At 48.5% G+C, this 57,671-nt stretch carries 45 protein-coding genes and 1 riboswitch (1 of these 46 running past the window's edge); of the genes, 31 read left to right on the top strand and 14 right to left on the bottom strand.

Annotated features, from left to right (window positions below; translation table 11 throughout):
* On the bottom strand, window positions 1-671 hold the 5' portion of the coding sequence (locus FE783_RS34095) for a helix-turn-helix domain-containing protein (protein WP_138883871.1). It extends 745 nt beyond the left edge of the window; the window shows 671 of its 1,416 coding nt (coding positions 1-671); the start codon lies at window positions 669-671; its stop codon lies beyond the left edge, outside the window.
* A gap of 486 nt (window positions 672-1,157) precedes the next feature.
* Between FE783_RS34095 and FE783_RS34090 the strand changes: the two genes are divergently transcribed.
* Complete coding sequence (locus tag FE783_RS34090; protein WP_138883870.1) at window positions 1,158-2,258, top strand: serine hydrolase domain-containing protein; 1,101 nt, start codon at window positions 1,158-1,160, stop codon at window positions 2,256-2,258.
* A gap of 93 nt (window positions 2,259-2,351) precedes the next feature.
* Here the strand turns inward: FE783_RS34090 and FE783_RS34085 are convergent, their stop codons facing one another.
* From FE783_RS34085 to FE783_RS34050, 8 genes are all read right to left on the bottom strand, one after another.
* Complete coding sequence (locus tag FE783_RS34085) at window positions 2,352-3,170, bottom strand: carbohydrate ABC transporter permease (protein WP_138883869.1); 819 nt, start codon at window positions 3,168-3,170, stop codon at window positions 2,352-2,354.
* Between the two features lie 19 nt (window positions 3,171-3,189).
* Window positions 3,190-4,161, bottom strand: a complete 972-nt coding sequence (locus FE783_RS34080; protein WP_138883868.1) for a carbohydrate ABC transporter permease — start codon at window positions 4,159-4,161, stop codon at window positions 3,190-3,192.
* 13 nt (window positions 4,162-4,174) lie between these two features.
* Window positions 4,175-5,497, bottom strand: coding sequence for an ABC transporter substrate-binding protein (locus FE783_RS34075; protein ID WP_238403353.1), 1,323 nt, complete (start codon window positions 5,495-5,497; stop codon window positions 4,175-4,177).
* A 56-nt stretch (window positions 5,498-5,553) separates the two neighbouring features.
* A complete protein-coding gene (locus FE783_RS34070) occupies window positions 5,554-6,336 on the bottom strand; it encodes a tyrosine-protein phosphatase (RefSeq protein WP_138883866.1) in 783 nt (260 codons plus the stop codon).
* A gap of 22 nt (window positions 6,337-6,358) precedes the next feature.
* The gene (locus FE783_RS34065) at window positions 6,359-7,180 is read right to left on the bottom strand and encodes a metallophosphoesterase family protein (protein WP_158302181.1); all 822 of its coding nucleotides are present in this window, start codon (window positions 7,178-7,180) and stop codon (window positions 6,359-6,361) included.
* A 174-nt stretch (window positions 7,181-7,354) separates the two neighbouring features.
* Entirely contained in the window at window positions 7,355-8,002 is a 648-nt protein-coding gene (locus FE783_RS34060) for a GntR family transcriptional regulator (protein ID WP_138883864.1), read from the bottom strand.
* Window positions 8,003-8,439: 437 nt separating this feature from the next.
* The gene (locus tag FE783_RS34055; RefSeq protein WP_138883863.1) at window positions 8,440-9,141 is read right to left on the bottom strand and encodes a response regulator; all 702 of its coding nucleotides are present in this window, start codon (window positions 9,139-9,141) and stop codon (window positions 8,440-8,442) included.
* A complete protein-coding gene (locus tag FE783_RS34050) occupies window positions 9,128-10,693 on the bottom strand; it encodes an ATP-binding protein (protein WP_138883862.1) in 1,566 nt (521 codons plus the stop codon). The genes FE783_RS34055 and FE783_RS34050 overlap by 14 nt, the downstream gene beginning before the upstream one ends.
* A 307-nt stretch (window positions 10,694-11,000) precedes the next feature.
* A riboswitch (cyclic di-AMP (ydaO/yuaA leader) is annotated at window positions 11,001-11,186 on the top strand.
* Between the two features lie 126 nt (window positions 11,187-11,312).
* On the opposite strand from FE783_RS34050, the gene FE783_RS34045 reads away from it, so the two are divergent.
* The 6 genes from FE783_RS34045 (at window position 11,313) to FE783_RS34020 (ending at window position 18,785) form a co-directional block, all read left to right on the top strand.
* A complete protein-coding gene (locus FE783_RS34045; RefSeq protein ID WP_138883861.1) occupies window positions 11,313-11,723 on the top strand; it encodes a hypothetical protein in 411 nt (136 codons plus the stop codon).
* A 141-nt stretch (window positions 11,724-11,864) separates the two neighbouring features.
* Complete coding sequence (gene kdpF / locus FE783_RS39070; protein WP_420799793.1) at window positions 11,865-11,942, top strand: K(+)-transporting ATPase subunit F; 78 nt, start codon at window positions 11,865-11,867, stop codon at window positions 11,940-11,942.
* Window positions 11,943-11,973: 31 nt separating this feature from the next.
* Entirely contained in the window at window positions 11,974-13,653 is a 1,680-nt protein-coding gene (kdpA, locus tag FE783_RS34035; RefSeq protein WP_138883859.1) for a potassium-transporting ATPase subunit KdpA, read from the top strand.
* Window positions 13,654-13,674: 21 nt separating this feature from the next.
* Window positions 13,675-15,705 carry a potassium-transporting ATPase subunit KdpB gene (gene kdpB, locus FE783_RS34030; protein WP_138883858.1) on the top strand — a complete coding sequence of 677 codons (2,031 nt, stop codon included), beginning with the start codon at window positions 13,675-13,677 and terminating at the stop codon, window positions 15,703-15,705.
* A 27-nt stretch (window positions 15,706-15,732) separates the two neighbouring features.
* Window positions 15,733-16,341 (top strand): potassium-transporting ATPase subunit KdpC, encoded by a 609-nt coding sequence (gene kdpC / locus FE783_RS34025; RefSeq protein ID WP_138883857.1) that lies wholly within the window; start codon window positions 15,733-15,735, stop codon window positions 16,339-16,341.
* A gap of 101 nt (window positions 16,342-16,442) precedes the next feature.
* Window positions 16,443-18,785, top strand: a complete 2,343-nt coding sequence (locus FE783_RS34020; RefSeq protein WP_138883856.1) for a histidine kinase — start codon at window positions 16,443-16,445, stop codon at window positions 18,783-18,785.
* Window positions 18,786-18,943: 158 nt separating this feature from the next.
* On the opposite strand, the gene FE783_RS34015 is transcribed toward FE783_RS34020, so the two are convergent.
* Both FE783_RS34015 and FE783_RS34010 read right to left on the bottom strand, forming a co-directional pair.
* Window positions 18,944-20,557, bottom strand: coding sequence for an ABC transporter permease (locus FE783_RS34015; protein WP_138883855.1), 1,614 nt, complete (start codon window positions 20,555-20,557; stop codon window positions 18,944-18,946).
* Between the two features lie 23 nt (window positions 20,558-20,580).
* Window positions 20,581-21,462, bottom strand: coding sequence for an ABC transporter ATP-binding protein (locus tag FE783_RS34010; RefSeq protein ID WP_138883854.1), 882 nt, complete (start codon window positions 21,460-21,462; stop codon window positions 20,581-20,583).
* A gap of 327 nt (window positions 21,463-21,789) precedes the next feature.
* Here FE783_RS34010 and FE783_RS34005 point away from each other — a divergent pair, with 327 nt between their 5' ends.
* Entirely contained in the window at window positions 21,790-22,386 is a 597-nt protein-coding gene (locus FE783_RS34005; protein WP_138883853.1) for a TetR/AcrR family transcriptional regulator, read from the top strand.
* Window positions 22,387-22,773: 387 nt separating this feature from the next.
* Here the strand turns inward: FE783_RS34005 and FE783_RS34000 are convergent, their stop codons facing one another.
* On the bottom strand, window positions 22,774-23,160 hold the full coding sequence (locus FE783_RS34000) for a hypothetical protein (RefSeq protein WP_138883852.1): 387 nt from the start codon (window positions 23,158-23,160) through the stop codon (window positions 22,774-22,776).
* Window positions 23,161-23,415: 255 nt separating this feature from the next.
* Here FE783_RS34000 and FE783_RS33995 point away from each other — a divergent pair, with 255 nt between their 5' ends.
* From FE783_RS33995 to FE783_RS33920, 16 genes are all read left to right on the top strand, one after another.
* A complete protein-coding gene (locus FE783_RS33995; protein ID WP_138883851.1) occupies window positions 23,416-24,771 on the top strand; it encodes an ABC transporter substrate-binding protein in 1,356 nt (451 codons plus the stop codon).
* Between the two features lie 78 nt (window positions 24,772-24,849).
* Window positions 24,850-25,731: a carbohydrate ABC transporter permease gene (locus FE783_RS33990; RefSeq protein ID WP_138883850.1), complete on the top strand. Its 882-nt coding sequence runs from the start codon at window positions 24,850-24,852 to the stop codon at window positions 25,729-25,731.
* Entirely contained in the window at window positions 25,731-26,555 is an 825-nt protein-coding gene (locus FE783_RS33985; protein ID WP_138883849.1) for a carbohydrate ABC transporter permease, read from the top strand. The genes FE783_RS33990 and FE783_RS33985 overlap by 1 nt, the downstream gene beginning before the upstream one ends.
* A 70-nt stretch (window positions 26,556-26,625) precedes the next feature.
* Window positions 26,626-27,615, top strand: coding sequence for a LacI family DNA-binding transcriptional regulator (locus FE783_RS33980; protein WP_138883848.1), 990 nt, complete (start codon window positions 26,626-26,628; stop codon window positions 27,613-27,615).
* A 103-nt stretch (window positions 27,616-27,718) separates the two neighbouring features.
* Window positions 27,719-28,693 carry a LacI family DNA-binding transcriptional regulator gene (locus FE783_RS33975; protein ID WP_138883847.1) on the top strand — a complete coding sequence of 325 codons (975 nt, stop codon included), beginning with the start codon at window positions 27,719-27,721 and terminating at the stop codon, window positions 28,691-28,693.
* 46 nt (window positions 28,694-28,739) lie between these two features.
* Window positions 28,740-29,672, top strand: a complete 933-nt coding sequence (locus FE783_RS33970) for an alpha/beta hydrolase (protein WP_138883846.1) — start codon at window positions 28,740-28,742, stop codon at window positions 29,670-29,672.
* Window positions 29,673-29,719: 47 nt separating this feature from the next.
* Window positions 29,720-30,676 (top strand): carbohydrate kinase family protein, encoded by a 957-nt coding sequence (locus tag FE783_RS33965; protein ID WP_138883845.1) that lies wholly within the window; start codon window positions 29,720-29,722, stop codon window positions 30,674-30,676.
* A 19-nt stretch (window positions 30,677-30,695) separates the two neighbouring features.
* A complete protein-coding gene (gtfA, locus tag FE783_RS33960) occupies window positions 30,696-32,165 on the top strand; it encodes a sucrose phosphorylase (protein WP_138883844.1) in 1,470 nt (489 codons plus the stop codon).
* 154 nt (window positions 32,166-32,319) lie between these two features.
* Complete coding sequence (locus FE783_RS33955; RefSeq protein ID WP_238403352.1) at window positions 32,320-34,059, top strand: sensor histidine kinase; 1,740 nt, start codon at window positions 32,320-32,322, stop codon at window positions 34,057-34,059.
* Window positions 34,040-35,680 (top strand): helix-turn-helix domain-containing protein, encoded by a 1,641-nt coding sequence (locus FE783_RS33950; protein ID WP_138883842.1) that lies wholly within the window; start codon window positions 34,040-34,042, stop codon window positions 35,678-35,680. The genes FE783_RS33955 and FE783_RS33950 overlap by 20 nt, the downstream gene beginning before the upstream one ends.
* A gap of 134 nt (window positions 35,681-35,814) precedes the next feature.
* The gene (locus FE783_RS33945; RefSeq protein WP_138883841.1) at window positions 35,815-37,365 is read left to right on the top strand and encodes an ABC transporter substrate-binding protein; all 1,551 of its coding nucleotides are present in this window, start codon (window positions 35,815-35,817) and stop codon (window positions 37,363-37,365) included.
* A 72-nt stretch (window positions 37,366-37,437) separates the two neighbouring features.
* Entirely contained in the window at window positions 37,438-38,364 is a 927-nt protein-coding gene (locus tag FE783_RS33940; RefSeq protein WP_138883840.1) for an ABC transporter permease, read from the top strand.
* Window positions 38,365-38,375: 11 nt separating this feature from the next.
* A complete protein-coding gene (locus FE783_RS33935) occupies window positions 38,376-39,269 on the top strand; it encodes a carbohydrate ABC transporter permease (RefSeq protein WP_138883839.1) in 894 nt (297 codons plus the stop codon).
* Between the two features lie 25 nt (window positions 39,270-39,294).
* Window positions 39,295-40,101 (top strand): Nif3-like dinuclear metal center hexameric protein, encoded by an 807-nt coding sequence (locus tag FE783_RS33930; protein WP_138883838.1) that lies wholly within the window; start codon window positions 39,295-39,297, stop codon window positions 40,099-40,101.
* A 702-nt stretch (window positions 40,102-40,803) separates the two neighbouring features.
* Window positions 40,804-42,507: an RNA polymerase sigma factor gene (locus FE783_RS33925; protein ID WP_138883837.1), complete on the top strand. Its 1,704-nt coding sequence runs from the start codon at window positions 40,804-40,806 to the stop codon at window positions 42,505-42,507.
* A 79-nt stretch (window positions 42,508-42,586) separates the two neighbouring features.
* Window positions 42,587-44,971, top strand: a complete 2,385-nt coding sequence (locus tag FE783_RS33920; protein ID WP_138883836.1) for an ATP-binding cassette domain-containing protein — start codon at window positions 42,587-42,589, stop codon at window positions 44,969-44,971.
* Between the two features lie 188 nt (window positions 44,972-45,159).
* Here the strand turns inward: FE783_RS33920 and uvrA are convergent, their stop codons facing one another.
* Window positions 45,160-47,586 (bottom strand): excinuclease ABC subunit UvrA, encoded by a 2,427-nt coding sequence (uvrA, locus tag FE783_RS33915; protein ID WP_138883835.1) that lies wholly within the window; start codon window positions 47,584-47,586, stop codon window positions 45,160-45,162.
* 268 nt (window positions 47,587-47,854) lie between these two features.
* Here uvrA and FE783_RS33910 point away from each other — a divergent pair, with 268 nt between their 5' ends.
* From FE783_RS33910 to FE783_RS33885, 6 genes are all read left to right on the top strand, one after another.
* Window positions 47,855-49,723 (top strand): sigma-70 family RNA polymerase sigma factor, encoded by a 1,869-nt coding sequence (locus FE783_RS33910; protein ID WP_138883834.1) that lies wholly within the window; start codon window positions 47,855-47,857, stop codon window positions 49,721-49,723.
* Between the two features lie 21 nt (window positions 49,724-49,744).
* A complete protein-coding gene (locus FE783_RS33905) occupies window positions 49,745-50,578 on the top strand; it encodes a VOC family protein (RefSeq protein WP_138883833.1) in 834 nt (277 codons plus the stop codon).
* 578 nt (window positions 50,579-51,156) lie between these two features.
* Window positions 51,157-52,245: a ComEC/Rec2 family competence protein gene (locus tag FE783_RS33900; protein ID WP_138883832.1), complete on the top strand. Its 1,089-nt coding sequence runs from the start codon at window positions 51,157-51,159 to the stop codon at window positions 52,243-52,245.
* 25 nt (window positions 52,246-52,270) lie between these two features.
* Complete coding sequence (locus tag FE783_RS33895) at window positions 52,271-53,617, top strand: ABC transporter substrate-binding protein (protein ID WP_158302180.1); 1,347 nt, start codon at window positions 52,271-52,273, stop codon at window positions 53,615-53,617.
* Window positions 53,618-53,700: 83 nt separating this feature from the next.
* Window positions 53,701-54,339 carry a YdcF family protein gene (locus FE783_RS33890; protein WP_138883830.1) on the top strand — a complete coding sequence of 213 codons (639 nt, stop codon included), beginning with the start codon at window positions 53,701-53,703 and terminating at the stop codon, window positions 54,337-54,339.
* Entirely contained in the window at window positions 54,336-55,079 is a 744-nt protein-coding gene (locus tag FE783_RS33885; protein ID WP_138883829.1) for a Cof-type HAD-IIB family hydrolase, read from the top strand. The genes FE783_RS33890 and FE783_RS33885 overlap by 4 nt, the downstream gene beginning before the upstream one ends.
* A 69-nt stretch (window positions 55,080-55,148) precedes the next feature.
* Here FE783_RS33885 and FE783_RS33880 read toward each other — a convergent pair whose 3' ends face one another.
* Window positions 55,149-56,321: an ROK family transcriptional regulator gene (locus FE783_RS33880; protein WP_138883828.1), complete on the bottom strand. Its 1,173-nt coding sequence runs from the start codon at window positions 56,319-56,321 to the stop codon at window positions 55,149-55,151.
* A 487-nt stretch (window positions 56,322-56,808) separates the two neighbouring features.
* On the opposite strand from FE783_RS33880, the gene FE783_RS33875 reads away from it, so the two are divergent.
* Window positions 56,809-57,243: a P-loop nucleotide/nucleoside kinase family protein gene (locus FE783_RS33875; RefSeq protein WP_158302179.1), complete on the top strand. Its 435-nt coding sequence runs from the start codon at window positions 56,809-56,811 to the stop codon at window positions 57,241-57,243.
* Window positions 57,244-57,671 lie beyond the last annotated feature (428 nt).

Genomic DNA, 57,671 nt, shown 5'->3' with positions numbered 1-57,671 from the left:
GTGAACGGCTCCTCGGTTAACGTACTATTAACCATGCATTCCTCTGCAGCCTCAATCAGCACTCGGTAACCATACCGGGGCTTGCCGTCTTCTTCCTGAAGATCCACATTGTAGCCAAAAACACGTACTTTGTTGTTCCTAGCAGTTTCACTTACACCGAGTTTTTCGAAAACAGTCCGGAATGCCTCATTTTCCATTCCTTCTTCATGGTTAGAGATGTGCAAATAGGTATACATCTTGTCAGGCAGGAACCGGATCACTTTGACGTCGGGGAAGAGCTCAGCTTGTTCCTTATCTTCCTTGTAGGTAATTTGCTCGTATAGACGGATCGGCTCGAAGCTGAAGAACAGTTCGGCGTTGCGATAGGTGGCCGGAGTTAAACCGACGATCTTCTTGAACACCTTGGCAAAAGAATGGTAAGACTCAAATCCGCTGTCCCAAGCGAGCTCCTCCACTTTACGTTTAGAGTATCTCAGGTGATTGGCTGCAACGCTTATTCTTCTTTTGCGAATGTAATCTTTTACAGGATGTCCGGTAAGCGCGTAGAACACCCGATACAATTGGGCGACCGATGTATAAGCCTCTTCCGCAATGCTGGAGAGATCAAGCTCCTCGTCCAAATGCTCTTCAATATAGTCGATCGCCCTTTGCACGGACTCCACGTAGCTCATACTTTTCACCTGCTGTCCATTTCGTCTTGGTTATTATTATAGCAAAGGAGATCGTATCCAATATGTTCAAAATTATCAGAAAGTCTCATCTAGATTTTATGTTTTCAAAAAAGTAAAGACTGCCCTTTTCATGGCAGCCTTCAATTGATGTTTATTGAACTACGGGTTCCCGTTACTTTAATGAGACGGTACAAGCAAAGCAATCAATCCAGTGGCAACTCCATAAATATCTCCGCGATGTTATTGTCACTATATTTGGGTATCTCATAAAAACCGCTCTCCCGTTTCTATAATGAAATAGGGACAGTTGCCGACGACGAACTGCTCCCCTGTGTGAATGAACTATCGTGCCCTTTAGGACGGCACAATTCATTCAGGATTATGCACCTATGTTTGTGTCGCCGGACAATTGGTCACTTCATAATTAGGAGGGAACCTGAAATAAACACAGAATAAAATAAAGAAAAATGCTAAAAGGGTGAAAAAATGTCTAATTTCTACTTTCCCTCTTCTGAAACAAAAGATGGATGGAGAACTCTTGTACATAACGATGACATATCAAGTCTAGGCATAGATTTGGAAGCAACTCGGGAGTTCGTCGATTGGAACATGGAGATCCAATCAGTACCGCCTGCAAGACAATCGCCCCTATCGGTATTAGTAATCAAAGATGGTTGGATAGTTAGCGAAAGATATGATCGTCCCGAAACAAAATATACACCAACCTGGACAGCTTCTATGGGTAAGACTATGACGGCATGTATGGTCAGTAAATGGATTGAGGACTCAAGTGGTGGACGTATACCTATAAAGATAAATCTTGAGAGTCCTGTTTACGATATTAGGTATTTACCCGAGGGCTTTCCTTTGTCTGATCCCCGGAAAAACCTTATTACTTTTACTCACATTCTAAATCACACTTCGGGGTTAAGGCCTTCACCTGAGGTATTTCAGGGCGAAAATTTTTTATTCGTTCCATATACGGTAGGACATTGTGAGCACTATCCCGATTCAATGCAGCTTTATTCTGAACCAGGAATAAAATTTGGATATAGCAATGTAGGATATAACCATCTCGCAGTTATTTCGCCACATCTTACAGGTGTCCAATTACATACAAGTATTGAGAATCATTTATTTTCTCCTATTGGAATAGAGAAAACATCTTGGTACTCAGGTGGACCTAGTTATTTATGGGGAGAGAAAATTTATCAACCTTCATGTGCAGGTCCTGACATGACATCTCGGGATCTTGCAAGGTTTGCCTATTTACTGCTTAGGAACGGCAAATGGGAAGATCAACAGATTGTCGCTTCGTGGTACTTAGATGAAATGAAAAAAGTCAGTTGGGTTCAGCTCGATTATGGTCTTGGTTTACGTTCAAACACGAATGGAAGTCTCTCGACATCATTGCCTAAAGATGCCTTTGTTCTTTCAGGTGCTGGATTAAATGTAGCAATGGTAGTTCCAAGCTGGGATTTAATAGTGATAAGAATGAGTCAGGTGCACAGTTTCAATAGCAAGAAGTTTCTAGGGGAGTTTCTTGAAAAGAGTAAATCAATAATAAGAGGGCTCAACGACGGATAACGATAGTTGAATCACACTAAGCCACACGCTCCCGCCGAAATAACAAAACCTCCGAGTTTTGCCGCTAGTGCGGCAAGCCGGAGGTTTTGTTTATTATTTGATCCCGAATCGAACGAAGGAATCCACGATTTGCCGCTGAAGCAAGAGGTAGAGGAGGAGAATCGGCAAGCAGGAGATCGTTGTTCCCGCCATCAGCGAGCCCCACATGTTGGTGTCGGAGTTGACGAACAGCTTTAATCCGATCTGCAGGGGGGCATGCTCCATCTTCTTCGTGATCAGCATCGGCCATAAGTATTCGTTCCAGCCGTGGATGAACTGAAGGATGCCCAGGGACACTACCATGGATTTGATGTTGGGCAAGATGAGCCGGGTTAAGATGCCGAAGTCGCTTTGGCCGTCGATGCATGCCGCTTCGATCAGCACCTTAGGGAACTGCTTGAAGCTCTGGTACAGCGACAGGATGGCGAAGGTGGAGACCGCGAACGGCAGCACAATACCCAGCGTCGTTTCATTCATGCCCAATTGATTGACGAGCACATAGTTCGGGATCATCACCGACTGGAAAGGAATGAGCCATGTCAGGCTGAGCATGGAGAAGATGAAAAGCTGGCCCCGGAATCTCCAACGCACCAGGGCATAGGCGGCCAACAGTCCGGTCGCGAGTTGGAACGACGACATCAGAATCGCGACGCTGAACGAGTTGAACATCATGCGGACGATCGGCATTTCCTTGAAGACGTACGTGTAGTTGCTCCAAGTCGGCTGCATCGGCACGAAGGAGGCCGTGAAGATCTCCGACTCGTTCTTGAACGAGGAGATAATCATCCAGTAGAGCGGGAAGATCGCGATCACGCACATGATGGCCAGCAAGCCATGCTGGAGCAGCGTGAACGCCCGGGAGGGTCGCTTCATGGGGGTTCCTCCTTTCGGATTAGTTGTCGTAAAACGCGAATTTGCGGGTCAATCCGTTCAGCCCAAGGGCGATGATCCCGAAGACGATGAAGAAGACCACGGCGGACGCCGAGCTGAGGCCGACGTTCATATTCGAGAAGCCGAACTTGTACATTTCATAATAAATGTTGGTCGAAGAGCCGTAGGGGCCGCCGGTGGTCAATATGTCGATATAGGCGAACGTCCATTGACTGGAGAACAGCAGGCTCATGGTGAACATGAACAGAATCATCGGAGACAAGAGCGGGACCGTGATGCGCGCGAACAGCTGGAACCGCCCGGCGCCGTCCAGGGAGGCCGCTTCGTAATACTCCTGATTCAGACTCGTTAGAGCGGACGAGAAAATGATCGTGCTGAACCCGACCATTTTCCACCCTGTAATGAACAAGATGATCCACTTGGCGAAATGAGGGTCGGAGAAATACGCGATCGGGTTCTGGATCACCCCCAGCTTGAGCAGACCCAAATTCACCAGTCCGTTCGTGGGGTGGAAGAGCCAGCGCCAAATGGCGCTCACCGAGACCGGGGCCAGAATCATCGGAATGAAGAATAACGCCCGATACAAATTTTTGACCCGCTCGTTCATCCGATGCGTCGCGTTGGAGAGCAAGATCGGGATGACGATGGAGAAGGGCAGCAGCCCGAGCGTGTAGAACACCGTGTTCCCGATGGACCCGGCGAAGCTTTTGTTCTGGAACAATCGGATGAAGTTGTCCACGCCCACGTAGACCGGCACCGTCCCCGGCACCATGCTCCATCGGTGGAAAGCGAGGTAGAACGTCTGCAGAAGCGGCTTGTACATCCAGAGGCCGAGCAGCAGCAAGGCAGGCAGCAGGTACAGGTACGGCTTAAGCCTGGCGAAGCGTTGGGCCGACCACCGCGGTTTCACCTTCACTCTCTCCGCTTTCCCCATGAAGGGGGGCGCGACCTTATTGTCAATAACTTGGCTCATGGTGTTTCCTCTCTTATTTCAGCATCGCGTTGATTTCGTCTTGGGCTTTCGTCAGCGTCTTGCCGACATCCTCGTTCGAGATAACCGACTTCACGATCGCGTCGGAGAAGGCGGTGGTGATCTCGGTCGCGTAATCGCCTGGCCAGATGGCGACAGGCTGGATGCGCTTCAGCTGCTCCAGGTTGATCTTGTACAGCGGATTCTGATCCACGAACGGCTTCAGGTAGTTCGGGTCGTCGGCCAGTCCGGTGCGCAGCGGCAAGTACCCGACCTTAGTCGTAATGATCGTATAGCCGCGGTCTCCGGTGACGAACTTGACGAATTCCCAGACGGCCGCGTTTTTCGTCGGGCTGTCCGGACGGACGGCGAGCATGCTGCCGGAATTGACCGGGACGGATGGCTTGTCGCCGAACTGCGGGAATGCCGCGCCATACAGCTCCCAGCCTCCTGTTTCCGACGCTTTCTTGAATCCGCTGTGAAGCGCCGTCGAAGTAATGAACATCCCCAGGTTGCCAGCCATGAATTGCTCCGTCAGCTCGCTGTCATTGCCTACGGCATGCGCTCCGTTCTGGTACAGGTCTTTCCACATCTCGATCGCTTTCACCGACTGCGGCCCGGCGAACGCGACCTTCTTCCGATCCTTGGTCAGCACCTCTCCGCCGTTGCTCAGGATCAAGCCTTCCGTAACCCAGCCGTTGTTCGGACCGAGAGCGAAGCCGGCTTTCCCGGTCGCCGCTTTGATTTTGAGCGAAGCGGCTTTGATTTGCTCCCATGTTTGCGGAGGCTTCGTTGGGTCAAGGCCGGCGTCCTTGAACAGCTTGCCGTTCATGAACACGATCGGGGTGCTGAAGGTAAAGGCCAGGCCGTACATTTTGCCGTCAATTTTGCCCAGCTCCAGGGCGTTCGGAGAGATCCCCTTGAAATGGGCGTCCAGCTCTTCCTTGGGGAACACGTCCTCATAGGCTTTGAACCCTAGCGTTTTCCGGGACGTATCAAGTGTGCTGAAGCCGTGTTGAACGATGTCCACCGGTTTGCCGGCGGAGATGTCCGCTTTGAATTGCTGGAGCGTTGCATCGGGCACTCCTTCCACGACCACTCCTTTTTGCTTGCCGACCGTATCGTTGAACTCCTGGATCAATTGCTCCATGCCGGCTTTCATAGTAGGATAGGCCAGGCTGTAGGAATAAAAGGTGATTTTGGTCGGTTTGCTCGGGTCCAGGAGCGCGAGCTTCTCCGGGGCCTTCGACTCAGGCGAAGCGGCGACGCCACATCCGCTCAGTCCGATGGCCGCAACCAGGGTCAGCAGCAGGCCGGCTTTTCTGTTCTTGCCCTCCATACAAAAGTTCCTCCTCGTTTTTCGGGTCATCCTCAGGTTGGCGATCCTGGTAGCGGCTACTCCAGGCAATACGCTTGAATCTTTTGTCTAGTGGCGGTGTCAATGCTGAATTCGGCATCCAAGTAACGGTCAAAGGCGCCGTAGGCTTGGGTAATGCTGTTCATCGCCGCATCGAGGTACCGCTCTTGCAGGCGCATCGCTTCCTGGAAATGGAGCAAATCGTCGGCCGCCATATAACGGGCCGCCATTTCGAACATCAGATCATGATAGACCACGAGGGTCGTATTCGACAGCAAATAGTCTTCCATGACGGTTTCATACGGAACGCCGAGCGTGAGCAGAATGAGCATGCTGCCTACCCCGGTGCGATCCCGGCCGCCGGCGCAGTGCTGGACGAGCGGCAAGTGGCGCTCCGGCTCGCGGAGCATCTGCATCAGCTGCTTATAGGACGCGTTGCTGAGCGGCATATCCGAGTACATCTTCAGCAGCATGTCTGCGGTGAACACCCGGTGCAGGCCGTTCTTGAACAAGTCCTCCATGGACAGGTGCGGGTGGGCATCGGCGGCCGGATTGACCGGGATGCGGGTGTTGACGGCTTGCCCGATGGCCGGGTCCGGCTTGAGTTCGGCCTCGGCCTTGTTGCGGTAGTCCAGGACGTTCTTGAAGCTGATAGCGTTCAACTGCCGGTGATCTTCGGCGGTGAGGCCGGTCAGCTCGGCGGCGCGGAACAACAGGCCGTGCTTGACGGTTCTTCCGTCGGCTGTGCGGAGTCCGCCCAGATCGCGGAAGTTGACTGCGCCCTCCAGGGGCAGCAGGCAAGGAGGCATTAAAGTAGTCATGAAGCTGTAGTCCTTTCTAGGATTAGTGTTGGGCGGCCATGAGCGACATCTGGAAGCGGGCGATTTCGGCGTTGCTGTCCGGCAGGATGACGGTTTGGACGGAGACGCCGTCGGGATGTACGGATACGATGTTGTAGCTGCAGAAATGATACATCCGGAAATGATCTTTATCGACGATCTCGCCGGCGAATGCCGTTCCCGATGCGGCGACGCTCAGGACGCCTTGGTAGCGCCCTACGTTGTGGGAGTGAACGTGGCCGGCCATGATGCCGACGACATCCGACTGCCGCAGCCGCTGACCGATCGCTTCCATGTTGGCGAGCAAATGATCGGGGCTCATCCCGCCCACATGCAGCAGCGGGTGATGAATGCCGACAATCGTGCCGAGCGGAGCCGTCGTGCTCAGCTGCTCGTCCAGCCAGGCGAGCTGCGCTTCGTCGAGTTCGCCGCTGTGCTTGCCGGGAGTTTGGGAATTCAGGCCGATGAGGCGCAGACCGTCAATCGTGACGGAGTAATAGTACGCTTCTTCCGAAGGCGTCTCGCCGAGGTAGCCTTGACGGAAGGCCGAGCGATGATCGTGATTGCCCAGAACGACATATACGGGCGCTCCCACTAGCGCGGAGCATTCGTCCAGCACGGTGCGGATGTAGGCATAATCCTCGGCGTTGCCCTCGTGCGACAAGTCTCCGGTGATCAGGACAAAGGAAGGAGCAAGGCCGGATTGCTGAACATGGGCGAACACTTGCTTCACTTTGTCGGCAAACCGATGCTTGACGAAGGGGCCTTCCGTGTGCGGTGCATTCATATGGGTGTCGGTGAGATGAATAAACTTAACTTGTTTCATAAGGGTGCGCCTCCATAGGTTCGATTTTAAGTTCAAGTTTACAAGCCGAATAAACTTGTATACAAGAATTGTGCATCTTGTATGTAAAAGCTGTATAAACCCGACGTGAAGGTTTTGTAAAAAAATAAAAAGACTTCCCATGCACAACACATGGGAAGTCTTCTTTTCACGCTTTTATAGGGTCACGCTTCGCAGCAGCATTTCTCTGGCATTCCACTTGGACTCCAGGATCGCTTGCTTCGCAGCCTTGAAATTGCCATCCCTCAGGAGACGCAAAATGTCCGCATACAGCTTCTTCCCCGTATAAGGGCGATTCGAGCCTTTGAGGGAGCGGTGGGCCACTACGAAGAACAGCAGTTTGTCCTTGTACGCTTGGAACGTCTGCAGGATCGCTCGGTTGTCGATCGCCTCGAGGATCGTTTGCATGAACAACAGGCCGTTCTCATAGTAGTCCCGGTATTTTTTATGCTCGCTGGCCTCGATGAGCTGATTCAGGAAGAGCTGCATCCGGTCCAGATCGATTTCGTACTGCTGTTGTTCGGCGACATCCAGGGAGAAGAAGTACAAGGCGGTCATCAAGTCGAATATGTCATACAGCTCCTTGATGTCGATTGCCTTGACGAGAATGCCGCGCTTCTTCAGCGTTTCGACATACCCTTCCTTCTCCAACTGGGCGATGGCGGATCGGACAGGCGTCCGGCTCATGTTCAGGCCGTTCGCCAACTCGCTCTCGGAGAGCAGATGGCCCGGCAAATACTCGGCATTCAGCAATTTCTGGCGTATATCCTGGTAAGCAATCTCGACAAGCGGCATTTCGGACATGTGGGCAGAACTCCTTTATAACGTCCAACGGAAGGGTCCTAATGAATTGTTATCAGTATAGCGTGTTTGTCCCATGTGGGCAATACGAACCCTTCTCGAAGCGGAATTTAACCGTCTTCGTGATGAGGTCTCTAAGTTTCGCGAAGAAGTCAACAGATTGCGTAATGAAGGACAAGCGCAAAATAAAGGACAAAACGTTCAAAATAATGGGGGGCAAGCCGATCTAAAGATAAACAAGTAGTAGGAGCGTGAATAAACCACCCTTTGGACATAGGAGTAGTTATTTACGCTCCTCACTCTGATTCAAGGGATTTATCCATGTCGCGAAACACGTAACCAGACGGAATCTTCATTAAGTTGAATTCTTTCCAAATCGGTACGTCCGAAACCATCGCCCCAAATCGGCCATTCCGTCTCAGAGAATACGAATTTGTCCGTTATTCCCGGGACAAAAAGCGATAACCGATACCCGGCTCTGTAACGATAAATTTGGGCTGGGTGGAGTCTTCTTCCAGCTTTTTACGCAGGTGTCCGATATACACCCGCAAGTAGTGGCTGTCGGTCTCATTATGTTGACTTCCCCACACTTGCTGGAGCAGCTGCCGCTGAGTTACGACCTTCCCGGCATTGGAAGCCAGGATTTTCAGAAGGTCATATTCCGTCGGCGTCAGCTTGACCCGTTCACCGTTCAATTCTACGATTCGCTGGGCCAGATCGATCGTCAGTTCTCCGAACTGGAGGATGGGCTCGTTTATCGATTTGGCCACATGCCGAAGCGCCACACGAATTCTGGCGACCAGTTCTCCCATACCGAATGGTTTCGTCACGTAATCGTCGGCACCGCTGTCGAGCGCCACAATTTTATCTTCCTCCCGATCCTTTGCCGTCAGTATGATGATCGGCACGCTAGACCAATCCCGAATGCGACTGAGCACATCCAGGCCGGAAATGTCCGGCAACCCGAGATCAAGCACAATTAAATCCGGAACGATCAAGGAAGCTTGGCGCACGCCTTCCTCGCCTGTGGACGCTTCGTGAATCTCAAACTTATGCGCCTGTAAGGTGACTTTCAAAAGTTTGCGAATCTGAGGCTCGTCATCGACAATCAGAATGCGTGGACCGTGCTCATTCATGTTCATAACCCTCCGATCCTTTTTCGTCTGGCGTGAGAAGCTGTCTGCTCTGTTCGTTCATGGGAAGCGTAATCGTAATTACGGTCCCTTGAGGTTGATTCGGCTTGGCTGAAATCGTCCCGCCATGAAGCTCCAGGATCCCTTTGCATATCGCAAGTCCCAATCCCGTTCCGGTGACATGTGCAGTTGAGGTTGAACGATAAAACTTTTCAAATATCCGATTGTACTCGTCGGCTTCGAGTCCAATCCCTTGATCGGCGACGGAGAGGATTAATTTGTCATCTTCAGTCGATACGGAGATAACGATTTCACTATGATCCGAACTATACTTAATTGCGTTGCTCACCACATTCACCAACACTTGCTCCAGCAATACTTCATCCCCCTGTACCATAGGGACATATCCCGGAAGTTGTACCCACAGCTTACGATGCTGCTGAAAGTCCTTGACTTGAGCTAACGCGACACCGATCAAATCCTCCACGTCGCACCAATTTTTCCTCAGACGCAGCATACCGCTTTCCAACTGCACCATGCCGAGCAGGTTTTTCACCAATCGATTCATTCGCAAGGCACCGTCCCGGATCGTGGAGAGCAACTCCATACGATCCTCCGAAGAGAAAATGTGTTCGCCTTCGATCAGGCCGGTGACCGATCCGATAATGGTCGCCAAAGGAGTACGCAGCTCATGGGAGACGGAATCCAATATTGCGGTACGAAGCCGTTCAGATTCTGCGGTTAAATGAGCGATTTTGGCTTTCTCCGCCAATTCGATGCGAACGATTGCGCTTGCCGCCAAACCCGCGAGGGCTTCCAGTAGCCGTTGTTGTTCGGTAGAGAATTCTCCGTTCCATTCTTTCAGATTGACCGCTAGAACCCCATATATTTGATCCTCGGATCTGAGCGGAACATAATAACCCGGAGATTCTCTCAATGTATGGGATCCTTTTCCGGCGGGTTCGCCGTGTTCGTATACCCAATTGGCTATGACCTTTTCGCTATCACCTTCACCCCAATCGGTGTGGACAGCGGACCGGTGGGTGAGTATTAGCCGGTTGTCGTCATTCGGCATATAAACAGCGATCTCCGTGCCGATTGAATGCGATATTTGCCGGGAGACGTTATCCAGCAAGGAATGAATGTCTGTGATGGCACTTATTTGCCGGCTTAGCGCGTAGAGTGCAGCCGTATGCGCTTCTCTTTGTTTGGAGTAGTGAAGCTGCTGCTTTAGTCTCGCCGCCAAGCTGGCCGTCAACGCGGCTACCGCCAAATACACACCGAATGAAATCAAATAGCGCAAGTCCGCAACCGTAAAGCTTAATACCGGAGGAACGAAGTAGAAATCGAACGCCAACACACCTAAGACCGCGGCGTAGAAGGCGGGGAGGATTCCCCAATAGACCGCACTCAACAGCACCGGAAATAAATAAATAAGCGCGATATTGACCAAATCGAAAGCAAGTCCAAACGGATGCAAGGCTGCAGTCAGCAATGCGACCAGCACCGTAATGCTTGCATAAGGTATCCACGGCAAACTTAAGACCTTCGGCTTGCTCACAACGTATCACTTCCTGCTTCTCCGTATTGCGGTCCATATTATTATAGGCTACCGTCCTTGAAACAGAAATTCCGTATCTAATGTACTGTAAAAAAGCGATAAAATAAACCGCCAAAGGTGTAAAAATTCCATAAAAATGATTGAAAATGCGTAAAACCGCGAGCATTCGCGAGGAAAACGGAGATCATTCGACAAGGTGACGCTGTTCCCTTCGTTTATTTCCCGATTTCAATGGATATGCAAAGCGTCTCGCTTTACACCATCGAAAGCGGGGAGTAAGATACATTCGATGAATGGAATCATTTTTCATTCTATAACGCTGAATTTCCGACAAGGAAAACGGGGGAACCAAACGCGGACCGGGGCTTGTGTGAGAGCAAGCTGACCGGAACCGAATGGGGTGAATCCTTTCGCCGCGCATGGGCGGAAGGTAGGGCGACTCTCACCGCCCGAATCCGACAGCTAACCTCGTAAGCGTATCGGGAGAGGCAACGATCGATCGTCATTCGGAAGACACGGTTTATTTTGCTGTGCCTGAAGAAGCCGCGAGAGGAGTTCTTCTCCAATCGTAGGCTTCTTTTTTGTTGCCTTCTCTTCTAATGATCGGGAGGAGAATGTCATGGATAAGCAGCAAGAAGTTATTCTCGTATCGGCTCTCAATAAAGCCGGCGAAGCGTTTATTCGTCAATTGATGATCCACGGGCTGCATTTCGCGGCAATGGCCAACAACAAAAGAGAGAAAGGAAGACTGGAGGAACTTGGAGTAAGGAAAATAATCATGGTGGATAGTACGGAAGAAAATAGATGGATCTTGCCGGAATATCCCATAGGGAAAGTGTTCTTGTTCGAAAAAAGCTTGAACCTGAGTTGCCGGTATATCCGATTATGCAGAAAATGGACCTCGAAACCCATCTATTTGATTACACGTTCGGGCAACTCGCGGTTGATCTACAAAGCTCTCGGAGCCAGCTACGTCATTCATACAAACAGCGACGATGTGTCGTTTTTGATCCAATCCTTGGTCGGATGAGGACGTTGATGAAACATTTTTGGGAGGGATTGAAATGTTGGATCTGTATATGATTTTGATCCTTGCGGGGACCTATGTCTTGTTCTCCGGCTTCTTGACTTGGTGCGGCAAGGTCATCGAGGAGACGGGGGTAGAACGCGAATGATCGTCGTATTTGCATTTACCGTGTTTATTTTTCTTTACTTGGTCTACGCGTTGATTAACCCGGAGAAGTTTTAACGGATCCGTATAAGGGAGGATATCGTTTATCATGGGCGTTTTGCAGATTGTCGTCGTGATCTTGCTTCTGGTACTTTTGGTCAAACCGTTAGGTACTTATTTGTACAATGTATTTCGCAATGAATCGAACGGCACCGACAAATTTTTCATATGGGCCGAAAAACCGATCTTTGCCCTGATCGGGTTGAAGGAACGCAAGGGCATGACCTGGAAAACATACGGCCTCAGCTTTCTATTAACCAATATTGTGCTGGTGGCTGTCAGTTACTTCATCTTAAGAACGCAGAAATTATTACCGTTCAATCCGAACGGGATCGATAACATGGAGCAGACGCTGACGCTCAATACGGTCATCAGCTTTATGACCAACACGAACTTGCAGCATTACAGCGGGGAAACGGGTTTGTCTTATTTTTCCCAGATGGCCGTTATCATGATGATGATGTTCACTTCCGCCGCGACCGGCTTATGCGTCGCCATCGCGTTCGTCAGAGGGATCACGAGCAAAGGACAAACGATCGGGAACTTCTTCGAGGATATCGTCAAGGCCCATACGCGGGTCTTTTTACCGCTCGCCTTTGTCGGCACGATGATTCTGGTTGCTTTCCAGGTTCCGCAAACGCTCAAACCGACGCTGTCCGTAACGGGCCTCGAAGGCCAGGAGCAGAAAATCGCCATCGGGCCGGTTGCTTCCTTAGAAGCCATCAAGCATATTGGCACGAACGGCGGCGGATTCTTCGGCGCAAACTCGGCCCATCCATTTGAAAATCCGAATGGGTTTACGAACGTGTTGGAAATATTGTACATGTGGATGATTGCTGCGGCGCTGCCTTACACATTCGGTTTGTTCGCCAAAAGCCGTAAGCAGGGATGGGTTATTTTCTCGGCGATGATGATCGTGTTCGTCCTATTCTTGTCTTCCGTTTATGTGTCCGAGTCCAATGGCAATCCGGTGATGAATAGACTGGGCATCGACGCCTCTCAAGGCAGCATGGAAGGAAAAGAAGTGCGATTTGGCATCCCGCAATCCGCTTTGTTCACGACCGTAACGACTGCGGCTACGACAGGTACGGTCAATAATATGCACGATACACTGACACCGCTCGGCGGTATAACGCCGCTCGCACTAATGATGCTGAACTGCGTGTTCGGGGGAAAAGGCGTCGGCCTGGTCAATATGCTGATGTACGCGATCTTGGCCGTGTTCTTATGCGGTTTGATGGTTGGACGAACGCCGGAGTTTTTGGGACGCAAAATCGAAGCGCGCGAAATGAAGCTGATTGCGATCACGATTTTGATCCACCCCTTCATCATTCTCGCTCCAACCGCGATTGCTCTCGTTTCGGAACTTGGCACAGTAGCCATTACGAATCCAAGCTTCCACGGCATTTCACAAGTGTTATATGAATACACGTCCTCCGCAGCCAACAACGGCTCGGGCTTCGAGGGACTCGGCGACAATACGCCGTTCTGGAATATTACAACGGGGCTCGTCATGATATTCGGGCGTTACATGTCGATGATTGCGCTTCTGGCGGTCACCGGATCTCTCGTACGCAAGCAATGGGTTCCGGAGACGATCGGTACGTTCCGTACGGATAACGGTTTGTTTGTCGGAATCCTGGTAGGGATCGTGTTGATTATCGGGGCGCTGACGTTTTTGCCGGCGATCGTGCTGGGGCCAATTGCCGAACATTTGACGATTCGTTGATAAAAAAGGTGGACTGCGAACATGAGTACGAATAGAAAGAAATTGTTAGCCGGCGACATGATCAGGAATGCCGTCAAAGATAGCTTCGTCAAACTGAATCCGGTCACCATGATGAAAAATCCGGTCATGTTCGTCGTCGAGGTAGGGACGTTCACCGTGCTATTGATGACCGTATTTCCGGATTACTTTGGGACAGAAGAAAGCATAGGCTTTAATTTGACCGTTTTTCTGATCTTGCTATTTACCGTGCTATTCGCCAACTTCGCGGAAGCTTTGGCGGAGGGGCGTGGAAAGGCGCAAGCGGATTCCCTCAAGAAGACGAAGAAAGAGATTACAGCGAACAAAGTCGTAAACGGCGGGATCAAACAAGTTCCGTCTACCGACCTTCGCAAAGGAGATATCGTCGTCGTTTCGCGAGGCGAAATGATTCCCGGCGACGGCGAGGTGATCGAAGGCTTAGCTTCCGTTGATGAATCGGCGATTACGGGGGAATCGGCGCCGGTGATCAAGGAAGCCGGAGGCGACTTCAGCTCCGTAACGGGAGGGACTCGCGTCGTAAGCGATAGGATCAAAGTGAAGATTACGAGCGATCCCGGGGAGTCGTTTATCGATCGGATGATCGCTTTGGTCGAAGGGGCGAAAAGGCAGAAGACGCCGAACGAAATTGCTCTTAATACGCTACTTACAAGCTTGACGCTTATTTTCATGATCGTCGTCGTTACGCTCGCTCCGATTGCGAAATTTTTGGAAATCGAGCTGTCCATCCCGGTCCTGATTTCCTTGCTCGTCTGCTTGATCCCGACGACGATAGGCGGATTGTTGTCCGCGATCGGGATTGCGGGCATGGACCGCGTAACGCAGTTCAATGTGCTCGCTATGTCCGGTAAAGCGGTGGAAGCGTCCGGCGACATCAACACAATGATTTTGGACAAAACGGGTACGATCACGTTCGGTAACCGAATGGCAAGCCAATTTATCCCTGTAGGTTCCCAAAATGTGGAGACCGTGGCAACATGGGCGGCGGTCAGCTCCGTGAAAGACGAAACGCCGGAAGGTCGTTCGGTCCTGGAACTGCTGAAGAAGCAAGGACTCTCTCTAAACGAATCGATCACGATTGGCGGCGAATTCATCGAATTCAAGGCCGAAACCCGTATGAGCGGAATCGATTTGAAGGATGGCCGAAAGGTGCGCAAGGGTGCGGTCGATGCCGTGAAAAAGTGGGTGGAAGCCCAAGGCGGGTCCATTCCGGCGGATTTGGAGCAAAAGGGCAATGCGATAGCCAAAGAAGGCGGTACGCCTCTCGCCGTTGCGGTAGACAATACCATTTTCGGGTTGATTTATTTGAAGGATACGGTCAAACCGGGGATGCGGGAACGGTTTGATCAGCTTCGCCAAATGGGGATCAAAACGATCATGTGTACCGGCGATAACCCGCTCACGGCGGCTACGATTGCCCTTGAAGCCGGTGTGGACGATTTTATCGCGGAGAGCAAACCGGAGGATAAGATCGCCGTCATTCGCAAAGAGCAGGCGGAAGGCAAGCTCGTAGCGATGACGGGAGACGGTACGAACGATGCCCCGGCGCTGGCTCAAGCAGATGTTGGTCTCGCAATGAACAGCGGGACGGTGGCGGCGAAAGAAGCGGCCAACATGATCGATTTGGATTCTGATCCGTCGAAGATCATCGAAGTCGTGGCGATCGGCAAGCAGCTGCTCATGACGCGCGGCGCCTTGACGACGTTCAGTATCGCCAACGACGTGGCCAAATATTTCGCCATTATCCCGGCGATGTTCACGCTGGCCATTCCGGAAATGGAAGTCTTGAACGTCATGAAGCTCGGCTCGCCTCTGTCGTCCATTTTGTCTGCTCTCATCTTTAACGCAATCATTATCCCGCTGCTCATCCCGCTTGCCATGAAAGGTGTGGCATATAAGCCGATGAGCTCGACGAAGCTGTTGCAGCGCAATATTTTCGTTTATGGTTTCGGCGGAATCGTCGTTCCGTTCGTCGGAATCAAGCTAATCGACCTTGTTGTTCATTTGTGGATTTAACTAGAAAGAATGTGAGGTATGTAAGGGATGAAACAATCGGCTAAGATCGGACAGGAGACGGCCCGTCTGTCTCTGGGAGTTGTCATACGGATCAGTTTGGTATTTATCGTGCTCTGTGGCATTGTTTATCCTCTTGCATGTACGGGCATAGCCCAGGTGCTATTCCCGGGTAATGCAAACGGAAGCTTGATCGAGAACATAAATGGCGAAGTTGTAGGTTCGGAGCTGATCGGCCAGAAGTTCACGGATCCGAAATATTTCCACGGTCGTGTTTCGAGCATCGATTACAAGGCGGAGGCGTCGGGATCGAACAACTTTGCGCCTTCCAACCCGGATATGTTGAAACGGACGGAGGAATCGATCGAAGAGTGGAAAAAGAACAACCCGGACGTTCCCGTTAGCCAGCTTCCGATCGACCTGATCACGAACTCCGGTTCCGGGCTTGATCCGCACATTACGCCGGAATCGGCGAAGGTGCAAGTCAATCGCATCAGCAAGCTGACTGGACTTTCCGCAGATCAGTTGAACAAGCTGATCGAAGCGAATACCGACGGGAGGGATCTCGGTCTATTCGGCGAACCCCGGGTCAATGTGCTGAAGCTGAATTTGGCTTTGAATGGGGTGCTCGGCAAATAACAATGTTTGAAGAAAATGTCGGGATGAAGCATCGAATTCTTCCCGACATTTTCTAATTCAAGGTCCGGACTATGAGATTGCGAATTCAAGGGTGAGGTTCCATGATGAGTTTCAGAAGAAGGACACCGGAAGAAATATTGCTATCCATCTCCAAGCTCCATCGCGGTCGGTTGAAAGTATATATCGGTGCCGTGAGTGGTACGGGGAAAACCTACCATATGCTGCGAGAAGGGCAAACACTCCGCGATCAAGGGATCGATGTCGTCATTTGCGCAGTATCTACGTTGCAGCGACCGGAGACAGTGGAACAGATCGGGGGGCTGGAGCGAGTCCCGAGTATACATTGGCGGAAGGACGACCAAGAAAGGAAAGATCTCAACCTCGACGCACTGATCGAACGAAACCCCGAAGTCGTTCTCGTCGACGGATTGGCGCACCAAAACCGGGACGACGCCCGGTTCCCGACCCGACTCGAGGATATCCGGTTTTTGTTAAGCCGCGGCATTAGCGTCATCACGACCGTAAACGTTTACGAGCTTGAAGATGTTCGTGTGATCGCCAATAAACTCACTGGAATCAAAGTTGCCGAAACGGTGCCCACGGACACGCTGGAGATGGCGGATGAAGTGGTGCTGATCGATGTGACCCCGGAAACGATATTGAACCGGGTTGCGGAAGGAACGTTGCGCGGGCAAAGCTCCGAGATGTTGAAACGCGGTAATTTGGCGGTGCTGCGCGAGTTATCGTTGCGTTTGGTTGCCGAAGGGGTCAACGATTCGCTGGAAAAATACCGCGAGGAACTTGGTCTGGTCGGTCCATCCGGTGCCGCGGAACGGATTCTAGTGTCTACGCAATATCATTGGAATGGCTCGATCTACGTACGCAGAGGTCAACAAATCGCCAAAAGACTGAATGGGGATATGCGTGTCGTAACGTTCGTAAATCCCAAAAAACAACTCACCAATGAAGCGGCCGCATTTAAAGGTTCCATCATAAAGCTGGTCGAGCGAATCGGAGCGGAATTCGAAGAGCTTCCACTCGATTCAAGACGATCTTTACCTGGCGTCCTTGTCCGATACGCTCTGAATAACAATGTGACCCGCATTGTGCTTGGTCATTCCAAGCAGAGCAGGTGGCAAGAATTTTGGCAAGGTTCTATCGTGCATGACATGCTGAAGAAGACACGTAATGTCGATATTTTCGTCGTAGCCGACCGGGCGGAGCACGAGGGGGAGCGCATCTTGCCGGCCAAAATGTCCAGTCCGGAGGAAGACGTCGATTTGTTCCGCCGTTTAAGCTCGCAACAATTGAATCAAAAAATTATGCAAATCAAGCGGGGACGATTCAAAGTGTACATCGGCGCTGCCCCCGGAGTTGGAAAAACCTATACGATGCTGCGGGAAGGCAACGACCTGTTGAAAAAAGGAATTCAAGTATGCGTCGGTTTGCTGGAGACGCACGGCCGCAAAGAAACAATGGATCAAGTAGGCGCACTTGAAGTATTGCCGCGAAAGGTGATCGATTACAGAGGAACCCGATTGGAAGAAATGGATACGAACGAAATGATCCGGCGCAACCCGGAGGTCGTCTTGATCGACGAGCTTGCGCATACCAACGTTCCTGGCTGCAAATACAAGAAACGATATGAAGACGTCCTCGAAGTGTTGGCTGCCGGCATATCGGTCATTACGACAGTCAATGTTCAGCATCTGGAGAGCTTGAACGATTCGGTCGAACAAATTACAGGCGTACGAGTCCGAGAGACAGTGCCGGATCACATATTGAGATTGGCGGACGAAGTGCAGCTGATTGATGTGACTCCTCAGTCATTGCAGCAGCGGATGAAGGAAGGCAAAATATACGCGATGGAAAAAGTGCATCAAGCACTGAACAACTTCTTCAAAACCGGCAATTTAATCGCGCTTCGGGAATTGGCCCTGCGGGAAATTGCCGATGATGTCGACGAAAGACTCGAGGCATGGGAACGCAGCAGCTCTCTTAGAGGCCCGTGGCGACGCAAAGAAGTGATCTATGTATGCGTAGACTGCATGCAGTATGCCGAACGACTTATTCGCAGAGGATTTCGGATCGCCTATCGATTGAAAGCCGTTTGGTACGTGACGTACGTTCAAGTTATGAATACCGCTCAATCTTCGGTATCGGCAGAACGGCTTGAAGCTCTGAAGAAGTTGACGGAGAGATTGGGAGGGATTTTTGAAATCCAAAATGCGAGAATAACGCGAGAGATTTCAAACGTTCTTGTCGGCAAAGCCACGGAATATGGAGCTACACAAATGATTGTGGGACAAACGAAATCATCCATATGGAAAGTGCTATGGCAAGGGTCTATTGTGAAGAAGCTGCTTCGCTCCGCACGTCATATGGATGTGCTAGTTGTTGCTACCTACGATCCGATCAATCAAGTGGTAGAGACGGATGATTAATCTGAACTGGTTTCGGGGACTGGAGCTCGTATTGTGTCGAGAGATCAGTGTGAACAACCGATCAAATTGCCCCGCCAATAAATTCAGAGCCCTTGCTTTCCAAGGGCTCCATCCATTTCAGATTCGACTAGTAATCTGTTGCGATAGTTAATGGGTTGCTAAGCTCCTTCAACCATATCTCGTTTGTGATATCCAAAATAGCCAATAACCATCATGGCGATACTAATCACTGTCATCGTAATAAAGGTTGCTGCATCAAACGGATCTACCGGTATCCGAGGAATCCAACTTTGTACGGCTGTTTTCGAGAACCATTCCGGTAAGTCCAAAATGCCGCCAAAATAGTTTAAGACAAAAGAATAGCCAAGGTAAACATAAACCGCTTTGCCTAATCTTGGTACCCAGCCTAAAGCCAAAGCGCCAAGTCCGATAAAGATCAACACGGAAGGCAGGAAGTTATAGCCTGCGGCGAAAAAATCCCCCATATTTATGGGCGAGCCGTCACCCAATGCGGAAATGGCCGTCCCGCCAAGTCCGCCTGCAGCCAGCAAAATGCCAACGATTCCGGCAACGACGGCTAAAATGACACTCGTCCAATAGAGCTGAGCCCGTGTCACTTTTGTAGCATAAAGCTGGCTAAAATGCAGCCGCGTTTCTTCCGAGAAAAGTTTGTTCACGATCGCAATCGGCAAAATGGAAACCAATCCGATCATGACCATCATAATGGTCCCGGTGAAGGCTTCTTCGATGGAAACGCCGGATATCGTAAACATTTGACTCATCATTTCATTGCTTTCAAGGAAAGTCTGCATATCTCCATAAATCGAACCATAGGCTGCTCCCATGATGACGAAAGCAATCATCCAACTGATCATTACGCCTTTGTTCAGCTTGATGAACAGACCGGGTACGGATAGCAAGGATTTTTTCGCCGACTCTGGGCCTTCTCTTTCAGGCAAATAACCGGCACCCATATCCCGACCGCCTTCAAGGGCAAAAGCAATGACCACGACAATGACGCTGAAGACGACAGCCAAAATCAGGGGGACCCAATTGTTTTCCGTAAAGGGATAAGTCAGATAAGTCCAACCCATCGGATTGATCATGGAGAAATCAACATTCGACACATCCGTACCGGCGCGAAAAATATAAAGTAACCCAACGATCCCAAGCGATGAACCCGTTGCACCGGATGATGTTGGCATAATCTGCGCCATAACTAATGCGATCACTGCTCCCAAGATTCCGGCCATCCCGATGGATGCGCCAAACAAAAAGGATCCTTCGACCGAAATCGTAACTACGCCATAGCTAGTCATAATTCCGCCAATAACGAGCGCTAATAAAATATTGATCATGACGACTTCGGCAATCACCGCAAGCGAATTGGCTTGACGGCCTACTTGAAAGGAGCGGACGAGTTCAGTAAGCCCGAGATCTTCTTCTTTGCGAGTATGGCTTACCACATGCAAAGCAGCGATTATCATCGCAAACAAACCGCTGAATAACAACATTTCGTGCGCATACATCGCACCTAAAGTATAATCCGTTGCGGTCTCAATCGGCGTAGGTCCAACCATGGAAATCATGGCAGGGTTCTGCAAGGTTTCATACATTCCCTGCAAACCTTGCCCCTTGCCGATTTCTTCAAAAGCCGGAACAAAAGCGGCCGAAAACAAGCCTAAACCAAAAACCCAGATGATGATTTTTTTCCAATCACGTTTCAGATATTGGACGAGTAGCACACGCGAACGTGCAAATTTTTCTTGCATCCTAATCACCTCCGTTTCCGCTCTTAGACTTCATAATGACGCATGAATAAGTCTTCCAGCGTTGGCGGCACGGACTCAAACTTCTTGACGCCCAATTTTGACGCTTCGGACAAAATATCGTTGATAAATTCGTTATCCGCGGAGAATGTCGCTTGATTGCCGGATTGCTTGAAATCATGGACACCATTAACGGATGCCATCTTAGCCACATTGCCTAGCGTTACCATAGTTACTGTAGAACGGGTTAAGTGACGCAGCTCATCCAATGTCCCCGTTTCAACCACTTTGCCTTGGCGAATGATAACCACTTTATCGGCCAGTCGTTCCACTTCGCTCAAAATATGAGAGGATAGCAAGATGGCTTTTCCCGCAAGCTTGATTTTTTCGACCTCATCCTGGAAGACGGCTTCCATCAACGGATCGAGGCCGGAAGTCGGTTCGTCGAAAATATACAAATCGGAGTCAACGGATAAAGCCGCGATCAAGCCGACTTTTTGCCGATTTCCTTTGGAGTAGCCTTTGGCTTTCTTCTTAGGATCCAATTCAAACCGTTTAATCAAATAGTCGCGTTTATTTTTGTCTCCGCCGCCATGCAATTTCATAAATAAATCAATGATTTCGCCGCCTGTTAAGCTGCCCCAAAGAGCCACGTCCCCAGGAACATAAGAAATTCGTTTATGAATCTCAAGGCTATCCTTCCATACATCTTTGCCGAAGATTTTCGCATCTCCGGCATCCCGATGGATGATTCCGAGCAACGTACGAATCGTTGTTGACTTCCCAGCGCCATTTGGCCCGATAAAGCCGACAACTTCCCCGGCATTTATCGAAAATGAAACATCATGCAACGCTTTGAACTTCCCGAACTTCTTTTGCAAGCCTCGTACTTTCACAATTTCTGTCATGGCACTAAAACTCCTTCTTGACCAGTTTTAGTAACGTGCTTTCCAGTTTAAAGCAAAGCCTCATTGTAAAAAAAAATAACGAACTGTATTAATGATTGTAGTTCGTATATTCTTAAATTTTAGCTTTGTTTTAAACCAAAGTTCATTTACAAATTCAGTTATATACCCTTTTATCGGTTTAGTCAATTAAAAAAACTTTAGTTTAGAACTGTTGTTTGTTTGATAATTCATAACTATCGCTGTATAATAAATAAGAAGGAAAAATATGAACTAAATCTTCCTGAAAATATTTTTTTAGTCATAATAGTTAGAAAGCAGGAATAAGGAATGAATGGTTTTGAAAAGAGAACGCATGGGAAGAAAAATCAAGTTCTAGAAGCAACTTTTAACTTGATGAATACCGATGCCGGCATAGAAAATGTAACGGTGGATGAGATTGCTAGACATTCCAATGTCGGTAAAACGACGATTTTTAAGTATTTTGGGAGCAAAGAAAACCTGATCCATGAGGTTTTTAAGTATTTTTTAACACAAATGGGGGAAACGGCCCGAGAAATCATGGCCGAAAATAGACCTTTCGAAGAAACGCTCATTGCCATGAGTCAGAATAAGATTCATTATCTGGAAAAAATCAATAAGCGGTTTTACTTGGAGTTGATGGATTATTTTACGAAGAAGGATGATGAAGGTTTATCTTTGATGATGCGGCAATACGCGGAGTCAAGCTTTAGTCTTATGCTGGATTTATTCCACCGCGGGCGTAAAGAAGGCAAGGTTGATCTGAAATATTCGGATGAGTTTCTTTTGGTTTATTTCCAAGCGCTTGTTGAAGGGATCTCCAGCCCGCACATCTACCCCAAAATACTCCCTTATACCGCCCAGTGGACAGAATTGATGATTAAAGGTATTGCGCCAAGTAAATAAATGGTGTGGTAATGTCGGCGCTTATGTAACTAAGGGTCTGACGGATAGATTAGTGACCTGATCGTCGGTACTTTACAATATTAGCTACCTCATATTACAATGAAAACGAAATTCATATCGGTGTGATTCGGAGGAGCCTGCCATTTAGGGGCTCCTTTTTGTCTTTTTGCACAGTTGGGGGTGGAATGGAAGTATTTTAGAAAGATCAGGGCAAAATACCGTCAACTTATCACGTAACGGGAGGATTTATGGCACAGCAAGCCATTTTTTGAATGTCTTGTGTTTGCTGATAACCGCTGATCAGAAGACTCATTTCGTCCAAGAGCGAGTGCGGGTCCGGAACCTCAAAGGCAGTACTGTAATACAGAAGCTTTCCTGTTGTGTCTGTCATAAACAGGGTATCCTTGCCTGAAGGAACGGTAATGACCGATAAACGATCCGCAGGAAGTCCAGGTGCAATCGAGAGATGCTGCCATCCGTTCGCTCCTGAAATGGCGGCATAGACACGTTCCCCCCCCCGCCAATGTCCAACTCCGTCTCATCGGCCGTCAATTCAAATAACTTTATGGGGGCGTCCGATGTCTCCTCTCTCAACGAAGTTACGCTGATGCCGTCCATAGTACCCATGTGGCCTTCCCCGATTCCATGCCCCATGACTCCCATATTCATACTGGGAGGATGAATGGAAGCCCGGGCGAGCATATAAATACTGCCTCCACCCAGCACGAGTAAAGCGATGATGCCGTAGAGCATTACTTTCAACCGTATGCGCATAGCAGCCGTTCCCCCTTTTCAGCCCCTGACCGATATCATTGTTTGGATTTTCGCCCAGGTCATATTGATAATCGCTTTGCGTAGACCTACATAGTCAATACTCTGTTCGAAGAGGAGACCGATGTGACAAGTCCCCCGAATTTCTATCGAACGATTGATGTGACAACCGGTTGACATACTATATGCTAACCGGTTATCATAAAGATGCAATCATCATGAATGCGCATTCAAAACTTATTGTCAGGGGGAAAAAAGATGAGAATGATAAAAGGTACCGCATTAGCCATTTGCTTTATGATGGTGCTCTCCTTACTGGCGGCATGCTCCAAAGGCAGCGCCCCAAGCACCTCGGCGGGACAATCCCAAGGAGCACAGACCAAGAAGACGGCCAAAGAAGTAAAGCTTACGTTCTTTAATACTTCAGCCGAGGTTAACGCCGTATTCGAAGATCTGTTTAAAACGTACCGTGAGCTCAATCCGAATGTGACGATTGAATTGATTCCGACGCCAATCGGCGGAGCGCAGCTAGAGAAGTTCCAATCCCTACTGGCATCGGGAAAGCCCGCCACCATTGCAAATCTGGACCCGGGAACTATTCTGCAGTACAAGGATAAGTTCCTGGACCTGGAAGCGGATAAAACCAAGTACGTACAGCTGGCCAAACCGGGGGCAATTGACGGCGCCTTGCTCGATGGCAAATTCCTTGGCATTCCATGGACTGCTCAAGGATACGGGTTGCTCTACAATAAACGGGTCGTCGAGGAAGCGATCGGGGGGAGCTTCGATCCGGCTTCGGTAAAAACGCGCAACGATTTGGAAGCGTTGTTCAAGAAAATTGATGCCGCCGGCAAGGCGCCCGTAATGATTCATGGAGCGGACTGGTCCCTGGGAGCTCACTTTTTGGGCTTGGCGTACTCCTTGCAATCCAAAAATGTGGAAGACAATCGCAAGTTTGTCGATGACTTGAAGAACGGCAAAACAACGTTAGCGAGCAATCCGCAATTTACCGGTCTGATGGATACCTTCGATTTATTGAAAAATTACAATGCCAGAAAAAGAGACCCGCTTGTCGCGGATTACAATAAAGACAGTGCGGATTTTGCAAAGGGCAATGCGGCCTTCTACTTTATGGGAGACTGGACATGGGCCGTCATCGGGACGCTTGAAGGACGAGATAAAGAATTTGGCATCATTCCGGTGCCGATCAGCAATAATCCGACCGATTACGGGAATGCCCATGTCGCGTACAGCGAACCGAAGCTGTTCGCCATCGATAAATCGGGGTCTACGCCGGAGCAGCAAGCGGCAGCAAAGGCTTTTATCGAATGGCTGGTTACAAGCGAGCAGGGGCATCATGCAATCGTAACCAAAATGGGGCTTTCCTTGCCCTACAAAAATGTAAAAGCAAAAGGCACGAATGCCATTTCCGATGCCGTAACCAAATATGTGGATCAAGGACAAGTGCTGAATATCGGCGTCATCAACTACTTCCCGCAAGATTATTGGTCCAAGACGGGAGCGTCGATGCAAAAATACATGGCGGGCAAGATCGATCGAAACCGGCTTGCTGAGGAAGTTCAAGCTTATTGGAAATCGTATGCAGGCAAATAAGGATTCATTTGACGATCCGGTATAGATGGGACTGGGGCCCGCCTCGGCCCATCTTTTTTCAAGAAGGGGGCAAGCAGCATGAACAAAAAGACTTTTTTAAGGAATACGGGGACGTTTTTCCTTTTTGGAGGACCCTCCACATTTGCGTTTGCCGCTGCCGTTCTCGTGCCGTTCGTCGTCGGGTTGTACTTGACGTTCACGAATTGGGATGTTCGAACGGCTGACCATACGTTCATCGGCTTATCCAACTACGCTGCAGTATTTCGCGATACCGTATTTCTCGGCCAATTGTGGTTTACGATCAAATACGTATTTTTCACGGTATTGAGTGCCAATGTGCTGGCATTCTTCATTGCGCTCGCGTTGACGCGAGGGATGAAGGGGGAACAATGGCTTCGGACAGGCTTTTTTACCCCCAATTTGATCGGCGGTATCGTGCTGGGCTATTTGTGGCAGACGTTGTTCTCGCAAGTTTTGCCTTATTTGGGGAGTAAGTACGGATGGGCCTTGTTTCAATCGTCATGGCTGACGGATACAGATACCGCATTTTGGGCGCTCGTCATGGCGACGGCTTGGCAATTGGTCGGTTATCTGATGATTATTTATATAGCCGGCTTCACTGGCGTTCCCAAAGACGTGCTGGAAGCCGCCAGCATCGACGGGGCGAGCGGATACTCCATCATTCGACGAATCATCTTGCCGCTTGCGGTTCCGGCTATCGTCATCTGCATCTTCATATCCGTTTCCCGTTCCTTTTTAACTTACGATATCAACCTTGCCTTGACGAAGGGCGGGCCATTTAACTCCACCGAGCTGGCCACCTATCATATCGTGCAAAAAGCATTCTTATCTAATCAATATGGAATCGGACAAGCGGAGGCCGTTGTTTTGTTTGCTGTCGTAGCGATCATTGCGCTTACCCAATCTTACTTGCTAAAGAGACTGGAGGTCGAAGCGTAATGGAAAATCGGCCGTTCTTTTCCCGGATCAAATCGGCGCTGCTGTTTGTATTGTTGCTCTTGTTTTTAACGCCTTTCTTGCTGATTGTTATGAACTCGTTCAAAACAACGCAGCAATTTATCGAAAATCCGATGTCTGTACCGAAAAGCTTGAAGCTCGCAAACTACGTCGCCGCTTTTCAAAACATGGATTTCATGCAGGGATTTCTCAATTCCTTGACCATTACGATCGCAGCAGTGATCCTTATCCTCCTTTTTTCGTCGATGACCGGGTATTTGTTCGTCCGTTTTAAATGGAAGCTGAACGCAGGCATTTTCTACATTATGCTGGCCTCCATGGCGCTTCCGTTCCAAGTTTTGATGATTCCGCTGGTCATGCTCTATGGCAATCTGGGCATGCTGAACATGAAAGGAACGCTCTTGTTTATGTACATGGGGTTTGGCGTTCCTTTCGGCGTCTTTACCTTCCACGGCTTCATCAAAGGGATTCCATTCGAATTGGAAGAGTCGGCTTTTCTCGAGGGAAGCACAAGGTTCGGAACGTTTTTCCGGATCGTGCTGCCGCTGCTGAAGCCCGTATTCGTGACGCTAATCGTTTTGGACGTGCTGTGGATCTGGAACGATTACTTGCTGCCCAGTCTGGTATTGCTGTCGCCGGATCAGAAGACGCTGCCGCTCTCGACATACACTTTCTTTTCTTCCTATTCCGTAGATTTTGCACCCTTGATGGCCGGCCTGATCATGACGATTATTCCGGTGCTGGTGTTATATCTTTTTCTGCAAAAACAAATCATCAAAGGTATAACGGAAGGGGCCTTAAAATAACATCGGGCGATCACTGCTGAAAAAGTTTTGATATTGGCTTATAATGGATTAAAAAACAAGGTGATCAATGATGCCAAAAATCGAGGATGTTGCCGAAAGGGCCGGGGTTTCCGTTACCACCGTATCCCGCGTACTCAATAACCGGGGATATATCAGTCAGAAGACGCGGGATAAGGTATATCAGGTGATGAAGGAACTAAATTACCAGCCAAACGAAATGGCGCGCGCCTTGTTCAGAAGAAAGTCGAATATGATCGGCCTCATTATTCCCGCCGTATCGCATCCTTTTTTCAGCGAATTGGCTTACTATCTTGAATACTTTGCCGATCAAAAAGGGTATAAATTGCTATTATGCAATTCGAATCGCGATGTGTCCAAAGAACGCGAATATATCGACATGTTAAAGAAGAACCAAGTGGACGCCATAATTATGGGCAGCTCGGTATTGGATGTTCAGCACTATCTGCACTTGAATTTGCCGATCGTTTCGTTCGACCGTCGTGTAGCGGAGGATATTCCGATCGTAACGTCCGACAATCTCATGGGAGGCAGGCTAGCCACCCGGTTATTAATCGAGAAGGGCTGCCGTAAGCCGGCATTCGTCTATCGCGGAATCGGCGGACCGCATCATCATGCTTTATTGGCCAGCGGGCGTACACAGGGGTATGAGCAGGAGCTGAAAGAGGCCGGGATCGAACCCGTTCACTTCCAGCTTGAGTCAACCGATGTCGATTATAGTGGAAACGAAAATGAACTGGTTCGGTTCTTTCAAGCGCATCCGGAAGTTGACGGCATATTTGCCAGCAGCGATGTGATTGCCGCAGAGGTCATTCAAGCATGCCGTCGGTTAAAGAAAGAAATCCCGGCGGAAATAAAAATTATCGGTTACGATGACGTAACAATCGCATCGCTAGTTTCGCCGCGTCTTAGCACGATCAGGCAGCCGATTCGGGAAATGAGCGAACGTACGATCGAATTGATTGCAAAGCAAATTGAAGGGGAGGACGTTCCCATGATGAACACGTTTCCAGTCACTCTTATCGAACGGGGGACGACCTGATACCCATTGCTTTGAATTTTTTTTGCCGATATATCAACCGGTTGACATGTCATCCATATCGTTCTGGCAGTGAATCGGCAACCATTTGCCTAGGAGGTTTGCGATGGTTGTAACAATCAAGGATTTAGCAGAAAAAGTCGGCGTTTCGGTTACGACCGTTTCCCGCGTGCTGAACAACCGGGGATATTTAAGCGACAGCTTGAAGAGAAAAGTACGAGAAGCCATGGAGGAGATGAACTACCAGCCGAATGAGCTGGCGCGTTCGCTGTCTCGCAGGAAATCGAATATGATCGGCCTTATCGTTCCGGATATTTCCCATCCTTTTTTCGGCCAAATCACGAAGCACATCGAATCCTATGCCTATAAACATGGATATAAGCTGATGCTTTGCAATTCTTTGCTCGACAAGAAAAAGGAAAAAGAGTATATCGAATTGCTGAGAGCCAGCCAGGTGGACGGCATCATTATGGGCAGTCATACGATGAGCGTGAAAGCCTACATGTCGATCGAGCTTCCTCTTGTGACGCTGGATCGGCAAATTTCGAAGTCGATTCCTTATATTTCGTCCGATAACTACCGGGGAGGAACCCTTGCGACAAATCTGCTTATAAGCAAAAAATGTAAAAAGATCGCTTATATAAGCGGTAATTTAAGGTTGAACCTTCTGGCTAAACAGAGGCATGATGCCTTCATCGAACAGGTGAAGAGCAAAGACATCGAGTTTGTCGTCAAGCAAACCGATCTAAACGGCTTTAAATATAAGGAATATGAGAAGCTGGTTCAATCGTTATTTCGAGAACATCCCGATATTGACGGCGTATTTGCAAGCAGCGACATGCTGGCTTTGCAGGTCGTCAGGGAATGCCGAAGGCTCGGCAAAGCCATACCCGAAGAGGTGAAAGTCGTCGGGTATGACGGCATTCAAATTGGCGGAGCCGATGACTTATCGACGGTAGCGCAGCCGATCAAGCGGATGGGCGAAATGGCGGTTGCTTGCCTGCTGCAGCAAATTTCGGGCGATGAGACGCCGCTTGAAACGATTCTCCCGGTGAAATTGATAGAGAACGGAACAACGTGAGCACTTCAATGAAACGGTGTGGGCGTAAATTATGGGAGGTACAAAAATGAACTTCATAAGCAGAGTGGTTCCGGAATTAAAACAAGGGGTTAATCTTTTGCCGCCTCTTCATCTCCCCGATGATTTGGAGAAGGCCAGGCAGCTCCCTTTGCCTCCAACGGAGACATCCGAGTATGTTCACTTGACGGAACGCATGATACCCGGTGCGCAATCCGATGAAATGCTGGTCAAGATATACGAACCGATCCGGAGAGAGGGAGCAAAGCTGCCCGCTCTTCTGTGGATCCATGGCGGGGGATATGTACTGGGTCACCCTGACGCCGATGATGCGCTCTGCGAAAGTTTCGTTCAAGCAGCGGACTGCGTCGTCATTTCGCCCGATTATCGCCTGGCCCCCGAGCATCCGTTTCCCGCGGGCATCGAGGACTGTTATGCCGCTTTATTATGGATGACTAACGCTGCGGAAGAGCTGAATATCGATTTGTCGCGGATTGCGATCGGCGGAGCGAGCGCAGGAGGAGGCTTGTGCGCGGCATTGGCGCTAATGGCTCGCGATCGGGGCGGGCCTTCTATCTGCTTCCAGATGCCGTTATACCCGATGATCGACGATCGCAATATAACTCCCTCCAGCCATGAAATCACGGATCCTGCGGTTTGGAACAGGGCTAACAACGTGGCGGCCTGGAAGATGTATCTTGGCGAGCATGCCAAGGGCGACATATCCCCTTATGCGGCTCCAAGCCGGGCAAACAATCTGGCCGGGCTGCCGCCTGCATACACTTGCGTAGGCCAGCTTGATCCGTTCCGTGACGAAACGATGGTCTATGCTGCACGGCTTGCACATGCCGGCGTCGATGTAGAGTTTCAACTTTATCCCGGATGCTATCACGGCTTCGAACACGTCGTTCCGACGGCAGAGATTAGCCGGCGTGCCAGAAACGGGTACATCGATGCTCTGGCAAGAGCATTTATCCGTTAATGCCAATGGTCAATAATCGGCCTGTTTAATCAAGAGGGGGTGAACGAGTGTTTGATCTGGATGACACAATCCTATTTGAAGATAAACCGAATGATCTATTAACGGTCGGAGAGCTGCTTGTCGACATGATTTCCAATGATTATGACGATGCTTTCGAATGTGACGGGTATACCAAATTTTTTGGAGGCTCTCCCTCCAACATTGCGATCAACGTCCAAAAGCTCGGCATTCGCTCCCATATCGCAGCAGCCATAGGGGAGGACGGGCTAGGCACGTTCCTGCTCAATCGGTTGCGAATGGCAGGCATGGATACGGACGGGATCCAGCGAACCGATGAACCGACAAGTCTGGTCGTTGTCACCAAAAGCAAAGCAACGCCCATTCCCGTCTTTTACCGGGGTGCGGACTATCGATTGACTTACAGCGCATCTCTGGATAGAGCCTTGAATAACTCCAAAGCGGTCCACTTCTCATGCTGGCCGATCTCGAAGGTTCCGGCCCGTCATACGGTAGAACGGGTAATCGAAGCGGCGAGACAGCACGGGCTGCTGATCGGATTCGATCCCAATTACCATCCCATGATCTGGCAACGGGACGAAGATGGCGTGGCGTATGTCAAATCCGTTATCTCGAAGGTCGATATGGTCAAGCCTTCGGAAGACGATGCCGAGCGGCTGTTCGGACCGGATTCGCCTATCAATCAAGTCGAGAAGTTTCTGGAGCTGGGCGCCAAGCTGGTCATTATGACCTTAGGCAAGGAGGGGGCCATTGTTTCCAACGGAAGGGAAACCATTCGATTTCACTCCCTCGCTACGGAAATCGAGGATACGACAGGTGCCGGCGATGCGTTCTGGTCCGGTTTTTACGCGGCTTTGGTCAAGGGATACACCATTAAGAAAGCGTTGTGGCTTGGCTTTGCCGTTAGCGCTTATAAGTTGAAATATAGGGGCGCGGTAGTGGACTTGCCGAGTCTGGACACGATCAAAGAACAATTCGGCCTGTAGAAGGCCAGGAGGCTTACGAATGACGCTGAAAAATCAAGTGCAGTTGATCACCTATCCCGATTCCATGGGAGGAGATTTAAAAGCGCTGAATCAGGTTCTACTGAACTATTTCGCAGATATATGCGCAGGGGGCGTTCATATTCTCCCTCCGTTTCCCTCATCCGGCGACCGCGGGTTTGCTCCGCTGACGTACCTTGAGATCGAGCCGAGCTTCGGCTCCTGGGAAGATATCCGGGCGATCGGGGACCATTTTGATATTTTGATCGATTTGATGGTGAATCATATCTCACGGCAATCGCCCTATTTTCAGGATTTCCTTGCCAAGGGACGAGCGTCCGCTTATGCCGATTTATTTTTAACACTGGATAAAATTTGGGAAAGCGGTGAGCCGGTTCAAGCGGATATCGACAAAATGTTTTTGCGCCGTCCACTGCCATATTCAACCTATCCGACTGGCGAAACCGGAGAGGAAATTAATGTCTGGACGACGTTCGGCAAAACGGATCCTTCCGAGCAAATCGATTTGGATATCCGCTCGCAGCAGACGAAACAGCTGTTAACCGAATTCTTTACTCATTTTAAAGAACAAAACATTAAGATCGTCAGGCTGGATGCAGTTGGATATGTCATCAAAAAACTTGGTACAAGCTGCTTCTTCGTCGAGCCGGACATTTATGCGTTTCTCGATTGGGTAAAGGATTTGGCGGATTCTCTCGGGATCGAACTGCTGCCGGAAGTACACGCCCATCACAGCACGCAATTCAAATTGGCGGAACACGGGTGCTGGATTTACGATTTCATCCTGCCCTACAGGGTGCTCGAGGCTCTCGTTCATCGGTCCAGCCATGAGCTGTGCCGCTACCTGAACGTTCGTCCGCATAAGCGGTTTACCATGTTGGATTGCCACGACGGCATTCCCGTTAAGCCGGACTTGGACGGCCTCATCAACACCCGGGAGGCAAGGGAATTGGTCGATCTGTGCGTGGAGAGAGGCGCCAATCTCAGCTTGATTGTATCGGATGAGCATAAAGCGGAGGACGGCTTTGACGTTCATCAAATTCGCTGCTCCTATTACAGCATGCTGGGTAGCGATGATGATGCGTATTTGGCGGCCAGAGCGATTCAATTTTTCGTGCCGGGCATTCCTCAGGTTTACTATGTGGGCTTGCTAGCCGGCGAGAACGACATCGCACGCGCCATGGAGACCGGCGAAGGACGTGAAATTAACCGGCACAATTACAGCGTGGAAGAAATCGAACAAGCGCTTGAAAAGGAAGTCGTTCAGCGGCTGCTTAAGCTGATCCGCTTTCGAAATACGTACGATGCCTTCAACGGCGCGTTCAGGGTGATTTCTTCGGCGGATGACGAAGTGCGGCTCTCCTGGCATAAAGAGAAGGCGAGCTGCGAATTGCACGTAAACCTGAATACCTATCAAGCAATGATTCAATACGTTGACGAAAAGGGCTGCAAAATCGACTATACGGTTTAAGATTTCTCTCAAAGGGGCATTCCGATGGGCCGCCCGGAAATTCCCTGTTATCAGCGCTTCTTCCCTGCAAGATCCCTTTATTTGATATTATTCATCCGGTTTGCACGGATTTATAATGGAGGAGGAGCGTGATGGAGGGAGTGCGTACGATATCGTGAAGAATAGCATCGTTTACAAGTTTTCCGCTGCGCTAACCATTATTTTGGCGATTTTGTTTACCGTTCTTCTTTTGAGCAACCTATATTCGCTGGAAGTCATTCGGAATCAATCGCTGAGCAATTCCCGAAATACGTTAGCGATTTATGCCGAGAACATCCACAATATGCTTAACATATACTCCAAAGACTTGATCGAAGTGTTTGAAAATAATATCGATACGGCATTGGATGATTGGAGTGCCGGCGAGAGCGGCCGATATTTCAAATCAGTCCAGCTGATGAATGCATTAAAAACCAAAACATCCAACAACTTTTCAAGCGACGGCATGTTTATCAAACTCCCTGATGCAAAAGAGCCTCTTGTGCAATTCGGAAGCCGGATTCCTTCCAATGAAAAATTGATGCTGAGCGATTTTATGATCAAGCATGATTTTAAACCGAATCCGCACGGAAAAATGGATGAATGGACGGATTTTGATATTCAAGGAGCGCATTATTTATTTAAATACTTGACGTATTCGAACATCAGCTTCGGAACGTTCGTTAAAGCGGATACTTTGCTGTCGATCGTAAACAGGGAGGGGGCGGGTCATGACCATTATGTCATAAGCGACCGGTCCGGATCCGTTCTCGCCTCTACGAATGACGAATTCAACAAAGGTTTTTCCGATTTAACTTTGGATCGTTTAAAGAATCGGTACGAGAAAACCGATCTGTTTATCTCCCAGCCGATTGCGGAATTCGGGCAGATGACGAATATGGTGGTCAAACAAAGCGTATTCTCGGGGTTGAAGCTGATCCAGTGGCTCATTATTTCCCTCGGGATTGTTTCCGTCGTCGTCGTTCCGCTCGTATTAAGATCATTGGCGAGAAGTATATTAAGACCGGTTCTCGAACTGGTGAGAGCCGCTAAAGAAGTCGAGAACGGTCAACGCCAGTTTCCTATTCCTAAAGGACATTATTCCATGGAATTCGTGAAATTGTTTCATTCGTTCCATTCGATGGTACGTGAAATTACCGATTTAAAGATTCATACCTATGAAGAAAAGATCGAAAGAAGCCGCGCCGAATTGAAATACCTGCAAATGCAGATCAGGCCCCATTTTTTTCTGAATGCGATTTCTACCATCTCCAGCTTGACTTACCAGAACAAAAACGAGGAAATCCGAAAGCTGATTGTTCATTTGTCCAAGCATTTGAGATACATGTTCAAAGGGGGGCTTATCCTCGTCCCGATCCATGAGGAAATCAAGCATGTGGAAAATTATATTCGGATGCAGGACATTCGTTATCCCGACCAAATCTTTTACATGACGGACATCGATTCCGACGCGGAGCAAATCCCCGTCCCGCAATTTTTGCTGCAGACGTTCGTCGAAAACATCTTTAAGCATGCCATGATCTACGGAAAGATGCTTTCTATTTTTATCAGAGCGAGCAAGGACATGCTGAAGGACAAGCCATGCATCAAAATTGTCATTGAGGACAACGGGGAGGGCTTCCCTCCGCATGTCTTGCAGAACGCCGAAGTAACGCCAATCGACCCGGTCGAACTAAGCGATCAAGTGGGAATCGCGAATATACGCAGGACGCTTCAACTGCTCTATAAAAGGGACGACCTGCTGACGTTATCGAATGCGGAGCCGTCTGGCGCCAAGATCGAGTTATGGGTGCCGATCCAGAGTACCCGCGAACTCGCACCGAAGGAGGGGCATCATGCGCTGCTTGTTGATTGACGACGACATTCCAACCGTCGAGGTTCTTCGCGATATGATGGATTGGCACAAATTCGGTATCGCGCAGGTCATGACGGCCCATAACATCCAGGATGCGAAATTATGCTTCGAAGCGGGTATTCCCGATCTGATTATTTGCGACATCGAAATGCCCCGAGGCTCCGGTTTGGAGATGATCAAATGGGTCCGGGACAATCAGTGCGATTGCGCTTTCATTTTCTTCACCTGCCACGAGAGCTTCGAATTCGCATCGACAGCCATTTCTTACAGCGCCGATTCGTACCTGGTCAAGCCGTTTGACAAACCGAAGTTGGAAGCCGTTCTGCACAAATCGTTGGAAACGCTCAAGCAAAAGAGGTTGCTCGGCGAATACAGCAAGCTTGGCGAGACATGGCTGAAAAATAAAGATTTGGTGGAGAAGAGCTTCTGGAGAGACGTACTGAACGCCATCATCCCGCCTAGACCGGATATGATTCAAGTTGAAATTCGCAAGAGGGAATTATCCCTTTCCATCGACGGCAAATATACTTTATTTCTTGTCAGCGTCGCCAAGACCGAAAGCGACAGAGAATGGGAGGACAGCACGTTTCATTACGCGCTGAGCAATTTGAGTTCGGAAGCCATGTTCAAGCGCCCGAATCATGACCGTGTGATTGCTTATCAAACGGACAATCGGTTCTATCATGCAATCATCCTTGACGGCGAGACCGATCTCGACAGCTTGAAAACGCATGGGGAGCGTCTCATAGGGCTGTGCAAGCAATATTTGAAATGCGTTGCTACCTGCTATATCAGCGAGGAAATGGACATCTCCAAGCTGGCGGGCGCCAAAACGGAATTGGAGCGTCTGGACGAATCGAATCTCATTTTCAGGGGAAGCCTACATTTCCTGAAGGATGCTTTCCGGTACGATACGAAAGATCAATATATGCTCGATATCGATCTGTTTACGATGTACTTTGTCCAGAAGGAGAAGGTTCAAATCGTAAACCGGTTAAAAAAGGAGCTGGAGACGCTTGCAGGCCAAAACAAGCTTGATCCGAAGACTCTTCATTCGATTCGCGAAGACTTTCATCAGGTTGTGTACGCTCTCCTCGCCAGAAACAATATCCAAGCGCATCGGCTTTTCGAAGATGAGGTCGCCGAGCGTCTCTTTCAAAAATCCGATAACAGCGTCTTCGACTTCATGAAGTGGGCGCACTTGATTACGGAGAAAACGATTCAAACGATCGACGAGACGAGGCAGTCCGAAGGGGTTGTCGAGCGGGTCAAACGTTTTATCCACGAGAACTACAATCAGGATCTGAGTCGCGAAGATGTTGCGGCGAACGTTTTTTTGACGCCGGATTATTTGGCCAAAACGTTCAAGTCCGAAGCGGGCTGCACCATCAAGGAATACTTGAACGATTTCCGGATTAAGGTCGCCAAGCAGATGCTGATCGAAAGCGCGGCGAGCATCAGTCATGTCGCGATGGAAACCGGTTTCGACTCGATCTCTTACTTCTCGACGGTGTTTAAAAAGGTAACGGGAGAAACGCCGAACGCCTATCGAGCGAAGCACAACGGGTCCGATCCGTACAGGCAGACGGCGAATGAAAACTCTACTTCCCGACGGAGGTAGAGTTTTTCCGCATTATAAATGGAACGAACGGGACTTCCACTTGTTTTTGAAAAATCATTTCGTTTTTTTGAAAGCCATGACAGCTCCGGAAAGATAAACTGAAAGCGTATCAACAATGAACAGGGGGCTTAAACATGGTAAGCAAAAAGAGGCTAACGCCGCTTCTGTTATCGACGGTCATGTGCGCCGCGATGCTCGCGGCATGCGGCAAGGATTCGGCACAATCGCCGGCTAAATCGCAGGACGCTGCTGCCGGTACAAACGCCAAAGTAGAAACCATCGTTTTCGCAATGCCGTCGTTTAATCGAATTCCGAGCGATTTGAGCAAGGTAACGAATGCCATCAATAAGCTTACGACGGAAAAAATCGGTGTGAAGGTAGATTTCAAAGTTTACGGCCCGGCCGATTATGGCCAGAAGATCAACTTGGCGCTGCAGAGCGGCGAGCAAATGGATTTGTTTACGACGCTCGGGCAATTTACGAATTATGTATCGAAAAACCAGCTTTATCCGTTGGACGAGCTGCTCCCCAAATACGGGAAAGAATTGACCGCGATATTGGATAAGGATTTCGGTCCGGGGCTGCTGAAATCGACCACCATGAACGGTCATATTTATGGGGTCCCCGTGAACAAGGGGATGTCGCTTCCGGTCAATTTCGTGTACAACGCAGATATGCTGAAAGAGGCGGGCTATAGCGCCGACAGCATCAAATCGATTGAAGATTTGCCCGCTGTCTTCGAAGCGGTCAAGAAGAAATATCCGGATGTCATTCCTTTCGGTCCCCTTAATGTAAACCCGAGCGATACGATGCTTATGCTCTTGTTAAGAGGAGCGAATCAAGTCGATTTCTTGTCGGATACGACCGGGGTCGGGGCTGTTATCGGCAATGAGGGCAAGGTCGTAAACTTCTACGAAACGGATATATTCAAGAATGGCGTCAAAACGATGAGGGATTGGTTTGCCAAAGGGTATTTGCAGAAGGATGCCGCATCGACCACCATCGCATTCCCGGAAATGATCGCCTCCGGCCGCGGTTTCTCCTTTATGGGAGGTTACAGCGGCATGGAAACGGCGAAAACGCTCAGTGCCCAAACAGGAAAGCATTTGGAGATGAAACGGATTGCTCCCTATTATTTCGAGACGGGATCCGCCAATCTTGTCAGCTGGATGGTTTCGAGCACAACGAAAGCGCCTGAAGCGACCGTCAAGTTTCTGAACATGCTGTACAGCGATGCCGATTTGATCAATACCATTCTTTACGGGATTGAAGGGGAAGGTTATATCAAGGTTGACGAGCACCATGTAAAATTGCCGGACGGGAAGGACGCTTCAACCGTTCCGTATACGGCCATGTTGAGCACGGGAATCGTCGGCTCCGAATCCTTGCAGTATCAGCTTGAAGGGGTTAAATGGTCGGATGTCGAGCTCAAATTGAAGGAAAATAAGAGCACCCGAAAGTCCCCGTATTTCGGCTTCATTTTCGACCAAAGCAAAGTGAAATCGCAAATAAGCGCAGTGAACAACGTAGTGAACCAATATTTGCCGGGACTTGTGTGCGGTGCTCTGGATCCGGATACGACAATCCCCAAATTCGTGCAAGCGCTGAACGATGCGGGTGCCCAAACGATTATCCAGAACAAGCAGAAACAGCTTGATGAATGGATCGCCGCACAGAAAAAATAACTTCGATCGAAATCGTCTTGCTTAGCGGGGCCTGAACCGGGCCCGCTTTGCATGATGGAGGTGAATGCAGATATGACTGCCGGAAGGAAGAAATCGACCGTGCTTAAAAAGACGCTTCCGCTCTTCCTATTGGCCGCTCCGGGATTGCTGTATTTTCTTATAAACAACTATATTCCGATGATCGGCTTGTTCATTGCTTTTAAGGATGTGGATTACACCAAAGGGATTTTCCGCAGCGACTGGGTCGGTTTCGACAATTTTCATTTTCTATTCCAAACGAGCGACGCCTGGATCATGACAAGAAACACGCTTCTCTATAACGCGGCTTTCATTGTGTTCGGGACGATTCTTTCGATTCTAATCGCCATCCTCATGTCGGAACTGCTGAACAAAGTATACTCGAAACTGTACCAATCGGGTTTGGTGCTGCCGAACTTGATCTCGATGGTCGTACTGTCATACCTTGTGTTCGCGTTTCTTAATGCGGACAGCGGATTCGTCAACCACTCCATACTCCGCCCCCTGGGCATTCCGGAGATCAACTGGTATTCGGAGCCGGACTATTGGCCCTATCTGCTCGTGCTCATTCAACTGTGGAAAACGGCAGGATACGGGTCCATCGTATACTTCGCGTTTATCGCAGGGATCGACAAGAGCATTTACGAAGCCGCGAAAATAGACGGCGCCGGCAAGATGAAGCAAATAGGGATGATCACCTTGCCGCTTCTGAAGCCCACAATCGTCATACTGGGATTGATGTCGATCGGTCGAATATTCAACTCGGACTTCGGCCTGTTCTATCAGGTTCCAATGAATGCGGGAGCTTTATACAGCACAACGCAAACGATCGATACCTATGTGTACCGCGCGCTTATGCAAGTGAACGATATCGGAATGTCCGCCGCCGCAGGATTGTATCAGTCGGTGGTCGGATTCATGCTTGTAATGCTTGCGAATGCCATTGTCAAAAAGTGGAACAAGGACAATGCTTTGTTTTAGGAGGATATGCAATGATACAAACCAGAGGGGAACGCGCCTTTACCATTTTCTCTGCGGTCGTCATGGGAGGGTTGACCGTTCTAGCTTTTCTGCCTTTCATCTTAGTCCTTGCCGCTTCCTTTACTGACGAATCCACCTTGATACGGGAAGGATACAGCTTTTTTCCGGGTAAGCTGAGTCTTGATGCCTATGTATACATGGTCTCGTCATCGTCCACCTTCCTTCGGGCTTATGGCGTCTCTTTCTTGGTAACGATCTTGGGGACGGGGATCGGTTTGTTGATCACAAGCATGCTCGCCTACCCGATGTCCAGAAAAGACTTCAAATACCATAACGTGCTTGCGTTTGCCGTCTTCTTTACGATGCTGTTCAGCGGAGGCGTCGTACCTTCCTATATTTTGTGGACCAAGTATTTGCATGTGAAGGATACGCTCGCCGCTTTGATCTTGCCTAATTTGTTGACCAACGGCTTCCATGTTCTGTTGATCAGAAATTATTATAAGAACAATGTACCTGTCGATCTCATTGAATCCGCCCAAATCGACGGGGCGTCGGAACTGCGGACGTTCTTCCGGATCATGCTGCCATTATCCGTGCCCGTCATGGCGACTGTCGGATTGTTTATGGGACTGGCCTATTGGAACGATTGGATCAACGCGCTTTATTTCATCACGAAGCCTCAATATTATGGCATCCAAAACATGCTGATCCGTTTGATGAACAACATCCAATTTCTGAAATCCAGCCAGGCGAGCAGCATTTTGGGAGCAAGCGCGGTAGAACTTCCAAGTACGGCCATTCGAATGGCCATGGCGGTTATCGGGATCCTGCCGGTTTTATTTGTGATGCCGTTCCTTCAGAAGTACTTGATGAAAGGCGTCGTGATCGGCGCCGTTAAAGGATAATGCGAATGGAAAGGGGATTGTAAAGATGAACGTTCAAGAGGTAATCGATCGCGTGCTGCTCGACTCCTGTGGCGGGCGAAAGCTGGAGAAAACTTGCGACCTGCTCATAAGCGGCGACCCGGACATGGAAGTGAAGGGGATTGTCACGAGCTTTATGGCTACTGTCGACGTGATCAGGGAAGCGATTGCGATCGGGGCGAACATGATTATTACACACGAGCCTACTTATTATACAGGGCTTGACGAATTGGGATGGCTGCAGAAGGACCCTGTCTATTTGGCCAAACAGAAGTTGATTGAAGATCACCGGATTGCCATTTGGAGATATCACGACCATATGCACCTCGCGCAAACCGATCGGATCTATGATGGTCTTATCAAGGAGCTCGGGTGGGAGAATAAACAGATCGACAAAACATCGCCCTGGTGTTATGAAATTGAAAAGACGACACTGGTGGAGCTGGCCGCCTTTTTCCTGCAGAAACTGTCCATGAAGGTGCTGCGTATCGTGGGCAATCCCGACATGCCGTGTTCCCGAATCGGGATTCTGGTCGGCGGAGGCAGCCTGGGTCTGGGTAGGGAGCAAATGCCGATGGAACTCATGAGGGACAAGGAGTTGGATGTCATGATCTGCGGTGAGATTACGGAGTGGACATTATGCGCCTATATCAATGACGCGGCTATGCTGGGATTCAATAAGGGAATGCTGGTAGTCGGACATGAACGAACCGAGGAATGGGGGATGAAACACATGGCGGACTGGATGCAGACGCTTGTGGAACCTATTCAGGTTACGTTCGTCGATGCGAAGGAACCGTTCCGTTACCTATAGAAAGATTACTTTCATTCTTAAATTATTTTCAATAAAGATCGTCGTATATACGACGATCTATTTTTGTTGGATGACAAAAAAGCGTAATGATGCAAAAATAAAGCCGAATTTAGACAAGCCGCAGAACTTTATGGTATACGAAATCGGAACTGTCCCGAGGACAGAAGGGAGGATAGAAGAGAGGGAAACCACATTTAAAAAACCATCCATCATCATCCAAATCAAATCTGTGAAAATCGTGGCCATTTTTTTCGGACCATTTCTTGTCGCTGGTGAGAACCTAAGTTGCAGTCGGATCAGAAATAGTCAATGGAAGATCCCATCTTCAAAGTTCCAGACGTTTCTTCTATTTCCGCATGCCTAAAAAAGTGACCATATGGAGTTTCGTAACTTTATTTCCCTCCAACATTGACATCTTAGGTGATGAAATCCTGCGAATGAGTGAGTATATGTAAGATAAACCTTTAATACTGAGGGACGGATACGAGAGCTCAATATACACACGAAGGCCACGCGGCAGCCCTTCGCTCCGTAAAATAAAGGATATTGGCAGCTGACCTACATCACTTGTAGGTACATCGGACCTACGGAACGAATGCGGCTTGGGAGTGCGGTAAAAAAAATAAAAACATGTCAAAAAGATTCTACTTATGGCATCTATTATCCGAAAAGACGAATGATGAGCGATGAAGGAGTTGGACGGTGAAGGAAATCGAATTAGGACAGTCAAGTATTGTTGATCAGAATGCGGATGAATCCTTAATAATTGAACGGGCACAGCAAGGGGATCACGATGCTTTCAGTGAGCTTGTTCGCCGACATCGGTCCAAGGCGCATGCATGGGCTTCGGGAATCACTCAGGATCCGTTTATGGCGGAAGACATTGTACAGGATGCGCTCCTAAAAGCTTTCATGCATCTTGGTACATTGGCTAATGTTTCGCGTTTTCTCCCTTGGCTCCATAAAATCGTACGCAATCAAGCTATGATGAAACTCAGACGCGGGGGACCGTATGGGAAGGAACGGCCATTTACCAGTTTTAAGACCGGTATCACCTCCGATCGGGTTGACTGGGAAGACGTCGAGAGCATCCTGACATACATCATGAAAAAAAGGGAGAAGGAAAGCGATGCTTTTCGCAGCCCGGAGGAACAAGTCGTTGGAAAAGAAACCTTGGAGACGATAGTCGGCCTTTTCACGTGCTTAAACCACCGGGAGAGAGGAATATTTGAAGCTTACTTCTTTAAACACCTTTCGCCTCAAGAAATCGCTAACATGTTTGATACAACGAAAACCAGTGTCTATAAGACGATTTCCCGTACCAGACAAAAACTCCAGCACGAACGTATTCGAGTGTATATTAACGAACATCTGATCCAGAGAAGGGAGAAAAAATGTATGGCAAAAAAAGTATTGGAACGGCCATCGATTTATACTGAACGGGTCGGTGACAGTCACTTTCTGGGATCCAGACCATCAGTTACCTATTGTATGTGGGGCTTGTTACAGTATACCGACAAGAAGGGAGTAACACTTGCGGAAGTCAATGCGCTGACGGGGTATGCATTTTGTTTAAATATATTTAAGGAAACGGTTCATATCGGAGGTCCGTTCATTTTTTCCGGAGAAGAGAAGTTTCCGCAAGCTTTGGCCAATCTTGGCTTGGATGTGAAGGTGTTAAGCTTTCTGCCGGTTGAACCAGCCATTATCGCCGATGTTCTTGATACGATTCACCGATCCGTTGACAAAGGGGTTCCGACTATCATTTGGGATTTGTTCCATGCTGAATACGGATTAGTGTACGGATACGATGATAACCGTCAACAGCTAAATGCGTTAGACAAGTTGAAAGAGGCGTCATTGGCTTACGATCAATTAGGAAAGGGAAAGACCTCGGAAATCGGTCTTATTGCAATAACTGAACCTAACGGAATTGACCGTGTGACAGCATTGAGAAATATGTTGGATTTAATTTTGGAACACGGGCATACGACAGGATCCATAAAACATGGTGATGGAGAGTTAAGTAAAGGCCTTGCTGCTTATGATGCATGGATCGATGCTTATCGTGGAGATCGGGTTGTCCCTTTCTTTAATGCCTATAACGTCGCTGTTTATTCGGAGTTGCGTCAGTTCGCTTTACAATTTCTAAGAGGACTAAAGGAAGAATTGAAGGATCACGATTGGTCCTGCATCGGCGATGCCGTACGTCATTATGAAACGGTGGCCGCATCCATGCAAGGTCTTGCCCGCCTATTTCCTTTTCCCGAAGGAGGAGACCCCAAAAATGCGCAAAACGTCGAAAAAGCGGTACAGCTTCTCCAGGAGGCCAAGAAAGGAGAAGAAGAGGGACTGCTTGCTTTGAAACAGTTGCGACAATCTTTAGGAAACCTACAGGACCATTAATCGCGAGTGAGGAGAAAAACGAAGAAACAAATAGAAGGGCTCGCTTTGTCGAGCCTTTTTCCATTAGGAGGCAGAAGGTATGGACAATATCCAAGTATCCGGAGCACGGATTCATAATTTAAAACACATTAATGTTACGCTCCCTAAAGGGAAATTTATCGTTTTTACGGGAGTTAGCGGATCGGGAAAATCTTCCTTAGCCTTTGACGTTCTGTATGAGGAAGGAAGACAACGATATTTGCAATCAATCGGCCTGAATTTACGTGGGGAATCAATAGAAGAAATTGATCCGTTCGATGAAATTATAGGGCTTCCGCCAGCCATTGCGGTCGAACAGAATAAAATAAGACAATCCAATCCCCGAAGTATCGTTGGAACCAAAACAAAAGCTCTGCACGATCTAAAGTGGCTTTACTCTCTAGATGGCAGAGGCCCTGATGATAAACGAACCCACCTTAGCCCGGATCACTTTGCGTTTCATTCTTCCGCTGTTGGACGATGTGCGGATTGCGATGGTCGCGGATACTCTTCTAATCTAGATATCAATAAAATTATACAAGATCCGAATCGTACCGTAAGTAAAATTGTATCTAATATAAGCACTCAGCTAGACAAGTATCTTATGAAACTAATGAAAGAAGAAAAGATCGACTGGAGGCATGCTATTTACGCGGATCTGCCGGACGACATCAAAAACAAAGTCTTAAGGGGAGTAGAATCCTACGAGGGAATCATGAATTTTATTATAGGTCGGATGAGGAGGAAACCGGAAAGTAGAGCTCAGTTCGAACAGGCTTGGTGCTCCAAATCAATATGCGAAACGTGTCTAGGAAAAAGATTGAGCAATAGCGCCAGACATACGTATATTGGCGGCAAGGATATTAGTGAACTTTGTGAAATGACGATGTCCGAACTCGATCATTTTTTTAGGAACTTGGGTCATGAAAAATCAACTTATTCTGCTCTTGGACAACGTACAATCGACCGTTTATCCGTACTTTTTCGTTTGTTCACAGAAGTCGGGCTTTCTCATTTAACACTTCTAAGAAGTATCCCGACACTGAGCGGAGGCGAACTGCAGCGGCTTTATCTTATGTACCATTTGGAATCCAAATTCGATTCACTTTTATATGTGTTTGATGAACCAACAGCCGGACTTCATGAAAGCGAGAAACAATCCTTGTTAAATAAGCTAAAGCAGCTCACCTACTCTGGAAATACAGTCATAGTTGTGGAGCACGATATTCAAGTAATTAAGCAAGCTGACTATATTGTGGAGTTAGGGCCGTCTGCCGGCAAACAAGGTGGTGAAGTCTTATTTCAGGGGACCTTAGAAAACTATCTTCAATCGGAGTGTTCGGTACTGAGCCCATATATTGCCGGACATGCCCATGTTCCTTCCAAGAGTCCGGACGAATATCGACCGGTTACTGATTCTACCAAGAAACTGATTGTTCGCAATGCCAATTTACATAATTTAAAGAACTTAACCGCTGAAATTCCGTTGGGAGTCATGGTTGGAGTCTCAGGCGTATCCGGAAGCGGTAAAAGCACCCTTATCATGGACACTTTGGTGCCGCTATTGAAACGGAGTATGGAAACCGTCAACTACGAAGTGGATGAGGATGAAGAAGAAGCGCCTTCCGAAGATTCCATATATGAAGAATCGGACACAGCCAGAATCGAAGGAGCAGAATACATTCAGAAATGCGTGCTTGTTTCGCAAAAAATAATCGGCCGCGGTAAAGGGTCGACCCCTGCGGCTTATATTGGAATATGGGATAAAGTTCGATCCATCTTCGCTGGACAACCTGAGGCAGTCGCAGCAAATTATACGGCAAGTCACTTTTCTTTTAACACAGAACAAGGTTGCTGTCCTTCGTGTAGAGGTGCTGGTGTTGAGAACATCGATATGGGCGCTATTGGCATCGTTAATCGGCGTTGTACTACGTGTAACGGCAGCAGATTTAAGAAAGAAATCCTCGATATTACTTATCAAGATAAAAATATTTGGGATGTACTTGAGATGAATGCAAGAGAAGCTCTCGAGTTTTTCAGGGAGCATAGGGCTATTTCACTGATGCTACAAACGTTAATACAGGTAGGGTTGGATTACCTTCCATTAGGACAGCCGGTTCCTACTTTAAGCGGCGGTGAAGCGCAGCGTATCAAGTTAGCAAAAGAATTAGGTAAAGCGAGGAAAGATAATACACTGTATATTTTAGACGAGCCTACCACGGGGCTAAGCAGCCCGGATATTGCGAAGTTGATGACATTATTGGAAGGCTTTGTTGAACAAGGGAACAGCGTGATCATTGTTGAACATGAAACCTCTTTATTATCATATTGCGATTGGGTTATCGATATGGGCCCAGGTGGAGGAAGTGAAGGTGGCGAGATTGTTACTGCTGGACCACCTTACAGCAAGGCAAACTTCCGTTTAGTTAACGGAGACGATAGCTGAATAAAGACAACACGAAGGCAGCCGACCAGAATGATCTGCTGCCGTTGTTCACCTAACGGCAAATTTCGTAATTGTACTTTGATAAAAACGAAATGAGTAGTTATGAAATAAAAGCATTAGTAAACCCGAGAGGGCATGCGTTTCAGATTACCTCTCGGGAATGTTTTGATTCCTTACTTAGTTTACGGTTACGGTCTGACAACAGCTTCGTTCTCAAAGACACTTCGTAAATAACCACCTGTGTGAGACGCTGCGCATGTAGCTATCTCCTCGGGTGTGCCGCAAGATACGATATATCCTCCTGCAGTTCCGCCTTCCGGTCCCATATCAATAATGTAATCCACACTTTTCATGACATCGAGGTTATGTTCAATGATAACAACCGTATTACCGTTTTCTACAAATCTTTGTAAAATGGCAAGCAACCGCTCGATATCTGCAGCGTGAAGTCCCGTGGTCGGTTCATCAAGGATATAAAGGGTTTTTCCGCTCGAAGGACGACTGAGTTCCGTCGCTAGCTTCACACGCTGCGCTTCGCCGCCGGATAGCTCGGAGGCCGGTTGTCCTAGCTTCACATAATCGAGTCCGACCTCGACAAGTGTCTTCAGAATCGTATTTAACTTCGGCACATCGGCAAAAAATTCAGCCGCTTCACCCACGGTCATATTCAGGAAATCGGCAATATGTTTGCCGTTGTAGGTGATCTGCAGCGCTTCTTTCTTGAACCTCGCTCCTCCGCATTCTTCACAGGGCACGTAAACATCGGGCATAAAATGCATCTCTATCTTCATGAAACCGTCACCCTTGCATGCTTCACAGCGGCCGGCATTTTTCCCGGAAACGTTAAAGCTAAAATGCGATTTCTTATAACCGAGACGTTTCGCGTCCGACGTATCGGCGAGCAAATCACGAACCAGCTCGTACGCGCCTGTGTAAGTCGCCGGATTCGAGGTGGGCGTACGACCGATCGGCGATTGATCGATGCTTATAACTTTTTTCATATGTTGAATGCCTTCTATTGAATCATGCAAACCTGGGAGTTCGGTCGATTGGCTTAATTTGACGGCAAGCGAACGATAGAGGATGTCGTTCACCAGCGACGATTTGCCCGATCCGGAGACACCAGTCACACAAGTAAAAACGCCGATAGGAATATGAACATCAACGTTCTTAAGGTTATGTTCACGTGCCCCGCGAATCACGAGCCACTTGTCTCCTATCTTTCGGCGGACAGCCGGTACAACAATCCGTTTTCTTCCACTAAGGTATGCGCCTGTCAACGATCTATCGTTACGGAATATGTCCTCGTAGGTTCCTTCCGCTATCACTTCCCCTCCGTGGCGTCCTGCTCCGGGTCCCAAATCTACAATCCAATCGGCAGCTCGCATGGTTTCTTCATCATGTTCGACCACCAGTACCGTGTTGCCATTATCTCGAAGCCGAAGTAAGGTTGCAATTAATCGAGTATTGTCACGGGGGTGGAGACCGATTGACGGCTCATCCAGCACGTACAAAACGCCGCATAGCTTGGACCCGATTTGTGAGGCTAAACGAATACGCTGCGCTTCCCCACCGGATAGCGTGTTGGCTGTCCGGCCAAGCGTCAAATATCCAAGGCCAACGTTCTCCAAAAAAGACAACCGGGAAACGATCTCCCCCTGCATATGTCGAGCAATCGCCTGGTCGCGCCCGCTCAGATCGGAAGACAGTCCTTGATATAGCAACTTTAATTCGGATGCGGACATCGCCATGACATCAGCGATCGATTTGCCAAGAATGCGAACAGCCAAACTTTCTTTTTTCAGCTTCTTACCGCTGCATTCCGGACAGGGGATTTGGCCGGAAAATTGCTCGATCGCCGACAAAATCCCCTTGCTTGTTGTACCTTGATCCCGCATATGCCGCAAAATGGACACAACACCTTTAAAATAATGGCTACGTTCTTCTCCACGATGCGTATACGTGATCGGTGCTTTATCATAGCCATAAAGCAATATGTCAATGAAACGTTCATCCTGCTCGACAAGCGGGCGATTGTAATCGATACCCACCAATTGGGCCAAAGCCTTAACCATCGGTACTTCCCACCCGGATGTTCCCACCCAAAGTAAAATAGCCCCGTGATTTAGAGAACGGTCACGGGCGATCATTTTCGATGGATCGATGTCTGTCTTCGAACCGATGCCAGCACATGCCGGACATGCCCCGTATGGACTATTTGAAGAAAATTCGCGCGGCAGCATCGGTTCGCCTTGATTACTGCCGATCGCCGCATACAGAAGCCGTAAATAATCGGCGATTTCCGTGATTGTCCCAACCGTCGATCGCGGGTTTCGCCCGATGGTTTTTTGATCGATCGAAATAGCCGGCGATAAGCCGTCCATGAATAGAACATCCGGCTTCTCCAACTGCCCGACGACCTGCTTCGCATAGGACGATAAGGACTCCATATAGCGCCGTTGTCCTTCCGCATAGATGGTGTCAAAAGCAAGCGATGACTTTCCCGAACCGCTGACACCGGTCATGACAACCAATTTGCCACGTGGGATGCGCAGGTTCACGTTTTTCAAATTATGGGTATTGGCTCCTTCCACCACGATATACTCCGGTTCCACCTGTGATACTCCTTTCGATCAAACCTATTATGTAAAATGATATAACTTCATTCGACACCACGTATTCAATCCCTTCCAATCTTGCCAAACCTTGTGTTTGTAATTGTAAATTGTATATTTGAGATAGCTCGTTATAAAGCCCGAATATACAAATATTTTTATTTTAATGGTAACCATTTTTAGCAATAGTGGCTCCTATTATTGAAGACCACTATTCGATTAAAGAAGACTTACGGTATCGAACTTCATTTCAAGGTGGAACGTACATATGAATGACTTGTCTACACTCATCCAATCATTACTCGAGCAAAAACAAATCGAACAAAGGCAGTTGTTGTTTTCACAGGTCGTAGAGCGGATGCAGGATATGGCGTTTGGCATCGCCTACGGTGTTCTTGGAGATGTGCATCTAGCTGAAGATGCTGCACAGGAAGCATTTATGACTGCCTGGAGCGAGTTCAGCTCCCTGCGTGAAGCTGACGCGTTCCCCTTATGGTTAAAGCGAATTGTTCTGACGCAGTGCAATCGGCTCACCCGGCGTAAAAGGCTTAATACGGTTGTGCTTGAGGAATCGTCAGGAAGCACCAATGGACAGGGTGAACCTGAAGTAATTGCAGAACAGACGGAATTGGCCCTACAGCTGCGTGATGCACTTGAACAATTGCCGGAACATGAACGCGTAACAGCAATTCTTTATTATGGGAATGACCTCTCGTACGCCGACATTTCAAGTACATTGGAGATCCCAGTATCGACAGTGAAAAAGCGAATGTTTTCTGCGAGAAAACATATGAAGGTTTTCTTGGAAAACGAACTGCGTGAGTCACTGAATCACCTGCTTCCTTCACGCGATAATCGGTTTGTGGAGATGGTTCGTTTCCTTCTGGCAAGCGGGGTTCATGCACGACAACATGAAGATGGGCTTCATCTCACGCATAAAAGCAATAAAGCTTTTGCTGTTACACCTGATCATTACAAAGTACCGCTTCGCATGATTGCGGTGCTTAAAACAGATTCTTATGATACTCGGCTTCGGTTTGCCAGAGATCAGATCATCCTGAATTGGCATGGGAACCCTTCGATTCTTAAATGGGGCGACCCTGCAGAAGGAAAGACCACGGATGTACCGGGACGCGGTGCTTTACCAAGGAATGAGTGGGTGCACATTGAGCTCATTATCGAAAATGACTATGCCGAGCTGTTGGTAAACAAAGAATCCCGATATCGGCATGTAGGGGATTATCAAGGACTTGCTGGTCAGCTAGGAATCGGACCTGCCCATGGCTCAACCTTAACAGTCAAGTCGTTTACGGTTATCGGAGAGCGTGTGCAAGACGGTATACGTATCATGCCGCCTCCTCGATTTGATTGGGATGGAGGATATATCTACGTACGTTGGTCCAACCATGAGTCAGCAGTGGATTGGTACTGTCGGTTCCTAGGTTTGACAACGCCGTATGGGACTTGGAACTCCAAGAATGATCCGGCAACTGTTGCGGAAAAGAAAACCCATCTTACCTTTGGGAGTAAGGGCGCGATAAATCTCAAATCGGTTCATCCCGACATCCGTTCTCAGCATTATTATGCGGAGTGGGATAAAGATGCAGGCGTGTACTATCGTTTTGCAACATTGAACCTGTACGCAGAATACGAGTTTTTTCAAAAGTGCGGGATCGAGGTATCCCATCTATATACGGGACCCGATGGTTGCCCGAGTTTTAACTTTCGTGATCCGGACGGGATATTCCACACCGTGACGCACCGGCCCGATTACGACTACGGAGGTTCGCGGTTTATCTACGATAGTTGGGTGACAGAGGTTACGGATCTTGAAGACTCAATTAATTGGTACAAGCGCAACCTAAATCTGCCCGTACAAAGAAGTTGCATAAATGAAGGATGGGTGCTGCTTGCAGGAAATATCTTGTTAACAAGCAGTTGGGCCAAAGAAGAGCGAGAAATGATTAGCGGAGCTTCGCAACCTTATTTTCTAGTCCGAGAAATTGCACAAGAGTATAACCGTCTTTCACGAAATGGAGTGACAGTGTCTCCATTGATTACTAACGAAAAAGGCAGCTGGTCCGCATTCCATTTTTTCGATCCGGATGGAAATCGTATCAACGTTTGGCGATATTAGACTAAGAAGGATGTGTATCTCATGACGAGTCGCAATTCCATGATTCCAAACTTAGCTTACGATGGTGGTCATATCGATGTAATATGGGACAACCACGACAAAGCAGTAGAATGGTATAAAGAGTTTACGGGCTGGGGCGTCGAAGGACCATTTCTAGAGCAAAAAAACAGTGGTCGGCCGTTTAGATCAAGGAAAAAGACGCGCTTATGGTATGGGACATGGCTTGTCTCGTTTTTAACGGATCAAAAAATCGGTCATTTGGCCTCGGACCGTGGGACAGTCGACCCAAATGTTCGTTGGTGTTGGGGGACGCGTAATCTCGCTGTATCGCATGATCTGTTTGAAAAGAAAGGTATTCGGGTCACTCCACTATATACAGGACCGGATGGTGGAAGGTACTTTGATTTTTGGGCGACATTCGAGGGAACACGATTGACCGCTTACGAATCACTTGATTTGCCCCTAGATTCACCGCGTTTTGGCACGGGACGTGTGCGAATCGGTGTGACTGATTTAAAAAGTGCCGTTGAATGGTATAAAGACTACATAGGAATGGGAGTTCATGAGGATTGCAGCCAAGATGGTTATGTGATTATGAAACTGGCACTTGAGCACCATCCTGAACATTTTTCCACTTGGTGCCTTGAGCAACTCCGATCCGGTGCATTTACAGGAAAAGTAGATGGTCCTGCAAGACCTTATGTGGTTGTACATGATAACGAAGCATTCACCAAATACCATGGGTTCCTTCGTAATTCGGGTGTAGAGGTGTCGGATATTTGGGTGGAAGGTTTTCAAGCTTACTTCCATCTCTATGATCCTGATGGTAACAGATTTAACGTAACAAAGTATTAGGTTTTGTTCCGCAATAAAACTACTTCGTACAACTATGTGCTGCTGCCGGCGTTATTGGTAGCCTGAATAAAACTACATAATGGGTGAGTTTGTTGGTACTGAAATTGATAATGGTGAGGATGTGGCAATAGATTTTTACGATTTAAATAATATCGAAAAGTATAGGTAGGAAATAGGATTCATTATTGGTGATGATACTTATGCTTGAGAACGGGTATCGGGCCTATTCGGAAGCCCAGGTCAACATAGCGCGTCTGATTAGCAGCTTGAGGCAGGCGGGAGTCCGTATGTCCTAAGAGAAGACACCTCTTCTGTGTGGTAGTGATTGGTCGCACTCTCACTTTGCCAAACGAAGCGGTGTTTTCCTATTTAAACAAGCATGTTATCCTATCGATCTCAAACCTAAGCTGTACCTGAATTTATGCCAATTTTCGCTCTGCGAAAGATGAGAAATTAACAATAAACAAATAAATTTTGCATTGTAATTTTACAAAAGTCATATACAATAAAATTATTAATTAATAAAAACATTTGATTTATTAAAAGGGGGAGCTGATCTCTGCAAGTGAACTACGGTATTGGATGCCTTTGGAGGTGGTCTCATGGGTAACTGCAGTAAATCTCCAATTGCTTTCCGGCTTGTATTCCTATTGCTTGCTCTGGTGTTGTTATCAGCTTGCGGAAACGTTAAGGCTTCAGAAGCTGGAAACGGCTTGGCCGCCGGAAAAGCAAGCAAAGAAGAGAAGCATTCAGCAGAGAAGAATGGGGCAAAGGCGGAGGTTCAGACAGCAGGAAGCACTGCGCTCCGGACGGAAGAAGTTTTCGATCGAAAGCGCTTTAATGATGCACTTCGCATCCGCTATCTTCATCTGACAGGCAAGGAGGTCATGGGTGACAGTATTCTGATTCAAACGCCGGACGGGAAAACGATGCTCATCGACGCGGGGCTGCCGGCGGCAGGCGGGCAGGTGGCGGCCTACGCCAAAAAGCTCGGTATTGAGCGGATCGATATTGCGCTGAATACGCATCCGCATACGGATCATATCGGGGGCTTTGCAGCTGTTGCTTATTACTTGCCGATCGGCGAATTTTATACGGGAAATTTGCCTTATCCAGGCTCCCAATCGTACGAGAAGACGTTTGCGGCAATGGAAGAGAAGAACGTTCCGATCCGGTATCTGGAAAGAGAAGATACGTTTCAACTGGGGAATGAAGTCAGCTTTGAGGTACTAAGTCCTCCTAAGGGATCATTGCCGGGTAATGTCCACCCTTCCGATCTTCCCGCGGTCAATTCTCATTCTCTTGTGGTAAAGTTGAATTACAAGGGACAATCGTTTCTTTTTACCGGAGATATTTACAAGGACAGAGAGCAGGAGCTCATTCAATCGATGGGCGACCGCTTGAACGCATTGGGGATGCATGTAGCCCATCATGGAAGCACAACCTCGTCCAGCTTTGCCTTTATGCAGGCCGTGAAGCCGCAGGCGGCTGTTATAAGCAACAATCATTTTAAGAACCTGGACCTGCTCCGTCTGTTCGATGCGCAGAAAACGAAGGTTTACATTACAGAAAAGCACGGCAATATTCTGATAACGCTCGACGGGAAGAAAATGAACGTGATGACAGAGAAGGATTGGCTGGATTCTCCAAGCTTTCTAAAAAAATAAAATGAAATGTAGGAGTGATAGGTTCATGTTAAAGAAGAAGAATGTTATGTATAGCTCAATGTTTCTCGCTGCCGCGGTTGCGCTGTCCGGCTGCAGCCAAGGTAAAGAAGGAGCCGCTCCTAATGCCGGTTCCAAAGCGCCGGAAGCAGGGGCTGCCCAGGCTGCCGTTCCCGAGTTGAACATTACGGAGCCTGTCACCGTGAAGCTGTATTCCCATTTTGCCGCCATCAATAACGAAAATGACCTGAAGGCGATATTCAGCACCGTAATGGAGAAGCACCCGAACATCAAGATCGAACTGATTAAAGGAATAACGCTTAATGACATGATCGCTGCAGGCGAGGTTCCGGATTTGGTCGCGACGACACAATTTTATATGAACTCGCTGCTTCCGTTAGGGGTTGCGAGCGACATGAACGATTTTGTCAAAAAGTACCGGATTGATCTTGGACAATTCGAGCCCCAAGCTGTTAAAGCTTTGCAAAGCTACGGGAAAAAAGGGGAGCTGTACGGCATTCCGTATACGTTGAATTATGGAGTGCTGCTTTACAATAAGGACATTTTCAACAAATTCGGCGTACCCTTCCCGAAAGACGGCATGACCTGGGAGCAGCTTGTCGATTTGGGCAAGCGCTTAACCCGACAAGACGGCGGGACACAATTTATCGGCATCGACCTGGGCACGGACCGAACGGTGGCCCGCGGTTATTCCCTCGGAACGGTTGACCAGCAGGGCAAACCGATCTTTGATTCGGAAGGCTATAGGAAGGTTTTTGGCCTCTTGAAGAGCACATATGATATTCCGGGAGTGGTTCAAGGCAAAAAATATATGTATGGTGTAGACTACTTGATTAAAGATCAAAAACTCGGGATGTTTCCAACCTTGCTGGCCGCCATTACGAGCCGCTTGAAGGCGGTCGAAGAGGCAGGACAAGGCTTTGATTGGGACGTTACGTCGTATCCGGTATTTGCCGATAAACCGGGAATCGGCAAAGAGATCGAGTTCCAATCGCTTATGGTGCCGCCGACCGCCAAAAACAAGGATGCTGCTTATCGCGTTATTTTGACATTGATTCAAGAACAAGCCCAGTCGGTTATGAACAAAGACCGCAACTTGACCATCTTGAACAAGCCTGAGATGAGAACGCAATATGCCTCGAGTACCGACATCTTCAAAGGCAAAAACCTGGCTGGCGTATTTTCCGTCAAGCCTGGGGAGACACCGATTATCTCGGAATATGACACTGAAAACTACAAGTTCCTGCGGGAAGCAATGGATAGTGTAGTATTCAACGGTTCGGATATTAACAGCGCCCTCCGTACGGCTAATGAGAAAGCGGCCAAGTACATTGCGGAAGCAAAGGCGAGATAAGCACGGGTTCGATTTTATGAATCAGCAATAGCTTCGGGGCTCCTGTGGGGCCCCGATGTTATGTTGGAGGCTATTATGAAAGGATGTTCGATTTGTACATCGCTGCAGGTATAGTGTGTGTGCTGCTCTTGGCGGCACCCGTTATTTATTTCGTATGGATGCATACATCCCGGTTGCAGGAACGTGATGCGGATGCGCTAATTATTTTGGGTTATCGCTGCGACGACGGGCAGATTCATCCTTTCCTTCAGGATCGATTGGATACATCGATTCGATTAATGGAGAAGCGCCGGTATCAACGCGTGATTTTGTCAGGCGGCGCAGTTGCTTCCAGTCGGAGCGAAGCCGAAATTATGCGGGATTATTTAATTCGCCGCGGTATTCGGGAGGAGCAGATTCTTCTGGAGCAGAGGTCGCGAAACACTGTCCAAAACATGGTCAATTGCAAAATATTGATGGTGCAGTACGGCCTGGAAACGTGTCTGCTCGTCTCCAATTCATTTCATATTCGGCGTATGAAATATATTATGAAGGACTTGGGCATATCGGCTTCCTTTTATGCGAATCGTCACGTAAAGGAGCTTTTCAGACAATGGCGGATTACGTTTCAGGAAATTCGCGCTTTCCGGCTTACACTGCCGTGGCTTGCGAAGGCGCGCAAGCAGGCTCCCGGGGAGATGATGGGCAAGGCCGTGCATTACGAAAGGGGAGGAAAAGCATGACAGCGTACAAAGTGCTTGCACTCGATATGGATGGCACATTATTAACCGACAGCAAGCAAATTACGGAGGAAACGCGCCGCTGGCTTCAGCTCGCGGAGGAAGCGGGCGTGACGGTCATGTTCGCCACCGGACGCGGGATGCAGACGGCGGGATCATTCTGGGAAGAGCTTGGCCTGAATTCCCCGATGGTGCTGCTGAATGGGGCGGAAATATGGGAAGGACCGGGCCGGCTGTATGAACGGGCATACATCAGCAGAGACGATATTCGCAGACTTTACGGATTAGCCGTGGAAGCAGGAGCGTCCTTCTGGGGCTACAGCGTGGAAAGCTTGACGAGCAGCAAGCATTGGAATGAGGATATGTTCGACAGGGACTGGATGAAATTCGGCATACGCCATGACGACCTTGAGGTTATGCGCAAACTGCGCGAGGAGGTGCGGAGTTGGGGACATCTGGAGGTTACCCGGTCGGCAGACATTAATATGGAGATATCCGTGCGTGGTATCAGCAAAGCATCGGGCATAAAGAAAGTATGCGAGCTGCTTGGCATTACGATCGATCAAGTGATGGCTGTCGGTGATCATCATAATGACATGGAGATGCTTCGCTCGGCCGGGCTCGGCATCGCGATGGGCAATGCGGATGAAGAGGTCAAGCGCGCTGCTGACGGAGTTACGGATACGAATGAACGGGACGGAGTAGCCAAAGCGATTCAGAAGTATTTGCTGCAGGTCCTGTAATGAAAAACAACCAAGCCGTTCCAGTAGACGGCTTGGTTGTTTTTCGTATCGTGTTTGAAACCGGAACGCTTATAGCGACAGCGTATCCAGTGGAATTTCAAAAACGCGCTTGAGAACGAGACCGGCAGCGAGCTCCGTTTCGTCGGGCATTTGCGACAAATGGAGGATGTGCAATCCGCGGCTCGTTTGCGGAATGTTATCGTATATTTTTTTCGTGAGATCTGCAACGATCCGCTCTTCGAAGGCGGCAATCACGGAGCCCGTTAAAAGCACGTGATCGGGATTCAGAAAAGTGACTACGTTACTGATCGCGATGCTCACGGCCCCGACGATTTTGTCATATAATCGGTTCATGTCTTCGTCGCCGGACCGGACGCCTTCCGCGAAAGCATCCAATGTACAGCCGGCGGCTTTAGCCAGCCCGCTGGTTGATGCAAGCGTCGTTAGGCAGCCGGTTCCGCCGCAATGGCAAGGATACGCATCAGGGCCGGTGAAGCCTTTTATATGCCCGAATTCCCCTGCGACGAAGTTGGAGCCGGAAATGAGTTGATTGTCCGCAACAATCGCACCGCCAATCCCATAGTCAAATTTTAATGTAATATTGCTTGAAGATTTGCTGAGCGAGCCGCTCATGTTCTGATTGACCGCCAATAAATTGGCGTCGTTTTCAATATAGACGGGCAGTTCAAATTGTTGTTCGAGCTGCTGCTTGAGCGGGATGCGCTGAAAGCCAAGTCCAGGGGTGCGAAGCAGAACCCCCTGTCGCGAATCGACTAGACCTTGGACGCTGATCCCGATCCCTTTCGTTTTGCCGACATCCGGCACCTGCTGCAGCAGCTCGCCGATGACTTCAACAAGCAGCTGGAGCAAATGATCGGGCGTTTCGTATTTTTTCGTGCGGCGTTCGGCCGTTCCTAAATGCTCGTAACGGAAATTGCATACGGAGCCTCGAATATACTTCCCAGCAAGCTCAATACCTATAGCATAAAACTTCGAGCTGTTGACCGCGAGCGAAACCCGTTTTCTTCCGCTGCCATTTTCCAATGGCAATGTTTCGCCTTCGACGACGAGGTCATCCTGAATTAGCCGGCTGACGATGTTGGTTACCGTTTGCTGGCTCAAGCCTGTCATATGAGTCAGCTCTACGCGCGAAATCGGGCCGTTGGCGAAAATCAAATGGAGTACCTTTTGCTGGTTAATCGACTTCAGCAGCTTGTGGCTTGCGCTTTTTTGCGGTTGCACAACGATTACCTCACTTTATGATTCAATCATCCTTAGATTCAAGTGTAGCATCCCAATTCATAGATGGAAAGGAACAAAGAATAAATAAAGAAATTCGATTTATTAACTCAACTTTCGCAGAACGAAAATTTCTACGACTTTTGTACGGCAAATACGGGGCGTTCAGAGCAAAGTTGATCCAGTTTCGAATGTGCAAGTACCGGATGAGTCAAATGCCCGATCGTGGAGATACCAAGTTTCCGGCAATGACGAACTCTACTTCAGCTATTACTTCCTCATTCCAATAGTGAAGCTAACTTTGACACTTCACATGATACTCTTTAAACCAATTCATATCTTTAATGTAATCACCCATCCAACATATTTACTTAGAGATAGAAATATCTATCAGTAAAGGTTATTTTCAGCCTAGGCCTTCCACAGCATTTTTCCAAGTGCTACCGGCATGGATCGGCGGCCGTGTTACGGGCAAAACGGGAAGCAGTATTTGAATCTATTCATTAAACTATGGGAGAAATCTACGTCAAAAATCATATTATTTAGGGGTAAGTCTGGAACTGGAAAATCAACATTATCGAATGAGCTTAGTAAGAGACTGAAACTGGTTGTAGTGCATAAAGATGATATTTATGACGCTTCAGCAAGTGTTGTCCAAGCGCATAGTTCAAGAAACAAATTATGCTTTGACTTCCTCTTTAGATTGTTACAAACAGTTATTGATTCAGACGCGAGCATCATTCTCGATTTCGGCTTTAATGACAATAACGAAGTATTAAGTCTAGACCAATGGGTGATGGAAAGAGGGGGAGAGTTAAAGATAATACATTGTATATGTAGTGATGAAACAATCTGGTCGGAGCGTCTGACTGAACGAAGTAAAAATCCCTTACCCAATCAATTGATACAAATTTATCAGAGCTAAAGGAATATTATAAAAATTTAAACGCTGAATATCTTGAAAACGAATTGATCCTAGACACGGTTAAAGAATTAAAAACGTTGATTGATCAAGCTGAATCGTTTGTCTTAGGACAAGATGCCGTATTACGACGGATACGATAGTTGAAAAAAGAAAACACGACGGCAGCCGGCCAGAAATGTTCGGCTGCCGTCGTTGCGCTAAACCAGCTAATAGTTGTCAACATTTTTCTTATAAAAGTAGCTGAGGTTGATGCTATACTAATAACTGTGCATACCAAATAACCCTCCATTCTTGACTGGAAGGTTTTTCTAGTTCGTGTTGTTAGGCCAATTCAACGAAAGTTTCTTTTCGTTTCAGCAGGGCAAAGATCCAATGGAGTAACCTGTTAACGCAGGCGATCATCGCTACTTTGTGAGGCTTTCCCTCAG

The sequence above is a fragment of the Paenibacillus mesophilus genome (genome assembly GCF_005938385.1).
Classification (GTDB): Bacteria; Bacillota; Bacilli; order Paenibacillales; family NBRC-103111; genus Paenibacillus_AB; species Paenibacillus_AB mesophilus.
The sequence above is the reverse complement of the archived record's forward strand: the minus strand, read 5'-3'. Positions and strand labels throughout refer to the sequence as shown.

Excerpts from the sequence above, each read along its gene's own strand:
- FE783_RS34060 (WP_138883864.1), bottom strand. The coding sequence starts at position 8,002 with ATGTCCGAAATGCCGCTTGTCGAGATTGCTTACCAGGATATACGCCAG.
- kdpA (WP_138883859.1), top strand. The coding sequence starts at position 11,974 with ATGGGCGTTTTGCAGATTGTCGTCGTGATCTTGCTTCTGGTACTTTTG.
- FE783_RS34000 (WP_138883852.1), bottom strand. The coding sequence starts at position 23,160 with ATGCGCATACGGTTGAAAGTAATGCTCTACGGCATCATCGCTTTACTC.
- FE783_RS33950 (WP_138883842.1), top strand. The coding sequence starts at position 34,040 with ATGCGCTGCTTGTTGATTGACGACGACATTCCAACCGTCGAGGTTCTT.
- FE783_RS33970 (WP_138883846.1), top strand. The coding sequence starts at position 28,740 with ATGAACTTCATAAGCAGAGTGGTTCCGGAATTAAAACAAGGGGTTAAT.
- FE783_RS34070 (WP_138883866.1), bottom strand. The coding sequence starts at position 6,336 with ATGACTACTTTAATGCCTCCTTGCCTGCTGCCCCTGGAGGGCGCAGTC.
- FE783_RS34090 (WP_138883870.1), top strand. The coding sequence starts at position 1,158 with ATGTCTAATTTCTACTTTCCCTCTTCTGAAACAAAAGATGGATGGAGA.
- FE783_RS34080 (WP_138883868.1), bottom strand. The coding sequence starts at position 4,161 with ATGAGCCAAGTTATTGACAATAAGGTCGCGCCCCCCTTCATGGGGAAA.
- FE783_RS34075 (WP_238403353.1), bottom strand. The coding sequence starts at position 5,497 with ATGGAGGGCAAGAACAGAAAAGCCGGCCTGCTGCTGACCCTGGTTGCG.
- FE783_RS34005 (WP_138883853.1), top strand. The coding sequence starts at position 21,790 with ATGAATGGTTTTGAAAAGAGAACGCATGGGAAGAAAAATCAAGTTCTA.
- FE783_RS34010 (WP_138883854.1), bottom strand. The coding sequence starts at position 21,462 with ATGACAGAAATTGTGAAAGTACGAGGCTTGCAAAAGAAGTTCGGGAAG.
- FE783_RS33940 (WP_138883840.1), top strand. The coding sequence starts at position 37,438 with ATGACTGCCGGAAGGAAGAAATCGACCGTGCTTAAAAAGACGCTTCCG.
- FE783_RS33895 (WP_158302180.1), top strand. The coding sequence starts at position 52,271 with ATGTTAAAGAAGAAGAATGTTATGTATAGCTCAATGTTTCTCGCTGCC.
- FE783_RS34065 (WP_158302181.1), bottom strand. The coding sequence starts at position 7,180 with ATGAAACAAGTTAAGTTTATTCATCTCACCGACACCCATATGAATGCA.
- FE783_RS33980 (WP_138883848.1), top strand. The coding sequence starts at position 26,626 with ATGCCAAAAATCGAGGATGTTGCCGAAAGGGCCGGGGTTTCCGTTACC.
- FE783_RS33890 (WP_138883830.1), top strand. The coding sequence starts at position 53,701 with ATGTTCGATTTGTACATCGCTGCAGGTATAGTGTGTGTGCTGCTCTTG.
- FE783_RS33995 (WP_138883851.1), top strand. The coding sequence starts at position 23,416 with ATGAGAATGATAAAAGGTACCGCATTAGCCATTTGCTTTATGATGGTG.
- kdpF (WP_420799793.1), top strand. The coding sequence starts at position 11,865 with ATGATCGTCGTATTTGCATTTACCGTGTTTATTTTTCTTTACTTGGTC.
- FE783_RS33990 (WP_138883850.1), top strand. The coding sequence starts at position 24,850 with ATGAACAAAAAGACTTTTTTAAGGAATACGGGGACGTTTTTCCTTTTT.
- FE783_RS33935 (WP_138883839.1), top strand. The coding sequence starts at position 38,376 with ATGATACAAACCAGAGGGGAACGCGCCTTTACCATTTTCTCTGCGGTC.
- FE783_RS33920 (WP_138883836.1), top strand. The coding sequence starts at position 42,587 with ATGGACAATATCCAAGTATCCGGAGCACGGATTCATAATTTAAAACAC.
- FE783_RS34015 (WP_138883855.1), bottom strand. The coding sequence starts at position 20,557 with ATGCAAGAAAAATTTGCACGTTCGCGTGTGCTACTCGTCCAATATCTG.
- kdpB (WP_138883858.1), top strand. The coding sequence starts at position 13,675 with ATGAGTACGAATAGAAAGAAATTGTTAGCCGGCGACATGATCAGGAAT.
- FE783_RS33945 (WP_138883841.1), top strand. The coding sequence starts at position 35,815 with ATGGTAAGCAAAAAGAGGCTAACGCCGCTTCTGTTATCGACGGTCATG.
- kdpC (WP_138883857.1), top strand. The coding sequence starts at position 15,733 with ATGAAACAATCGGCTAAGATCGGACAGGAGACGGCCCGTCTGTCTCTG.
- FE783_RS33910 (WP_138883834.1), top strand. The coding sequence starts at position 47,855 with ATGAATGACTTGTCTACACTCATCCAATCATTACTCGAGCAAAAACAA.
- gtfA (WP_138883844.1), top strand. The coding sequence starts at position 30,696 with ATGACGCTGAAAAATCAAGTGCAGTTGATCACCTATCCCGATTCCATG.
- FE783_RS33905 (WP_138883833.1), top strand. The coding sequence starts at position 49,745 with ATGACGAGTCGCAATTCCATGATTCCAAACTTAGCTTACGATGGTGGT.
- FE783_RS34085 (WP_138883869.1), bottom strand. The coding sequence starts at position 3,170 with ATGAAGCGACCCTCCCGGGCGTTCACGCTGCTCCAGCATGGCTTGCTG.
- FE783_RS34020 (WP_138883856.1), top strand. The coding sequence starts at position 16,443 with ATGATGAGTTTCAGAAGAAGGACACCGGAAGAAATATTGCTATCCATC.
- FE783_RS33930 (WP_138883838.1), top strand. The coding sequence starts at position 39,295 with ATGAACGTTCAAGAGGTAATCGATCGCGTGCTGCTCGACTCCTGTGGC.
- FE783_RS33985 (WP_138883849.1), top strand. The coding sequence starts at position 25,731 with ATGGAAAATCGGCCGTTCTTTTCCCGGATCAAATCGGCGCTGCTGTTT.
- FE783_RS33885 (WP_138883829.1), top strand. The coding sequence starts at position 54,336 with ATGACAGCGTACAAAGTGCTTGCACTCGATATGGATGGCACATTATTA.
- FE783_RS33975 (WP_138883847.1), top strand. The coding sequence starts at position 27,719 with ATGGTTGTAACAATCAAGGATTTAGCAGAAAAAGTCGGCGTTTCGGTT.
- FE783_RS34055 (WP_138883863.1), bottom strand. The coding sequence starts at position 9,141 with ATGAACATGAATGAGCACGGTCCACGCATTCTGATTGTCGATGACGAG.
- FE783_RS34045 (WP_138883861.1), top strand. The coding sequence starts at position 11,313 with ATGGATAAGCAGCAAGAAGTTATTCTCGTATCGGCTCTCAATAAAGCC.